At 63.4% G+C, this 57,671-nt stretch carries 45 protein-coding genes and 7 pseudogenes (2 of these 52 only partly in view); 27 read left to right on the forward strand and 25 right to left on the reverse strand.

Annotated features, from left to right (window positions below; genetic code table 11):
- Positions 1-279, forward strand: partial view of a CoA-acylating methylmalonate-semialdehyde dehydrogenase gene (locus tag OMK73_RS30480; RefSeq protein ID WP_324291782.1) — the 3' portion only. It extends 1,239 nt beyond the left edge of the window; 279 of the gene's 1,518 nt are visible here — the last part of the coding sequence; its start codon lies off the left edge, out of view; it ends in the stop codon at positions 277-279.
- 1,150 nt (positions 280-1,429) lie between these two features.
- Positions 1,430-2,824 (forward strand): amino acid permease, encoded by a 1,395-nt coding sequence (locus OMK73_RS30485; protein ID WP_267605304.1) that lies wholly within the window; start codon positions 1,430-1,432, stop codon positions 2,822-2,824.
- Positions 2,825-2,836: 12 nt separating this feature from the next.
- On the opposite strand, the gene OMK73_RS30490 is transcribed toward OMK73_RS30485, so the two are convergent.
- On the reverse strand, positions 2,837-4,243 hold the full coding sequence (locus tag OMK73_RS30490; RefSeq protein WP_267605305.1) for a PLP-dependent aminotransferase family protein: 1,407 nt from the start codon (positions 4,241-4,243) through the stop codon (positions 2,837-2,839).
- Between the two features lie 180 nt (positions 4,244-4,423).
- On the opposite strand from OMK73_RS30490, the gene OMK73_RS30495 reads away from it, so the two are divergent.
- The 4 genes from OMK73_RS30495 (at position 4,424) to OMK73_RS30510 (ending at position 9,890) form a co-directional block, all read left to right on the forward strand.
- On the forward strand, positions 4,424-4,762 hold the full coding sequence (locus tag OMK73_RS30495) for a DUF2917 domain-containing protein (RefSeq protein ID WP_267605307.1): 339 nt from the start codon (positions 4,424-4,426) through the stop codon (positions 4,760-4,762).
- Between the two features lie 394 nt (positions 4,763-5,156).
- Complete coding sequence (gene icmF, locus OMK73_RS30500) at positions 5,157-8,453, forward strand: fused isobutyryl-CoA mutase/GTPase IcmF (protein ID WP_267605308.1); 3,297 nt, start codon at positions 5,157-5,159, stop codon at positions 8,451-8,453.
- Between the two features lie 100 nt (positions 8,454-8,553).
- Positions 8,554-8,988 (forward strand): HIT family protein, encoded by a 435-nt coding sequence (locus OMK73_RS30505; RefSeq protein ID WP_400091486.1) that lies wholly within the window; start codon positions 8,554-8,556, stop codon positions 8,986-8,988.
- Between the two features lie 47 nt (positions 8,989-9,035).
- Positions 9,036-9,890 (forward strand): 3-hydroxybutyryl-CoA dehydrogenase, encoded by an 855-nt coding sequence (locus tag OMK73_RS30510; protein WP_267605310.1) that lies wholly within the window; start codon positions 9,036-9,038, stop codon positions 9,888-9,890.
- Between the two features lie 486 nt (positions 9,891-10,376).
- Here the strand turns inward: OMK73_RS30510 and OMK73_RS30515 are convergent, their stop codons facing one another.
- On the reverse strand, positions 10,377-11,045 hold the full coding sequence (locus OMK73_RS30515) for a Crp/Fnr family transcriptional regulator (protein ID WP_267605311.1): 669 nt from the start codon (positions 11,043-11,045) through the stop codon (positions 10,377-10,379).
- Positions 11,046-11,282: 237 nt separating this feature from the next.
- Here OMK73_RS30515 and OMK73_RS30520 point away from each other — a divergent pair, with 237 nt between their 5' ends.
- From OMK73_RS30520 to OMK73_RS30550, 7 genes are all read left to right on the forward strand, one after another.
- On the forward strand, positions 11,283-13,253 hold the full coding sequence (locus tag OMK73_RS30520; protein WP_267605312.1) for an AMP-dependent synthetase/ligase: 1,971 nt from the start codon (positions 11,283-11,285) through the stop codon (positions 13,251-13,253).
- Between the two features lie 14 nt (positions 13,254-13,267).
- The gene (locus OMK73_RS30525) at positions 13,268-14,173 is read left to right on the forward strand and encodes an ABC transporter ATP-binding protein (protein ID WP_267605313.1); all 906 of its coding nucleotides are present in this window, start codon (positions 13,268-13,270) and stop codon (positions 14,171-14,173) included.
- A gap of 42 nt (positions 14,174-14,215) precedes the next feature.
- Positions 14,216-15,130, forward strand: coding sequence for a branched-chain amino acid ABC transporter permease (locus OMK73_RS30530; RefSeq protein ID WP_006160142.1), 915 nt, complete (start codon positions 14,216-14,218; stop codon positions 15,128-15,130).
- 26 nt (positions 15,131-15,156) lie between these two features.
- Positions 15,157-16,233, forward strand: a complete 1,077-nt coding sequence (locus tag OMK73_RS30535) for a branched-chain amino acid ABC transporter permease (protein ID WP_267605314.1) — start codon at positions 15,157-15,159, stop codon at positions 16,231-16,233.
- A gap of 87 nt (positions 16,234-16,320) precedes the next feature.
- Entirely contained in the window at positions 16,321-17,655 is a 1,335-nt protein-coding gene (locus OMK73_RS30540; RefSeq protein ID WP_267605315.1) for an ABC transporter substrate-binding protein, read from the forward strand.
- Between the two features lie 136 nt (positions 17,656-17,791).
- A complete protein-coding gene (locus OMK73_RS30545; protein ID WP_267605316.1) occupies positions 17,792-18,607 on the forward strand; it encodes an ABC transporter ATP-binding protein in 816 nt (271 codons plus the stop codon).
- Positions 18,608-18,690: 83 nt separating this feature from the next.
- Positions 18,691-19,941: a phenylacetate--CoA ligase family protein gene (locus OMK73_RS30550; protein ID WP_267605317.1), complete on the forward strand. Its 1,251-nt coding sequence runs from the start codon at positions 18,691-18,693 to the stop codon at positions 19,939-19,941.
- A 135-nt stretch (positions 19,942-20,076) separates the two neighbouring features.
- On the opposite strand, the gene OMK73_RS39450 is transcribed toward OMK73_RS30550, so the two are convergent.
- Positions 20,077-20,322: a hypothetical protein gene (locus tag OMK73_RS39450; protein ID WP_420715698.1), complete on the reverse strand. Its 246-nt coding sequence runs from the start codon at positions 20,320-20,322 to the stop codon at positions 20,077-20,079.
- Positions 20,318-21,055: pseudogene (locus tag OMK73_RS30555) on the reverse strand (NAD(P)H-dependent flavin oxidoreductase); the annotation flags it as partial. The gene OMK73_RS39450 and the pseudogene OMK73_RS30555, both read right to left, overlap by 5 nt.
- 284 nt (positions 21,056-21,339) lie before the next feature.
- On the opposite strand from OMK73_RS30555, the gene sigJ reads away from it, so the two are divergent.
- Both sigJ and OMK73_RS30565 read left to right on the forward strand, forming a co-directional pair.
- Entirely contained in the window at positions 21,340-22,227 is an 888-nt protein-coding gene (sigJ, locus tag OMK73_RS30560; protein WP_267605318.1) for an RNA polymerase sigma factor SigJ, read from the forward strand.
- Between the two features lie 130 nt (positions 22,228-22,357).
- Positions 22,358-22,810, forward strand: a complete 453-nt coding sequence (locus OMK73_RS30565; protein WP_267605319.1) for a carboxymuconolactone decarboxylase family protein — start codon at positions 22,358-22,360, stop codon at positions 22,808-22,810.
- Positions 22,811-23,181: 371 nt separating this feature from the next.
- Here OMK73_RS30565 and OMK73_RS30570 read toward each other — a convergent pair.
- The 5 genes and pseudogenes from OMK73_RS30570 to OMK73_RS30590 all read right to left on the reverse strand — a co-directional run bounded on the left by OMK73_RS30570 (position 23,182) and on the right by OMK73_RS30590 (position 27,325).
- Positions 23,182-24,374, reverse strand: a pseudogene (locus tag OMK73_RS30570) (class I SAM-dependent rRNA methyltransferase).
- Positions 24,375-24,671: 297 nt separating this feature from the next.
- The gene (locus OMK73_RS30575; protein WP_183032022.1) at positions 24,672-24,977 is read right to left on the reverse strand and encodes a YbeD family protein; all 306 of its coding nucleotides are present in this window, start codon (positions 24,975-24,977) and stop codon (positions 24,672-24,674) included.
- A 13-nt stretch (positions 24,978-24,990) separates the two neighbouring features.
- Positions 24,991-26,199, reverse strand: a complete 1,209-nt coding sequence (locus tag OMK73_RS30580) for a D-alanyl-D-alanine carboxypeptidase family protein (protein ID WP_267605320.1) — start codon at positions 26,197-26,199, stop codon at positions 24,991-24,993.
- A 69-nt stretch (positions 26,200-26,268) separates the two neighbouring features.
- Positions 26,269-26,913, reverse strand: a complete 645-nt coding sequence (locus tag OMK73_RS30585) for an alpha/beta hydrolase (protein WP_267605321.1) — start codon at positions 26,911-26,913, stop codon at positions 26,269-26,271.
- Between the two features lie 91 nt (positions 26,914-27,004).
- On the reverse strand, positions 27,005-27,325 hold the full coding sequence (locus OMK73_RS30590; RefSeq protein WP_267605322.1) for a (2Fe-2S) ferredoxin domain-containing protein: 321 nt from the start codon (positions 27,323-27,325) through the stop codon (positions 27,005-27,007).
- 410 nt (positions 27,326-27,735) lie between these two features.
- On the opposite strand from OMK73_RS30590, the gene OMK73_RS30595 reads away from it, so the two are divergent.
- The 3 genes and pseudogenes from OMK73_RS30595 to OMK73_RS30605 all read left to right on the forward strand — a co-directional run bounded on the left by OMK73_RS30595 (position 27,736) and on the right by OMK73_RS30605 (position 32,428).
- Positions 27,736-29,037 carry a dicarboxylate/amino acid:cation symporter gene (locus OMK73_RS30595; protein WP_318231632.1) on the forward strand — a complete coding sequence of 434 codons (1,302 nt, stop codon included), beginning with the start codon at positions 27,736-27,738 and terminating at the stop codon, positions 29,035-29,037.
- 82 nt (positions 29,038-29,119) lie between these two features.
- Positions 29,120-31,104, forward strand: a pseudogene (locus tag OMK73_RS30600) (sensor histidine kinase).
- A gap of 8 nt (positions 31,105-31,112) precedes the next feature.
- A pseudogene (locus tag OMK73_RS30605) lies at positions 31,113-32,428 on the forward strand (sigma-54-dependent transcriptional regulator).
- Between the two features lie 698 nt (positions 32,429-33,126).
- Here the strand turns inward: OMK73_RS30605 and OMK73_RS30610 are convergent.
- The 3 genes from OMK73_RS30610 to OMK73_RS30620 form a co-directional block, all read right to left on the reverse strand.
- The gene (locus OMK73_RS30610; protein ID WP_420715682.1) at positions 33,127-35,232 is read right to left on the reverse strand and encodes an ATP-dependent helicase; all 2,106 of its coding nucleotides are present in this window, start codon (positions 35,230-35,232) and stop codon (positions 33,127-33,129) included.
- Between the two features lie 212 nt (positions 35,233-35,444).
- Positions 35,445-35,921 (reverse strand): TlpA disulfide reductase family protein, encoded by a 477-nt coding sequence (locus OMK73_RS30615; RefSeq protein ID WP_267605325.1) that lies wholly within the window; start codon positions 35,919-35,921, stop codon positions 35,445-35,447.
- 191 nt (positions 35,922-36,112) lie between these two features.
- A complete protein-coding gene (locus OMK73_RS30620) occupies positions 36,113-36,616 on the reverse strand; it encodes a thioredoxin (protein ID WP_420715606.1) in 504 nt (167 codons plus the stop codon).
- 102 nt (positions 36,617-36,718) lie between these two features.
- Between OMK73_RS30620 and OMK73_RS30625 the strand changes: the two genes are divergently transcribed.
- On the forward strand, positions 36,719-37,327 hold the full coding sequence (locus tag OMK73_RS30625; protein WP_267605326.1) for a hypothetical protein: 609 nt from the start codon (positions 36,719-36,721) through the stop codon (positions 37,325-37,327).
- Positions 37,328-37,388: 61 nt separating this feature from the next.
- On the forward strand, positions 37,389-38,039 hold the full coding sequence (locus OMK73_RS30630) for a LysE family transporter (RefSeq protein WP_267605327.1): 651 nt from the start codon (positions 37,389-37,391) through the stop codon (positions 38,037-38,039).
- Positions 38,040-38,337: 298 nt separating this feature from the next.
- Here the strand turns inward: OMK73_RS30630 and OMK73_RS30635 are convergent.
- The 3 genes and pseudogenes from OMK73_RS30635 to OMK73_RS39460 all read right to left on the reverse strand — a co-directional run.
- Positions 38,338-38,817, reverse strand: a pseudogene (locus tag OMK73_RS30635) (ATP-binding protein); the annotation flags it as partial.
- 522 nt (positions 38,818-39,339) lie between these two features.
- Positions 39,340-39,582 (reverse strand): helix-turn-helix domain-containing protein, encoded by a 243-nt coding sequence (locus OMK73_RS39455; protein WP_420715684.1) that lies wholly within the window; start codon positions 39,580-39,582, stop codon positions 39,340-39,342.
- 95 nt (positions 39,583-39,677) lie between these two features.
- Positions 39,678-39,905 carry a helix-turn-helix domain-containing protein gene (locus OMK73_RS39460; protein WP_420715607.1) on the reverse strand — a complete coding sequence of 76 codons (228 nt, stop codon included), beginning with the start codon at positions 39,903-39,905 and terminating at the stop codon, positions 39,678-39,680.
- A gap of 241 nt (positions 39,906-40,146) precedes the next feature.
- Here OMK73_RS39460 and OMK73_RS30640 point away from each other — a divergent pair, with 241 nt between their 5' ends.
- The 3 genes from OMK73_RS30640 (at position 40,147) to OMK73_RS30650 (ending at position 42,796) form a co-directional block, all read left to right on the forward strand.
- Entirely contained in the window at positions 40,147-40,530 is a 384-nt protein-coding gene (locus OMK73_RS30640) for a hypothetical protein (protein ID WP_267605328.1), read from the forward strand.
- On the forward strand, positions 40,527-41,024 hold the full coding sequence (locus tag OMK73_RS30645) for an HAD domain-containing protein (RefSeq protein ID WP_267605329.1): 498 nt from the start codon (positions 40,527-40,529) through the stop codon (positions 41,022-41,024). Before OMK73_RS30640 ends, OMK73_RS30645 begins: the two co-directional genes overlap by 4 nt.
- 113 nt (positions 41,025-41,137) lie before the next feature.
- The gene (locus tag OMK73_RS30650) at positions 41,138-42,796 is read left to right on the forward strand and encodes a hypothetical protein (protein ID WP_324291783.1); all 1,659 of its coding nucleotides are present in this window, start codon (positions 41,138-41,140) and stop codon (positions 42,794-42,796) included.
- 614 nt (positions 42,797-43,410) lie between these two features.
- Here the strand turns inward: OMK73_RS30650 and OMK73_RS30655 are convergent.
- Positions 43,411-43,581, reverse strand: a pseudogene (locus OMK73_RS30655) (transposase domain-containing protein); the annotation flags it as partial.
- Between the two features lie 58 nt (positions 43,582-43,639).
- Here OMK73_RS30655 and OMK73_RS30660 point away from each other — a divergent pair.
- Positions 43,640-45,196: an IS3 family transposase gene (locus OMK73_RS30660; protein WP_420715608.1), complete on the forward strand. Its 1,557-nt coding sequence runs from the start codon at positions 43,640-43,642 to the stop codon at positions 45,194-45,196.
- Positions 45,197-45,226: 30 nt separating this feature from the next.
- Here OMK73_RS30660 and tnpC read toward each other — a convergent pair.
- From tnpC to OMK73_RS30705, 9 genes and pseudogenes are all read right to left on the reverse strand, one after another.
- Positions 45,227-46,618 (reverse strand): annotated as a pseudogene (gene tnpC / locus OMK73_RS30665) (IS66 family transposase); the annotation flags it as partial.
- Positions 46,619-46,647: 29 nt separating this feature from the next.
- Positions 46,648-46,995, reverse strand: coding sequence for an IS66 family insertion sequence element accessory protein TnpB (tnpB, locus tag OMK73_RS30670; RefSeq protein WP_267600764.1), 348 nt, complete (start codon positions 46,993-46,995; stop codon positions 46,648-46,650).
- Positions 46,992-47,402 (reverse strand): IS66-like element accessory protein TnpA, encoded by a 411-nt coding sequence (tnpA, locus tag OMK73_RS30675; RefSeq protein WP_267600767.1) that lies wholly within the window; start codon positions 47,400-47,402, stop codon positions 46,992-46,994. The genes tnpB and tnpA overlap by 4 nt, the downstream gene beginning before the upstream one ends.
- A 361-nt stretch (positions 47,403-47,763) precedes the next feature.
- Positions 47,764-47,994, reverse strand: coding sequence for a hypothetical protein (locus OMK73_RS30680; RefSeq protein WP_267605332.1), 231 nt, complete (start codon positions 47,992-47,994; stop codon positions 47,764-47,766).
- Between the two features lie 110 nt (positions 47,995-48,104).
- Positions 48,105-49,526 carry a UvrD-helicase domain-containing protein gene (locus tag OMK73_RS39465; RefSeq protein WP_420715609.1) on the reverse strand — a complete coding sequence of 474 codons (1,422 nt, stop codon included), beginning with the start codon at positions 49,524-49,526 and terminating at the stop codon, positions 48,105-48,107.
- Positions 49,519-51,234 (reverse strand): ATP-dependent nuclease, encoded by a 1,716-nt coding sequence (locus OMK73_RS30690; RefSeq protein WP_267605334.1) that lies wholly within the window; start codon positions 51,232-51,234, stop codon positions 49,519-49,521. Before OMK73_RS30690 ends, OMK73_RS39465 begins: the two co-directional genes overlap by 8 nt.
- Positions 51,235-51,445: 211 nt before the next feature.
- Entirely contained in the window at positions 51,446-52,234 is a 789-nt protein-coding gene (locus OMK73_RS30695) for a hypothetical protein (protein WP_267605335.1), read from the reverse strand.
- Between the two features lie 234 nt (positions 52,235-52,468).
- The gene (locus OMK73_RS30700) at positions 52,469-53,443 is read right to left on the reverse strand and encodes an IS5 family transposase (RefSeq protein ID WP_267601347.1); all 975 of its coding nucleotides are present in this window, start codon (positions 53,441-53,443) and stop codon (positions 52,469-52,471) included.
- A gap of 43 nt (positions 53,444-53,486) precedes the next feature.
- Positions 53,487-53,981 carry a hypothetical protein gene (locus tag OMK73_RS30705; RefSeq protein WP_267605336.1) on the reverse strand — a complete coding sequence of 165 codons (495 nt, stop codon included), beginning with the start codon at positions 53,979-53,981 and terminating at the stop codon, positions 53,487-53,489.
- A gap of 150 nt (positions 53,982-54,131) precedes the next feature.
- Here OMK73_RS30705 and OMK73_RS30710 point away from each other — a divergent pair, with 150 nt between their 5' ends.
- The 3 genes from OMK73_RS30710 to OMK73_RS30720 all read left to right on the forward strand — a co-directional run.
- Positions 54,132-54,530, forward strand: coding sequence for a helix-turn-helix domain-containing protein (locus OMK73_RS30710; RefSeq protein ID WP_267605337.1), 399 nt, complete (start codon positions 54,132-54,134; stop codon positions 54,528-54,530).
- Positions 54,531-55,022: 492 nt separating this feature from the next.
- Entirely contained in the window at positions 55,023-56,261 is a 1,239-nt protein-coding gene (locus tag OMK73_RS30715) for a hypothetical protein (protein ID WP_267605338.1), read from the forward strand.
- Between the two features lie 159 nt (positions 56,262-56,420).
- Positions 56,421-57,671, forward strand: the 5' portion of a protein-coding gene (locus OMK73_RS30720) for an HsdM family class I SAM-dependent methyltransferase (protein ID WP_267605339.1). The gene runs 288 nt beyond the window's last position; only the first 1,251 of its 1,539 coding nucleotides appear in the window; its start codon is at positions 56,421-56,423; its stop codon lies beyond the right edge, outside the window.

Here is a 57,671-nt window from a genome sequence, read left to right on the forward strand (position 1 = left end):
CACGAGTACGGCAACGGCGTGTCCTGCTACACCAGCGACGGCGGCGTGGCACGTGCGTTCTCGCGCCAGATCCAGGTGGGCATGGTGGGTATCAACGTGCCGATCCCGGTGCCGATGGCATGGCACTCGTTCGGCGGGTGGAAGCGCTCGCTGTTTGGTGATCATCATGCTTATGGCGAGGAAGGCATTCGCTTCTACACGCGCTACAAGAGCATCATGCAGCGCTGGCCGGATAGTATTGGCAAGGGCGCGGAATTTACGATGCCGGTGGCTAAGTGATGGATTTGGATGACGGGGGGCGCTGATTGTGTTTGTTTGAGCAGTGATGGCTCTTGGACCCAACAGCCGTACGAAGACATCCCATTGCGGGATTGGTCGCTGTTTATTTCGTCGGCGATGGCTGTTGAACCCAAAAGCCGTACGACATCCCCCTGCGGGGGCTGCCGGTCACTCTTCTTTGCGCGGCAAAGAAGACTAACGAGAAGAAAGCCGCCCTGCCGGGAGCAGAGCAATAAGGCTTTCGAATCTCGATGGTTTCGTCGTACGGCCCAGAGTGCCGGCGGGCTTCTGCCGATACCGGCTTGACCGGCCACGAACCTGCCAGCCTCCGGGATTCACGGTGCGGCCCCCGGTAGCAGACATCACTTGCTGCAAGCCGTCTGTCGCTCGCGCGGCATGGCCGGCCACGAAGTTGCTGGCGCACCGGTTCCGTCGTGGGCGCGGTGGCACCGGGTTGATAAGCCCGAGACCTTGACCACCGCGCCCGCCCCACCACGAAACCATTGACGGGGGATGTGTCGTGGTGCTTCGCACCGGTAACGGCAGATGTGCGAATGGGCACCGCAAACGAGGTCAGGGGCCCCACGACGAAACCCATGGGTCATGCCATTGCGATGCCCTACGAGCCGGCAACAGCAGATGTCAGCAGTACTGTGGCCATACGACGAAACCAGCGCCCCTGGCACCCGCGATGGCTCTGCCCCCGGCAGGGTCGGCTTTCTTCTCGTTAGTCTTCTTTGCCGACGCAAAGAAGAGTGACCGGCAGCCCCGCAGGGGGATGTCGTATGGCTATTGGGTGCAAGAGCCAACGCCAATGAAACAGACAGCGACGCCCCCCGCAGGGGGATGTCGTATGGCCTTTGGGTGCAAGAGCCAACGCCAATGAAACAGACAGCGACGCCCCCGCAGGGGAATGTCGTATCGCTTTTGGGTGCAATACCCAACGCCAATGAAACAGACAACGACGCCCCCCGCAGGGGAATGTCGTACGGCTCTTGGGTGCAAAACGCCAACACCGTTCAAACAATCAGCGACGCCCTTCACCCACCCAAATAAACACCGATCAGCTCAGAAGTGACGAATTCGCCGATCTCCCACGCTAAAATACGCCGCTTTTCAAAGCCGCCCAGCGCGCCAGGAGTACCCGCCGATGAGTCTGTTCCGCACCAAGAACATCGAGGCCATGCTGGCCGCCGCCCGCGACGATGGCCTCAAAAAGGTGCTCGGCCCCGTCGACCTGATCCTGATGGGCATCGGCGCCATCATCGGCACCGGCATCTTCGTGCTGACCGGCACCGGCGCGCTCACCGCCGGCCCGGCGCTGACCTTGTCCTTCGTGATCGCCGCACTGGCCTGCGGGTTTGCCGCGCTCTGCTACGCCGAGTTCGCGTCCGCGATCCCCGTCTCCGGCTCCATCTACACCTACAGCTACGCCACGCTCGGCGAAATCGTGGCCTGGATGATCGGCTGGGACCTGCTGCTTGAATATGGCCTTGCAACCTCGGCCGTATCGGTCGGCTGGTCCGGCTACTTCCAGTCGCTGATGGCGGGCTTCGGCCTGCACCTGCCAGCCATGCTCACCGCCGCGCCCGGCGCGGTGCCGGGCGTGCAGACGCTGTTCAACCTGCCCGCTGCCGTGATCATGTTGCTGATCACCTGGGTCGTGTCGTACGGCGTGCGCGAGTCGGCGCGCCTGAACAACGTGATGGTGGCCATCAAGATCGCGGTGGTGCTGCTCTTTATCGGGGTGGGCGTGTGGCACGTCAAGCCGGCCAACTGGCAGCCGTTCGCGCCGTTCGGGCTGGACGGCATCTTCAATGCCGCGGCGCTGGTGTTCTTCGCCTTTATCGGCTTCGACGCCGTGACCTCGGCCGCCGAGGAAGTGCGCAACCCGCGCCGCGACCTGCCGATCGGCATCATCGGCTCGCTGGCCGTCTGCACCGTGTTGTACGTGACGGTGGCGGCCATCATGACCGGCATCGTGCCCTTTGCCAAGTTCGCGGGCATCGACCATCCGGTGTCGCTGGCGCTGCAATATGCCGGCGAGAACTGGGTGGCCGGCTTCGTCGATCTGGGCGCCATCCTGGGCATGACCACGGTGATCCTGGTAATGACCTTCGGCCAGACCCGCATCATCTTCGCCATGTCGCGCGATGGCCTGCTGCCAGAGCGGCTGTCGAAGGTGCACCCGGTGCATGCCACGCCGTTCTTCGCCACGTGGACCGTGGGCATCGTGTTCGCCTTCATCGCTGCCTTCGTGCCGCTCAATGTGCTGGCGGAGCTGATCAATATCGGCACGCTGTCGGCCTTCACGCTGATCTCGGTGGCGGTGCTGGTGCTGCGCAAGACCCGGCCGGACCTGCCGCGCGCCTTTCGCTGCCCCGGCGTGCCGGTGGTGCCGTTGCTGTCCGTGGGCTTCTGCGTATTCCTGATGGTCCACCTGCAGGCGCTGACGTGGGCTGCCTTCCTGGCCTGGCTGGCAATTGGCCTGGCGATCTACTTCCTCTACGCGCGCCGCAACGCGGTGCTGCACGGCGGCGCCTGACGCCGACGGCAGTCACCGTTCGCGCGCGCCGGCCTCCTGCAGGAAGGCCAGCGCGCGCGGCTCCTCGACATAGGCGGAGTTGACGCGGATCCAGGCCGAGGTCTCGCCGCCCGGCCGGAAGTAGTTGCCTGGCGCCAGCGTCACTCCATGCTGCTCGGCCAGCGTGACCAGCGCGCGCGAATCCTCGATCCCGTGCGTGCGGGCCCACAGGAAATTGCCGCCCGCCGGCTCGCAATACACCTCCCAGCCGGCGTCGCCCAGGCGCCGCACCGCGCTCGCGGTGGCCTGGCGCACGCGCAGGCGCAGCCGCTCCATGTACTTGCGATAGGCGCCGCGCTCCAGCAGCGCCGCCGTCACGGCTTCCGCGAAATGCGAGCCCGCCACGCTGGTCAGCACTTTCACATCCACCAGTTCCTTGATCAGCGCCTTGTCGGCCACCAGGTAGCCGATCCGCAGCGAGGCCGACACCGTCTTGGAAAAGCCGCCGATATAGATCACATGCTCGAGCTGGTCGAGCGTGGCCAGCCGGTCCGTGAAGTTGGTCTGGAAGTCCGAGAAGATATCGTCCTCGACAAAGCGGAAGCCGTGACGGCGCGCCAGCTCCAGCAGGCGGAACGCCACGGGCGGCGACAGGGTCGCGCCGGTGGGGTTCTGCAGCACGCTGTTGGTGAAGAACAGCTTGGGCTTGTGCTCGCGCAGCAGCGCCTCGGCGGCGTCCGGGTCGGGGCCGTTGCGGGTTTGCGGCACGCCCACCAGGCGTACGCCGTGCAAGCGCAGCAGGCCGAAGAGGTTGTAGTAGCCGGGATCCTCCACGAACACCGTATCGCCCGGCTTGAGCAGGCGCCGCACCACCAGGTCCAGCGCCTGGCTGGCGCCCGTGGTGATCAGCACCTGCGGCAGCTCAGCCGCGATGCCGAGCTGGCGCACGCGCGTCAGCACATGCTGGCGCAGCTCCGGGCTGCCCATTGGCGTGGCGTAGTGGATCACGCTGAGGATGTCGTTGCGCGAGACCTGGCGGATCGCCTGGGTCAGCCCTTCGACGTCGCGCCAGGTCTCTGGCACGAAGCCGCCCGCCAGCTTGAGCGTGGCGCTGGGATGGTTGAACTGTTCCAGGATATGGTCGGACAGGTCCTCCGCCAGCCGCGGGTCCGACCAGCCGTTGGCGGCGCGCGCCAGCAGCGGGCTGTCCGCGACGAAGAAGCCCGAGCCGTGGCGGGAATCCAGCAGGCCCTGCGACACCAGCCGGTCATAGGCCTCGATTACCGGGAAACGGCTGATGCCATGCTCCGCCGCGAGCTGGCGGATCGACGGCAGGCGGGCGCCGGGGCGCACCTCGCGCGAGCTGATCCAGGTCTTGACCTCGTTGACGATCTGGTCGGTCAGGGGCACGCCGGTGGCGGGAACGAGAGTCAGTTTCATCGCACAGGTGCAGGCAAAGTGTCAGGAAAAACTACTGAACAGTTCATGTCAAACTGTTCGCAACTGTTCATGGGATTGTAGTTGGCGCTGTGAATAATGGAAGGCATGCGGAGGCGTGCCTGCACTGGCTGGGCCAGTGGGCACGAGAGACATCACCGCAATGCTGACAGGAGTGGCGAAATGCGCGAACTAAGGATCTTCGAACTGGATGAACCCGGCCGGCCGGTGAGCTGGCGCGCCCGCGAAGGGCAGAGCGTGAAGGCGGTCGAGGGTCGCCTGTGGCTGACGGTGGAAGGCCACCTTGCGGATATCTGGCTGCTGCCGGGAGCGGTCTTTGCGCTGCCGGCCGGCGCCAGGGTGTGGCTGTCCGGCGAAAGCGATGGCGCGCGCTTCACGCTCGCCCAGACGCCGGCACCGCTGTCATGGCGCTGGCTGGGTGGGCTGGCGGGTGCGCTGAAGCGCCGCTTCGGCGAGCGCCGTGCCGGCGGTGCCGGCCAGTGCCCGGAACCCGGTCTCTGAGCTGACGCAAGCCGGCCGGCGCGGAGCGTGTCCGCGCTGCCGGCCAGCATCCGGGCGCGCTGGTTTCGCCCCGTGCCCGGCAATCCCGCGCCATCCGTACTGCTGCAAGCGTGGCCAAGTGTCCGGTCTTGCGCGCTCTCGCACGCCGTCTCGCGGCCTTGGTCTTCCTCGACGCCTCAACAAGTCCCTCCACATCGTCCCGCCAACTATGCGAGGATGTTCCCCATGGCTGGCCGCGCCGCCGTGGCTTGATTGCCGTTAACGTAAACGTCATATAATCAAGCTGCTGCGCCAGCGTCAGCCAGACCGCTCGCCTGTTCGATCCGAGCCGCCTCCAGAGCGGCAGCCATGGACGTCATGCGACCAGCCAGAACACCGAACATGGTGGAGACAAATGACCGATCTTTCCGATGTGCAGAAGGGCGCTCAACCCAGCGCTCCCCATCAGGCGCAGGGACCGAAAGGGCCCGTCAACAAGGTGCGCTTCGTCACCGCGGCCTCGCTGTTCGATGGCCATGACGCTTCCATCAACATCATGCGGCGCATCCTGCAGTCCTCTGGCTGCGAGGTGATCCATCTCGGGCATAACCGCTCGGTGGAAGAGGTGGTCAGCGCGGCCTTGCAGGAAGACGTGCAGGGCATTGCCATCTCCAGCTACCAGGGCGGCCACGTCGAGTACTTCAAGTACATGGTCGACCTGCTGCGCCAGCGCGGCGGCGAGCATATCCAGCTCTTCGGCGGCGGCGGCGGCGTGATCGTGCCGGACGAGATCCGCGAGTTGCAGGCCTACGGCGTGGCGCGGATCTTCAGCCCGGAAGACGGCCAGCGCCTGGGCCTGGCGGGCATGATCGCCGACATGGTGCAGCGCTGCGATATCGACCTGGCGCGCTATGCGCCCACCACGCTCGACGCGATGAAAGGCGGCGACCGCCGCGCGCTCGCGCAACTGATCACGGCGCTGGAAAACGGCAAGGCGGCTCCCGCGCTGGCTGACGCACTGCGCGCCGAGGCCGCCAAGATGAAGACGCCCGTGCTCGGCATCACGGGCACCGGCGGCGCGGGCAAGTCCTCGCTGACCGATGAGCTGATCCGCCGCATCCGGCTGGACCAGCGCGATGCGTTGTCCATCGCGGTGATCTCGATCGACCCGTCGCGCCGCAAGTCCGGCGGCGCGCTGCTGGGCGACCGCATCCGCATGAACGCGATCAACCATCCGAACATCTTCATGCGCTCGATGGCCACGCGCGAAGCCGGCTCCGAGATCTCACAGGCGTTGCCCGATGTGCTGGCCGCCTGCAAGGTGGGCGGCTTCGACCTGATCCTGGTGGAGACTTCGGGCATCGGCCAGGGCGATGCCGCCATCGTGCCGCACGTGGATTTGTCGCTCTATGTGATGACGCCCGAGTTCGGCGCCGCCAGCCAGCTCGAGAAAATCGACATGCTGGACTTCGCGGATTTCGTCGCCATCAACAAGTTCGACCGCAAGGGCGCGCAGGACGCCTGGCGCGACGTGGCCAAGCAGGTGCAGCGCAACCGCGAGCAGTGGCACGCCAAGCCCGAGGAGATGCCGGTGTACGGCACCCAGGCCTCGCGCTTCAACGACGACGGCGTGACGATGCTCTACCAGGGCTTGCGCGAGGCCCTTTGCGCGCGCGGCATGCATGCGCCGGCCGGCGTGCTGCCGCAGCTGAACGGGCGCACCTCCACCGGCCAGAACGTGATCGTGCCGCCGGCGCGCAACCGCTACCTGGCCGAGATTGCCGACACGGTACGCACTTATCATCGCCGCGTGGAAACGCAGAGCCGGCTGGCGCGCGAGCGCCAGCAACTGCGCGAGGCTCGGCGCATGCTGCTGGCCGCCTCCGGGCCGGAAGGCGAGGGCGAGGCGCTGCAGACACTCGCCACCGAACGCGACGCCGCGCTGGGCGCGCAGGAGCGCAAGCTGCTGGCGATGTGGCCGGAAATGCGCAAGGCCTACAGCGGCGACGAATACGTGGTGAAGATCCGCGACAAGGAAATTCGCACCACGCTCACCACCACCACCATGTCCGGCACCACGGTGCGCAAGGTGGTGCTGCCGCGCTTCGAGGACGAGGGCGAAGTGCTCAAGTGGCTGATGCGCGAGAACGTGCCAGGCAGCTTCCCCTACACCGCCGGCGTCTTTGCCTTCAAGCGCGAGAATGAAGACCCCACGCGCATGTTCGCCGGAGAGGGCGATGCCTTTCGCACCAATCGCCGCTTCAAGCTGGTCTCCGAAGGCATGGATGCCAAGCGCCTGTCCACCGCCTTCGACTCGGTCACGCTGTACGGCGAGGATCCGCACACGCGCCCGGACATCTACGGCAAGGTCGGCAACTCGGGCGTGTCGATCGCCACGCTGGACGACATGAAGGTGCTGTACGACGGCTTCGACCTCACCAGCCCGTCGACCTCGGTGTCGATGACCATCAACGGGCCCGCGCCCACCATCCTGGCGATGTTCATGAACACCGCCATCGACCAGCAGCTCGACAAGTTCCGCGCCGACAACAACCGCGAGCCCACCGCCGACGAGGAAGCCAAGATCCGCGCGTGGGTGCTGCAGAACGTGCGCGGCACGGTGCAGGCCGACATCCTCAAGGAGGACCAGGGCCAGAACACCTGCATCTTCTCCACCGAGTTCTCGCTCAAGGTGATGGGCGATATCCAGGCGTACTTCGTCCATCACCAGGTGCGCAATTTCTACTCGGTGTCGATCTCCGGTTATCACATCGCGGAGGCCGGAGCCAACCCGATCTCGCAGCTGGCGTTCACCTTGTCCAACGGCTTCACCTATGTGGAGGCGTATCTCGCGCGCGGCATGCATATCGACGACTTCGCGCCCAACCTGTCGTTCTTCTTCTCCAACGGCATGGACCCGGAGTACAGCGTGCTGGGCCGCGTGGCGCGACGCATCTGGGCGGTGACGCTGCGCGACAAATACGGCGCCAACGAGCGCAGCCAGAAGCTCAAGTACCACGTCCAGACTTCCGGCCGCTCGCTGCACGCGCAGGAGATCGACTTCAACGACATCCGCACTACGCTGCAGGCGCTGATCGCCATCTACGACAACTGCAATTCGCTGCACACCAACGCCTACGACGAAGCCATCACCACACCCACCGGCGAATCGGTGCGCCGCGCGCTGGCGATCCAGCTCATCATCAACCGCGAGTGGGGCGTGGCCAAGTGCGAGAACCCCAACCAGGGCAGCTTCCTGATCGACGAGCTGACCGACCTCGTGGAAGAGGCGGTGATGCAGGAGTTCGAGCGCATCGCCGAGCGTGGCGGCGTGCTCGGCGCGATGGAGACGGGCTACCAGCGCGGCAAGATCCAGGAAGAGTCGCTGTACTACGAGCAGCGCAAGCACGATGGCACGCTGCCCATCATCGGTGTCAATACCTTCCGCAATCCCAACGGCGACCCAACGCCGCAATCGCTCGAGCTGGCGCGTTCCAGCGAAGAGGAGAAGCAGGGGCAACTTGCGCGGCTGGCGGATTTCCACGCCCGCCATGCGGACGCCGCGCCGGCCATGCTGCAGCGGCTGCGCCAGGCCGTGATCGACAACGACAATGTGTTCGCGGTGCTGATGGATGCGGTGCGCGTGTGCTCGCTCGGGCAGGTGACGCATGCCCTGTTCGAGGTAGGAGGCCAGTACCGCCGCAATATGTGATCCGTCCGCCAGGGGCTGTCTGGCGCGAAGCCCCTGCGTTAAACTTGATGTTTGCGCCAGCCACCTCCCTTGCTGCCAGCGAAGATCAAGACCAAGACCAATCAGGAGTACCGTGTACGATCCCAACAATATCTTCGCCCGCATCCTGCGTGGCGAATTGCCTTGCAACAAGGTCTATGAAGACGCCGACACCGTCGCCTTCATGGACATCATGCCGCAGTCGGATGGCCACGTCCTGGTCGTGACCAAGGAACCCGCCGTCGAGCTGTTCGACCTGTCCGACGCCGGTGCAGAAGCCGCCATCCGCACCACCAAGCGCGTCGCTAGCGCGGTGCGCGCCGCCTTCTCGCCTGACGGCATCTCGATCGGCCAGTTCAACGGCGCCGCCGCCGGCCAGACCGTGCCGCATGTGCATTTCCATATCGTGCCGCGCTACGCCGAGCGCACCCTGCGCGGCCACGGCACCGACATGCAGGATCCGGAAATCCTCAGCCAGCACGCCGAGCGCATCATCGCCGCGCTGCGCGAAGCCTGATCAACACACCGCACCAGAATCAAGCAACCAGCAACAAGGAAGACAAGATGGGAATCAGGACAGTGGGCATCGTAGGCGCCGGCACCATGGGCAACGGCATCGCGCAAGCGTGCGCCGTGGTGGGCCTGGACGTGGTGATGGTGGACATCAGCGACGCAGCGGTGAACAAGGGCATCGCCACCGTCGGCAGCAGCCTGGATCGCCTGATCAAGAAAGACAAGATCAGCGAAGCCGACAAGCAAGCCGCACTCGCGCGCATCAAGGGCTCCACGTCCTATGACGCGCTCAAGGCCACCGACATCGTGATCGAAGCCGCTACCGAGAACTTCGACCTCAAGGTCAAGATCCTCAAGCAGATCGACAGCATCGTCGGCGACGACGTGATCGTCGCGTCCAACACCTCGTCGATCTCGATCACCAAGCTGGCTGCCGTTACCAGCCGCCCGGGCAACTTCATCGGCATGCACTTCTTCAACCCGGTGCCGATGATGGCCCTGGTGGAACTGATCCGCGGCCTCCAGACCAGCGACACCACGCACGCGCTGGTGGAAGAACTCTCCAAGGCACTCGGCAAGTACCCGATCACCGTAAAGAACAACCCGGGCTTCGTGGTGAACCGGATTCTCTGCCCGATGATCAATGAGGCGTTCTGCGTACTGGGCGAAGGCCTGGCGTCGCCGGAAGAAATCGACGAAGGCATGAAGCTGGGCTGCAACCATCCGATCGGGCCGCTGGCGCTGGCGGACATGATCGGGCTGGACACCATGCTGGCCGTGATGGAAGTGCTGTACACCGAGTTCGCCGACCCTAAGTATCGGCCGGCCATGTTGATGCGCGAGATGGTGGCGGCTGGCTATCTCGGCCGCAAGACCGGGCGTGGCGTGTACGTGTATAGCAAGTAAGCACGGCCCCGAATGGGTGAAGGAGGCTGGCGACGGGTGACCGTTGCTAGCCTTTTTTGTTTTCAGGCGGCAAACGGTGTGGGCGTGTGTAAGATCCTGGTCTCGGCGAACGCCCGCCCTCTCCCCGACCCCTCTCCCACACGTGGGAGAGGGGAGAAAACCAGCGGGAGAGTTGGGACATCGATTCGGTTCGGCCGTGATTTCCGCCAGTCAGGCGGGAATCACCCCAGCGCGATGCGAAGCGAGCCGTCAAGGTGTGCAGAGGCCGTATGGGGCGCCTCGGGATTTCACGAAAAGAGCGGAAAAGAGGGACCCATGTCTGAGTATCGCCTTAAGGCGATGCGAGTTTGGGTCCCGGCCGCTCTTTTCGTCGAATCCCGAGGGGGTGTCGCCTCCCCGAAGGGGAGGTGAAACTGCAGTTGCCTTTGACGTTAAGCAAGTTGCAGTTGAAGCTGATTTTGCAGTTCCAGTCAAAACCCCAAAACCTCACTCCCCATACTGCCTCAACCCCTCCAGATCCAACACCTCAATCACCCCATAATCCACCTTCACCAGCCCCTGCTGCTCCAGCACCTTCAGCGCCTGGTTGGCCCGCTGCCGCGAGATCCCCGCCAGCAGCCCGATCTCCTCCTGCGAAATCTCCAGCGTCTTCCCCAGCCCGGGGTACAGATGCTCATTGAAGAGCGAAGACACGGCGCGCGCCACCCGTGAATCGATATCGAGCAGCCGCTCATACTCAACGGCAGCAATGAACTGCCCCAGCCGCTCATTGAACTGCGTGAGCAAGAACCGGGTAAACGGCAAGCTGGTATCCAGCAACCACTGAAAAGTCTCGCGCGGCAGGAAGGCAATGCGCGAGCGCCGCAGCGCCATCACGTCATACTTGCGGATCTCGGCCTTGAGCACGGCGCCTTCGCCGAACCAGCCCCCCGTAGGCACACCGGTGAATGTGACCGACTTACCGGAAGGCGATACCGTAGTGATCTTGACGATCCCCTCCAGCACCCCCATCCAGTGCTCCGCCATATCGCCTTTATGGCAGACATAGTCGCCCTGGCTATATTCGCGCACGCACATGGCGCGGCGGACAATGTCGCGTTGTTCTTCGCTGAGGTCGGCTGCCCACACGCAGCGGTCGACGAAATCGTTGAGCATGACCTGGAGAACCTTCCCGTAGGGATTAACCCGGAATTGTCATCGGCGTGACAACCGGGGGAAATGGCATGGACTATCTTACGATCACCACGAACCGCGAATGCGCGCCAGGACAGGCGCGGCGGGCTTGTTGCATTGCGGCAGAAACGCCGCCGGGCAAAACAGGCCAAGTATAACCAGCGGCAGCAGGCTTGGCACCGGTGGCGGACCCCGCTTTCGGAGTGACAGGAGACATCCATGCAGGAACCGTCGGCGACGACCTTCCCGCGCTTGTTGCTTGCGCATGCGCAGCAGCGGCCGGAAAGCCCGGCTTACCGTGAGAAGGATCTCGGGATCTGGCAAACCTATAGCTGGGCGCAGACCGCGCAGGAGATGCGCGCGCTGGCGTGCGGCCTGGCTGCGCTGGGCTTTGCCCGCGCAATGAACCTGGCGGTGGTCGGCGACAACCGGCCGCGCCTGTACTGGGCCATGAGCGCGGCGCAGGCGATGGGCGGCGTGCCGGTGCCGCTTTACCAGGACGCGATCGCCGGCGAGATGATCTACGTGCTGAACGACGCCGAGATCGACTTCGCCATCGTGGAGGACCAGGAGCAGGTGGACAAGCTGCTGGAGGTGGAGGAGCAGCTTGCCGCGCAGGGCCGCAAGGTGCGCCACATCATCTATGAAGACCCGCGCGGGCTGCGCGACTACGATCATCCGGCGTTGATGTCTTACCAGCGCCTGCAGGAAATCGGCCGCGAATTCGATCGCGCCAATCCCGGCTACTTCGATGCGGCCGTTGCCGCCGGCGAGCCCGACGACACCGCCATCATCCTCTACACCTCTGGCACCACCGGCAAGCCCAAGGGCGTGTGCCATTCGCACCGCGGCCTGATCGGCGCGGCGCGCAACGGCTGCGCGTTCGATGGCCTCACCGCGAAGGACGATGTGCTGTCCTACCTGCCGATGGCATGGGTGGGCGACAACCTGTTCTCGTACGCGCAGGCCATGGTGGCGGGATTCACCGTGAACTGCCCGGAATCGCGCGAGACGGTCATGACCGACCTGCGCGAGATTGGCCCAACCTACTACTTCGCGCCGCCGCGCATCTATGAAAACCTGCTGACGCAGGTGATGATCCGCATGGAAGACGCGGGCTGGATCAAGCGCAAGCTTTTCCACTGGGCCATGGGCGTGGCGCGCCGCTGCGGCACCGACATTCTCGATGGCAACCCGGTGCCGCTGGCCGACCGGCTGCGCTACGCCGCGGGCGAAGTGCTGATCTTCGGGCCGCTGCGCAATGTGCTGGGCATGAGCCGCATCCGCGTGGGCTACACGGCGGGCGAGGCAATCGGCCCGGACCTGTTCCGCTTCTATCGCTCCATCGGCGTCAACCTCAAGCAGTTCTACGGCCAGACCGAAACCTGCGCCTATGTCTGCCTGCAGCCGGACGGCAAGGTCAAGTTCGATTCGGTCGGGCCCGCCGCGCCGGGCATGGAGATCCGCATTGCCGAGAACGGCGAGGTCCTGGTGCGTGGCGTGGGCTTGCTCAAGGCGTACTACAAGCGCGACGACGCCACCCGCGAGGCGATTAACGACCAAGGCTATTTCATGACCGGCGACGCCGGGGTGATCGATGCCGACGGCCACCTGAAGATCATCGATCGCGCCAAGGATGTGGGCAAGCTGTCCGACGGCGCCATGTTCGCGCCCAAGTACATCGAGAACAAGCTCAAGTTCTTTCCCTATATCAAGGAAGCGGTGGCGTTCGGCACCGGCCGCGACAGCGTCTGCGCGTTCATCAACATCGATTTCGATGCCGTGGGCAACTGGGCCGAGCGGCGCCACCTGGCCTATGCGGGCTACATCGACCCGGCGGCGCAGCCAGAGGTGATCGCCATGATCGGCGAGTGCGTCGAGCAGGTGAATGCGGACCTTGCCACCGATGCCATGCTGGCCGGTTCGCAGGTTTCGCGCTTCCTGATCCTGCACAAGGAACTCGATCCGGACGACGATGAGCTCACTCGCACGCGCAAGGTGCGGCGTGGCTATATCGCCGAGAAATACGCGTCGCTGATCGAGGCACTGTACACAGGCAAGACGGAGCAGTTCATCGAGACGCGCGTGAAGTTCGAGGACGGACGCGAAGGCAGCGTCTCGGCCACGTTGAAGCTGGTCGATGTAAAGCGCTTCGAGCCGGCCACTGCCGGTGCGAAGCGCGCAGCATGAGCAGGGGCGGGAGGATGACGCAAATGGCATGGCAAGGCGTGGAGCGCGGCGGCGATGGCCAGCCGGTGTGGAGCGGTGCGTCCGCGGCGGCAGGGGCAACAGCGCAGGCGCTCGGCGGGGTCCAGGCGGAACATGCGCAGGTGCGCAAGGCCGGGGACGTGATACTCGACCTGCAGAACATCTCGCTGGCTTTCGGCGGCGTGAAGGCGCTGACCGATATCTCCTTCGATGTGCGCGAGCATGAGATCCGCGCCATCATCGGGCCCAACGGCGCGGGCAAGAGCTCGATGCTCAATGTGATCAACGGGGTTTACCACCCGCAGCAGGGCCGCATCGTATTTCGCGGCGAGGAACGGCGCAGGATGCATCCCACCGCCGCGGCGCGCCAGGGCATCGCGCGCACCTTCCAGAACATCGCGTTGTTCAAGGGCATGACTGTGCTCGACAACATCATGACCGGGCGCAACACCAGGTTCCGCAGCGGCCTGCTGGCCAATGCGCTGTGGTGGGGCCCGGCGCGCAACGAGGAAATGCAGCACCGGCGCAAGGTCGAGGAGGTGATCGATTTCCTCGAGATCCAGGCTATCCGCAAGACGCCGGTAGGGCGCCTGCCCTACGGCCTGCAAAAGCGCGTGGAACTGGCGCGCGCGCTGGCGGCCGAGCCCTCGATGCTGCTGCTCGACGAACCGATGGCGGGCATGAACGTGGAAGAGAAGCAGGACATGTGCCGCTTCATCCTGGACGTGAACCACCAGTTCGGCACCACCATCGTGCTGATCGAGCACGACATGGGCGTGGTGATGGATATCTCCGATCGCGTGGTGGTGCTGGACTACGGCAAGAAGATCGGCGATGGCACGCCCGAGGCGGTGAAGGCCAACCCGGACGTGATTCGCGCCTACCTCGGCGCGGGCCATTGATGCCGATGCACACGCAACGCACGGAACGAGACAAGGAAAACCATGACGTTCTTCTTTGAAATCCTGATCGGCGGCTTATTGTCGGGGTTGATGTATTCGCTGGTGGCGCTGGGGTTCGTGCTGATCTACAAGGCATCGGGCGTGTTCAACTTCGCGCAGGGCGCGATGGTGTACTTTGCCGCGCTGGCGGTGGTGGGGCTGATGGACAAGGGCCTGCCGATGTGGGCGGCCGTGATCGGCGCGTTTGGCGTGATGGTGGTGGTGGGCATCAGCACCGAACGCCTGGTGCTGCGCAAGCTGGTCAACCAGCCGCCCATCACGCTGTTCATGGCCACCATCGGGCTGTCGTTTTTCCTCGAAGGGCTGGGGCCGCTGCTGTTCGGCAATGAAGTGCGCCCGATCAACCTCGGCATCGTCGACGAGCCCATTGAAGCCATCCTGACGCGCTTCAATATCGTGGTGTCCAAGTTCGACCTCGCAGCGGCGGGCATCGCCGGCATCCTGGTGGGCACGCTGGCGCTGTTCTTCCAGTACACCAAGGTGGGCCGCGCATTGCGCGCTGTGGCGGACGATCACCAGGCGGCGCTGTCGCTGGGGATTCCTCTGCAGCATATCTGGGCCATCGTGTGGGGCGTGGCGGGCTTTGTCGCGCTGGTGGCGGGCATGCTGTGGGGCTCGCGCAATGGCGTGCAGTTTGCGCTGACACTGACTGCATTGAAGGCGCTGCCGGTGCTGATCCTGGGCGGCTTTACCTCGGTGCCCGGCGCCATCGTCGGCGGGCTGATCATCGGCGCCTCGGAGAAGCTGGCCGAGATCTATATCCCGCCCGTGTTCCAGTCCGCGTTCGGCGGCAACTTCGGTGGCATCGAAGGCTGGTTCCCCTATGTGTTTGCGCTGTTGTTCCTGCTGGTGCGGCCCGAAGGGCTGTTCGGTGAGAAACACATCGATCGTGTCTGACCGGCCCTCGCCACAGGAGAGAAAACATGTTCTACCGTGAATCCGGCCAGTTCAAGACCACCTACGTCGCCGACAGCCAGATCTTCCCCATCCGCCAGGACCGCATCGGCTTTGCGGTGCTGATGGCGGTGGCCTTCGTGGCGATTCCGCTGCTGGGTTCGGAGTACTGGTTCTCGGCCATCCTGATCCCGTTCCTGATCTTCGCGCTGGCCGCGCTCGGGCTCAATATCCTCACGGGCTACGCGGGGCAGCTTTCGCTCGGCACGGCGGCCTTCATGGCGGTGGGCGCTTACGCGGCCTACAACTTCCAGCTGCGCATCGAAGGCCTGCCGGTGCTGCTGACCTTTATCCTCGCCGGCTTGTCGGCGGCGCTGGTGGGCGTGGCGTTCGGCCTGCCGTCGCTGCGCATCAAGGGCTTCTACCTTGCGGTGGCGACGCTGGCCGCGCAGTTCTTCGTGGTGTGGGCGCTGACCAAGTTTCCCTGGTTCTCCAACAACAGCTCATCGGGCGTGATCACCGCGCAGCAGTTGAACCTGTTTGGCATCGCCATCGATACGCCGGTGAAGAAGTACCTCTTCGTACTGATGCTGGTCACGGTGCTGGCCATCGTGGCCAAGAACCTGGTGCGCTCCTCCACCGGGCGCGCCTGGATGTCGGTGCGCGACATGGACGTGGCGGCGGAGGTGATCGGCATTCCGCTGATGCGCACCAAGCTGCTGGCCTTTGCCGTCAGCTCGTTCTACTGCGGCGTGGCGGGCGCGCTCTATGCGTTCTGCTACCTGGGCTCGGTCGAGCCGGACGGCTTCTCGCTCGATCTTTCCTTCCGCGTGCTGTTCATGATCATCATCGGCGGCGTGGGCAGCATCCTCGGCTCGTTCCTGGGCGCGGCCTTCATCCTGCTGCTGCCGATCTTCCTGGACATCGCGCTGCCGCCGCTGGCCGCGCTGCTGCACCTGCCCTTTACCAACGCCGCCGTGTCGCATATCCAGCTGATGGTGTTCGGCGGGCTGATCATCTTCTTCCTGGTGGTGGAGCCGCATGGGCTGGCGCGGCTGTGGCAGATCGCCAAGGAAAAGCTGCGGTTGTGGCCATTCCCCCATTGAATCTCATTGCATCGACGCTTTTTAGGCCGGACCAAGACAAACGGGTATTCCATAACAAACACACCTGCCAAGGTGAAGGAGACTGTCATGACCACCCTGATTCGCAATCTGCAGCGCATTGCCCTGGCGGTGGGCGCGTCGGCCGCGCTGCTGGCGCCGCTGGCGGTGCAGGCGCAAAGCGGCGAGCAGTTCGTCGCGCTGCCTAGCTATCGCGTCGGCCCTTATGGCGCCAACGGACAGTCCTTTTATGGCGGCTTCGTCGACTACCTGAACTACGTCAACATCAAGGAAGGTGGCGTGAACGGCGTCAAGCTGTCGTGGGAAGAGTGCGAGACCGAGTACAACAACGCCAAGGGCGTGGAGTGCTACGAGCGGCTCAAGGGCAAGAGCGCCGCCAGCAAGGGCACCGCGTATCACACCATGTCGACCGGCATCTCCTACGCGCTGGTGGACAAGACCGCGGCCGACAAGGTGCCGCTGGTGATGATGGGCTATGGCCGCACCGATGCGGTAGACGGTTCGGTCTTCCCCTATGCCTTCCCGCTGGTCACCACCTACCAGATGCAGGTCTCGGCCATCGTCAAGTTCCTGGCGGGCAAGAACGGCGGCTCGCTGGTCGGCAAGAAGATCGTCTACCTGTACCACGACTCCGCCTATGGCAAGGAGCCGATCGTGGCGCTGGAAGCCGAAGCCAAGCTCGGCAAGTTCAACCTGGTCGAGATCCCGGTGGCGCATCCCGGCAACGAGCAGGGCGCGCAGTGGCTGAAGATCCGCCAGGAGAATCCTGACTATGTGATCTTCTGGGGCTGGGGCGTGATGAACCAGACCGCGCTCAAGGCCGCGCAAAAGGTGGGCTTCGCGCGCGACAAGATGATCGGCTCGTGGTGGGCAGGTTCGGAAGAAGACACGGTACCCGCCGGCGAGGCCGCCAAGGGCTATATGAGCGCGACATGGAACGTGGCGGGCAAGGGTGTGCCGCTGATCGCCGATATCGACAAGGTGGTCTACGGCGCCGGCAAGGGCAATATGCAGGACCGCAACAAGGTCGGCTCGGTGCTCTACAACCGTGGCGTGTCCGCGGCCGTGGTGACGGTGGAAGCGATCCGCGTGGCGCAGGCCAAGTACGGCAAGGGCAAGGTCATGAGCGGCGAAGACATGCGCTGGGCCTTCGAGAACCTGAACGTGAACAACGCCCGCCTGCAGCAACTCGGCGCCACCGGCCTGCTGCCGGAGATCAAGACCAGCTGCGACAACCATGAAGGCTCGGGCAAGGTGAAGATCCAGCAGTGGGACGGCACCAAGTGGGTCGTGGTGTCGGACTGGATCGAAGGCAACAAGAACCTGATCCATCCGCTGTTCAAGGCGAGTGCCGCGCAGTTCGCGAAAGAGAAGGGCATCACGCCTGTGTGCATGAAGTCTTGATCGGGCGAGAGAGATCAGCAGGCGTTGCAAGATGCTGATTGTTTGCGCCCCTCTCCCGCATGCGGGGGAGGGGAGAAGGATGCGGCGACGCCTCGGGGCGCTCCCGCAGGCTTAGAACCACCAACCGAGCCGCACCATGAGCCTGTTGTCCGTCAACAATATCGAAGTCATCTACGACCACGTCATCCTGGTGCTCAAGGGCGTTTCGCTCGACGTGCCGGAGGGGCGGATCGTGGCGCTGCTGGGCGCCAACGGCGCGGGCAAGACCACCACGCTCAAGGCCATCTCCAACCTGCTGCACGCCGAGCGCGGCGATGTCACCAAGGGCTCGATCGAGTACCGCGGCAACCGGGTCGACCGGCTCACGCCCAATGATTTGGTCAAGCGCGGCGTGATCCAGGTGATGGAGGGGCGGCATTGCTTCGCCCACCTGACGCTGGAGGAGAACCTGCTCACCGGCGCTTATACGCGCGGCTTGTCGCGCAGCGAAACACGCGATGCGCTGGAGCGCATCTACGAATACTTCCCGCGCCTGAAGACGCGCCGCAAGTCGCAGGCGGGCTACACCTCCGGCGGCGAGCAGCAGATGTGCGCGATCGGCCGGGCCATGATGGCCAAGCCCAGCATGATCCTGCTCGATGAGCCATCGATGGGGCTGGCGCCGCAGATCGTGGAAGAGATTTTCGAGATCGTGCGCGACCTGAACCAGCGCGAGAAGGTCAGCTTCCTGCTGGCGGAGCAGAACACCATGGTGGCGCTGCGCTATGCGGACTACGGCTACATCCTGGAGAACGGCCGCGTGGTGATGGATGGCGCGGCCGAGGCGCTGCGCACGAATGAGGATGTGAAGGAGTTCTACCTGGGCGTCGCCGCCAATGATGGAGAGGGCGGTGGGCGAAGCTCTTTCCGCGACGTAAAAAGTTATCGCCGCCGCAAGCGCTGGCTCGCCTGACAGGAGCCCTCGGCTGCACGCGATGCCCCACGCGATGCCTCACGCGTTTCATCACGCGACTTCCCCTACGCGAACTACGCACCATGTCTGAATACTTCGATTCGCTTGAAACGCGCGCTCCGGCCGTCCGCTTGCAGGCTTTGCTGGACGCGTTGTCGCGCCAGGTTGCGCATGCCAAGGCGCATGCGCCTTATTTTGCGGAGGTGCTGCGCGACGTTGACCCGCGCGCGCTGGACTCACGCGCCGCGCTGGCGGCGCTGCCGGTAACGCGCAAGTCCGAGCTGACGGCGCGGCAAAGGACGATGCCGCCGCTGGGCGGGCTGAATGCGACGCCGCCCGGCGGCCTGCGCCATATCTTCCAGTCGCCCGGCCCGATCTTTGAGCCCGACGGGCATGGCGCCGACTGGTGGCGGATCGCGCGCGCGATGTTCGCGGCGGGCTTCCGCTCGGGCGACCTGGTCTACAACACCTTCTCCTATCACTTCACGCCGGCCGGCATGATGATGGAAACCGGCGCCCATCGGCTTGGCTGCTGCGTGTTTCCGGCGGGCGTGGGGCAGACCGAATCGCAGGTGCAGGCAATGGCTAGCCTGCAGCCGGCGGCCTACGCCGGCACGCCATCCTTTCTCAAGCTGCTGCTGGAAAAAGGCGACGAGCTCGGCTCGCCCTGCCGGGGCCTGAGCAAGGCGCTGGTGTCAGGCGAGGCATTGCCGCCTTCGCTGCGCGCCTGGTTCACCGAGCGCGGCATCCGCGTGCAGCAGATGTACGGCAGCGCTGACGTGGGCCTGATCGCCTACGAGACGCAGGGCGGCGATGGCTGGGTGGTGGACGAGAATGTGCTGGTGGAGATCGTCGAGCCGGGCGGCACGCAACCGATGCCTGACGGCGAGACCGGTGAGGTGGTGGTGACGGTGCTGGGCAATGGCGACTATCTGCTGATCCGCTTCGGCACGGGCGACCTGTCGGCGTTCGTTGCCGGTTGCGATCAGCGCGCCAGCCCGTGCGGGCGCACCAACCAGCGGCTCAAGGGCTGGCTGGGACGCGCCGACCAGACCACCAAGGTCAAGGGCATGTTCGTGCATCCCGGGCAGGTGGGCGAGGTGGTGCGGCGCCATCCCGAGGTGCGCGCGGCGCGCCTGGTGGTGACGGGCAGCGTGGGCGCCGACGTGATGACCCTGCACTGCGATGCCACGCGGGACGATGCGGGGCTGGCGCAGGCCATCGGCGAATCGCTGCGCGAGGTGATGCGCCTGCGCGGCGAGGTGCGCTTCGTGGCGGCGGGTTCGCTGCCGCAGGATGGCAAGGTGATCGAGGACGCGCGGCGTTACGACTGAGTGCGATCGCGGCCAGGGGCGGGGCCGCATGGCCGCCGGCGGGCCGCGTCGGCAGCCACAGCAGCCATGCGCTGACGGCCCGCTGCCGGCGGCTGCGGACCGCGCTAGGCGCGGGCGTAGCGGATGGCAACGCGCTCAGACCGCGAGTCCCAGGCGGGCGCGCGCGTCGTTGTACTCGGCCTTCATGCGCGCCACGATTTCGCCCGCGGTGGGGATGTCGTGGATCTGGCCCACGCCCTGGCCGGCGCCCCAGACGTCCTTCCATGCCTTGGCCTTGGAGGCGCCGCTGGAGAAGTCCATCTTGGTCTTGTCGGCCTGCGGCAGGTTGGCGGGATCTAGCCCCGAGGCTTCGATGCTCTCGCGGATGTAGTTGCCGTGCACCCCGGTAGAACAGGTTGGTGTAGATGATGTCGGCCGCGGCGGAGGTGGTGATCGACTGCTTGTAGGACTCGCTGGCATGCGCTTCCTGCGAGGCGATGAAGCGGGTGCCCACGTAGGCGAAGTCCGCGCCCATGGCCTGCGCGGCCAGCACGGATTCGCCGGTGGCGATGGAGCCTGACAGCGCGATCACGCCGTCGAAGATCTTGCGCACTTCGCCCACCAGCGCGAACGGCGACAGCGTGCCGGCATGGCCGCCGGCGCCGGCCGCCACCAGGATCAGGCCATCCACGCCGGCCTCGATCGCCTTCTCGGCGTGGCGGATGCTGATCACATCGTGCAGCACGATGCCGCCATAGCTGTGCACCGCGTCGATCATCTCCTTGGGCGGCGCGCGCAGCGAGGTGATGAAGATGGGTACCTTGTGGTCCACGCAGACCTTGATGTCGTGCTCCAGGCGCACATTGGAGTTGTGCACGATCTGGTTGACCGCGATCGGGCCGACCGGCTTGCCCGGGTTGGCGGCGCGGAAAGCGGCCAGGTTTTCTTCCATCTGCGTGAGCCAGTCGCCCAGCATCTCGGCGGGGCGCGCGTTCAGCGCGGGGAAGGAACCGACGATGCCCGCCTTGCACTGCGCCAGCACCAGCTCGGGGTAGCTGACGATGAACATCGGGGAGGAAATCACGGGCAGCGCCAGGTTTTGCAGGACCTGGGGCAATTGTTTGGCGGCGGGCATGGCGTCTCCTGGACCACGGTTGGGCGCCGGTGGCACCCTGGATATGAACGATCGTTCGATTATAGGGAGTTTCGGCTGGCGGGCGTTAGAAGGGGCTGTCTACCTGGGCTATTGCCGGGGCAACCTGCCGGGGCAACCTGCGGGGACAACCTTTGAGCCCAATCTACGCCGGAACGCGCGCCGGCTGCAAGTAACATGGCGGCATGCACTTCGTCGCCGGCCCTGCCACAAAACGGCCGGCTGCCGCGTCTTGTCTCAACCACCGGACCCTTCCAGCTCCAGTCATGCGTTCCAGCACCTTGCCCGCCGATGCGGATGTCTTCGCCACATTGCGTGCGCGCCTGTTTTCGATCGCCTACCGCATGCTCGGCACCCGGGCGGACGCCGAGGACGTGCTCCAGGATGCCTGGCTGCGCTGGGACCGCGCGGACCACGCCGCGCTGGCGTCGGCCGAGGCCTGGTTGGTGACCGTGGTCACGCGGCTGGCCATCGACCGGCTGCGCGCGGCCAAGACCGAGCGCGAAGCCTACGTGGGGTGGTGGCTGCCCGAGCCGCTGGTGGAACTGGACGAGCGTACGCCGGAGGCCGCGGCCGAGATGGCGAGCGAGCTGTCGGTCGCATTCCTGTGGGTGCTGGAGCGCTTGTCCGCCGACGAGCGCGCGGCCTTCCTGCTGCGGCAGGTGTTCGATCACGACTACGCCGAGATCGCGGCGCTGCTCGGCAAGAGCGAGGCCGCCTGCCGGCAGATGGTGCACCGGGCCTCCGAGCGGGTGCAGCAGGAGCGCCCGCGCTTTGACGTGCCCAAAGACACGCATCGGCGCTTGCTGGAAACCTTCATGCAGGCCGTGCGCAGCGGCGAGATGGACGCTATCAAGGCGGTGCTGGCCGACGACGTGCAGATTATCGGCGATGGCGGCGGCAAGGTGACTTCGTTCGTCAAGGTGGTGCATGGCGCGGACAACATCGCCAGGCTGTACGGCCATTTGGCCCAGCGCTATGGCGACGCGCAGGTTTACCGTCTCGCCTGGATCAACGGCGAGCCGGGATTGCTGCGCTACGTGGGCGGGCAGCTTGAGTCGGCGCAGGCTTTCCTCATCGACGGCGAGCGCATTGCCGCGATCTACTCGGTGCGCAATCCGGACAAGCTGGCGGGCGTTCCTCCACTTTCTTGACGCGCGCTGTCACAAACGCCTGGGCCCCCGCGTCTTGAATGCATGGGGGCCGCAAGGGGCGGCCTTCGCAACGCAAGCGACCTCACGGGATCTCACCAGATTTCACGAGCTCGCACCGAAAGGCCCAGCCATGACCCACACCGTCCGTCTCCCGTACTTCCAGCTTGCCCCCAAGTCCTTCAAGGCATTGCTCGACCTGTCCGCCACCGTCCAGAACGGCTTGCTCGGCAAGCGGCTTGTCGACCTGGTTTTCCTGCGCGTGTCGCAGGTCAACGGCTGCGGCTTCTGCATCGACATGCACTGGCGCGACCTGATCCGGCAGGAGGTGGATCCGCGCCATCTCAACGCCGTCGCCGGCTGGCGCGAAGCGCCGTTCTTCAGCGAGCGCGAGCGCGCCGCATTGCGCTGGGCGGAGATCGTCGCAGCCACGCCGCACAGCGATGCGAGCGACGCGGAGTTTGCCGCTTTGCGCGTGCACTTTTCCGATGAAGAGGTCGCCGAGCTTGGCTTTGCCATTGTCACGATCAACGCGTGGAACCTGCTCAACGTAAGCTTGCGCAACCCGATCCCGGAAAAGGCGTAACCGCCGTCAGGGCAAAAAACCCCGCTACGCCGCGGGGCAACTACCACGAAGACTGATAGGAAGAGGCGGGAGGGCACCTGCCAATGCCGCATCCGCACAGCGGACTATAGGCGGCGTTTATGACGGACTGAAGACGCTCGCGTGAAGACGGGATGACGGCAGCAATCCTGCGATATGGCCGGTTTGCTCCCCACTGGTGAGAGAGGGTCCGGGGGAGAGGGCGGGCGCTCGTTGCGGCGTCGTGCCGGACAACACCACGGGCTTCGCTTCAAGTGGCTCCTAGCTAAGCCACCCCTCTCCCCGGCCCTCTCCCCTGAGGGGAGAGGGAGAAACAGCCGTCGTCATGGCGCGCGGCTTTGGCCCCTTGGTTGTCAGATCTTTTCCAGCAGCAGGCCCTTGAGGTACTCGCCTTCGGGGAAGGCGGCCAGCATCGGGTGATCGGTGCCGGCCGAGAGGCGGCGCAGGATGCGCGCGTCGGCGCGGGCATCGGTCGCCGCGCCCGCCACGATCTTCTGGAACAGCTCCATGCTGATGGCGCCGGAGCACGAGTAGGTGAACAGAAGGCCGCCCGGGCGCAGCAACTGCAGGCCGACCAGGTTGATCTCCTTGTACGCGCGCGCGGCACGGTCGATGTGCTGGGCCGAGGGCGCGAACTTGGGCGGGTCCAGCACGATCAGGTCGAACTGGCGGCCGTCGGCGCGGAACTGGCGCAGCGACTTGAACACATCGGCGTCGAGCCAGGTCGCCCGCTCGGGGTCGAAGCCGTTGAGGGTGACGTTGCCCGCGGCGGTCTTGAGCGCTTCGCCGGAGGAGTCGATCGAGGTCACCGAGGTGGCGCCGCCGCGCAGCGCCGCCAGCGAGAAGCCGCCGGTGTAGCAAAAGCAGTTGAGCACTTCGCGCCCGTTGGCCAGATCGCCCACCAGCTTGCGGTTGTCGCGCTGGTCGACGTAGAAGCCGGTCTTGTGGCCACTCTTCACGTCCACGTAGTAGCGCACGCCGTGCTCGGTCACGTTGAGCTCAGGATCGGGCTCCGCGCCGGCCAGCACGCCGGTCACCAGCGGCAGGCCTTCGCGCTCGCGCACGGCGGCGTCGGAGCGCTCGTACACGTTGGGGCAGCCGGTTTCCTTGACCAGCGCCTGCACCAGCGCATCCTTCCAGGCTTCGACCCCGGCCGCGTTGAACTGGCACACCAGCTGGCCGTCGGCGCCGCTGCCGTAGTAGTCCACGATCAGGCCCGGCAGGCGGTCGGATTCACCGAAGACCAGGCGCACGGCGTCGCTGTCTTTCACCCACTGCTTGCGATGCGCGAGGGCGGCGGACACGCGCCGCTTGAACATGGCGTGATCGACCGGCTCGTTCTCGTCGAAACTCCACACCCGCACGCGAATCTGGGAGGAGGGGCTGTACGCCCCGCGCGCCAGGAAGCGGCCGTCGGCGGCGCGCACGATCACGGTGCTGCCGGACTCGCAGCGGCCTTCGACGGTATCCACGCCGGTGGCGTAGACCCAGGGGTGGCGGCGCAGCAGGGATTTTCCTTGCCGGGCTTGAGGGTGATGGTGTTCATGGGTCTTTATTTCGGACGCCAAACGAAGGCGAGCAGATGCGCCAGTGCCGTTTGAAGTGCCTGATTGTTTTAACTCCCTCTCCCCTCAGGGGGAGAGGGGCGGGGAGAGGGGTGGCTTAGCCAGGAGCTACGGCGAGCGGAGCCAACGGTTTTGTCCAGCACGGCGGCATTGGATGCGCCCGCCCTCTCCCCCAACCCTCTCCCGCCGTGCGGGAGAGGGGAGCCAGGCATGGCAGGGCATGACCGGATGGTGGCAAGCCCGGTGCAATCCTGGCCTGTCACACTGTTTTCTACCGCCTACAGCACCACCTTCACCATCGGGTGCGACGTCAGCGCGCGGTACAGCTCGTCGAGCTGCTCGCGGCTGGTGACCCATACCGTGACGGTCAGGCCGAGGTAGTTGCCCTTGGCTGAAGGACGCATCTCCATCTTGCCGGCGTGGAAGTCGGGGTCGAACCCCTGCACCAGCGTCACGATGGCCTCGGCAAAGCCATCCTGCATGCTGCCCATCACCTTGATGGGGAAATGGCTGGGATACTCGATCAGCGACTCGGCCGGCGGGATGTCGCCCGGCTTGCCCTGGTCGGAATTGTCGGCGCTCATTTCAAGGCCCTCCTTACTTGCGCTTGAACCACAGGCGGATGGTATCCCACAGGCGGCCGAAGAAGCCTGCCTCGGGCACGTCTTGCAGCGCCACCACCGGGAACTCGGCTACCTTGGTGGCGCCGTCCATCAGCTTGACCGTGCCGACCTGCTGGCCGGCGGCGATCGGGGCCAGCAGCAGTTCCTGGCGCTCCAGCACCGGCTTGATGCGCCCGCCCGTGCCCTTGGGCACGGTGATGTAGGTCTCGTCCTTGACGCCGATCTTGACGGTGGATTCCTTGCCCTTGTAGATCTCGGGCGTAGCCAGCACCTGGCCGCGGTCGTACAGGCGCAGCGTGTCGAAGAACTGGAAGCCGTAGTTCAGGATCTTCAGGCTTTCCTGTGTGCGGACCGCTTCGGTGGTGGTGCCGATCACGATCGAGACCAGGCGGCGCGAACCGTTAGGCACATTGGCCAGCGGACGCTTGGCCGACGAGATCAGGCAGTAGCCGGCCGACTTGGTATGGCCGGTCTTGACGCCGTCGACCGTCGGGTCGATGTAGAGCAGGCGGTTGCGGTTGGGCTGGCGGATCTTGTTGTAGGTGAAGTCCTTCTGCGAGTACATGCTGTAGTACTCGGGGAAGTCCTTGATGATCCGCGTGGTCAGCGTGGCCAGGTCCATGGCCGTGGTGTAGTGGTTCGGGTCGGGGATGCCGTCGGTGTTGGTGAAGTGGGTGTTCTTCATCCCCAGTTGCTGCGCCTCGCGATTCATCATCGCCACGAAGCCTTCCTCCGAGCCGCCGACCGCTTCGGCCAGCGCCAGCGCCGCGTCATTGCCCGATTGCACGATCAGGCCCAGCAGCAGGTCGCGCACGCTCACCGGCTTGTTGGCTTCCAGGAACATGCGCGACTCGTCGCTCTTGACCTTGAGGATGACCGTGGTCGGCACCACGGTCTGGTCGATTGTGAGACGCTTTTCCTTGATTGCGGCGAACGCCAGGTACGCGGTCATCAGCTTGGTCAGCGAAGCCGGCTCGATGCGCACATCGGCGTTCTGCGAAGCCAGGGCCTGGCCGCTGGTGACGTCGTACAGCATCCAGGACTTGGCCGCCACCTGCGGCATCGGCACACCCTGGGCGCGCACGGGAGCCGGGGCAAGCACCACGGCGGCGCCGACGATGGCGGCGGTGACCAGGGCGGACGTGTTGGCGGACGCGAAAAGCGGCGTGGCTCTATTCAACATGATTCAGTTTCCGACAAAAAAGGGGCAGGGAGTGCTTCCGGTGACATGGCGGGGCGGCGCGCCGCCCCGTCACTGGTCCCACGCATTGACGACGAGTTGCTTGATCAGGTGCAGCTTGCGATGAAAGAAGTGGTCGGCGCCGGGGATCACGATCACCGGCAGTTCCTGCGGGCGGGCCCAGTCGAACACGCTTGCCAGCGGCACGGTGTCGTCCTGCTCGCCGTGGATGACGATGGTGTCGGCCGGCACGTGGGCGACTTCCCAGCGGCTGGCGGCGGTGCCCACCATGGCCAGGCGCTGCACAGGCGTGCCGGCCTCGGCCAGGCGCCGGGCGACGTGGCTGGCCACGAAGCTGCCAAACGAGAAGCCGGCCAGCGCCAGCGGCAGCGTGGCGGCATCCGGCGACCAAGTGGACTGGGTGCGCATCCAGTCGATGACGGCCAGCAGGTCATCCTGCTCGCCCACGCCGTTGTCATGGCTGCCGGCGCTGCCGCCGACGCCGCGGAAGTTCGGGCGCACGGTGGCGTAGCCAAGCTGCACGAAACTGCGTGCCAGCGTCTGCGCCACCTTGTTGTCCTTGGTGCCACCGAACAGCGGGTGCGGGTGGGCCACCAGCGCGAGGCCGCGCGGGAAGCCGGCCTGGGGCAGGTCGACCGAAACGTCGATGGCGCCGACTGGGCCGGCGACGGTAAGTACCTGGGTATGCGCGTTCATGGAAACAGGAAGCAGGGTGACTGGCTCTGGCGCCGTGGCGCCCGGGTTTCAGTGATTCAGCGTTTCAGCCGAGGCTGGCGGCTGAGGTCAATCAGTGATCGACCATCAGGCGTTCGACCGGCTTGCCGCCCACCAGATGGCTCTCGATGATCTCGTCGATGTCCTGCTCGTCGACGAAGGTGTACCAGACGGCCTCGGGATAGACCACCAGCACCGGGCCGAGTTCACAACGGTTCAGGCAGCCGGCCTTGTTGATGCGCACGCGGCCTTCGCCGCCGGAGATGCCAAGCGCCTTGCAGCGTTTCTTGGCGTATTCCTGCATGGCCTGCGCGTTATGCGCGCCGCAGCAGGCGCCGCCGTCCTCGCGCTGGTTGAGGCAGAAGAAAACGTGGTGCTGGTAATGGCTGCGCATGCGTGATGGGCGTATCGGCGGCGGCAACGCAGGAGGCAAAGAGTGCCCGGGGCGCGCGCCGGCCGCCAGGAATGGGTGGAAGGGCTGAATTATACGGCGTCATGGGGGGCGGTTCGACGCTTTGGCAACGCGCTTCGAAGCCGCGCGTGCTGCGCCGCGGCCGCGGGTGGCGTAGCGCGCACCCACGCCGGCCAGATCGTCCGGATCTCCGGACGGCCGTTTTCCGGGATTCCGGAAAATCGGAGTGAACGGTCGTCCGTTTTGCCAGCTTCCTTTTGAAATCAGTGACTTGGCGGCGCCGGCCGGCCTGGCACGGCGGTTGCGATGCTTAAGGCAGACACGCTCCATTTGCAGGGCGCGCGAACCTGCCGCTGCTGCGGCGGCGGGCACGGTCAAATACCGAGGACGACATCATGAGGAAACCCTTTTACAAGATCCTGTACGTGCAGGTGCTGTTCGCCATCGCGGTGGGCATCGTGCTCGGGCATTTCTGGCCCGCTACGGGCGTAGCCATGAAGCCGCTGGGCGATGGCTTCATCAAACTGATCAAGATGATCATCGGTCCGATCATCTTCTGTACCGTGGTGTCCGGCATCGCCGGCATGCGCGACATGAAGAAGGTGGGCCGGGTCGGCGGCAAGGCGCTGCTGTACTTCGAGGTGATCTCCACCTTCGCGCTGTTGATCGGCCTGCTGTCCGCGCACCTGCTCAAGCCGGGCGTGGGCTTCAACATCGATCCGGCCACGCTCGACACCAAGGCGATCTCGCAATATGTGACGCAGGCGCATGGCCAGAGCACGGTCGAGTTCTTCATGCACATCATCCCGGACACGATGGTCAGCGCGTTCGCCAACGGCGACATCCTGCAGATCCTGCTGATCTCGCTGTTCTTCGGCTCGGCGCTGGCGGCCATGGGTGAGCGCTCGAAGATCGTGTTCGACTTCGTCGAGCAGGTTTCCAAGGTGTTCTTCCACATCGTTCACGTGATCACCCGGGTGGCACCGCTGGGCGCGTTCGGCGCGATGGCCTTTACCATCGGCAAGTACGGCCTGGGCTCGCTGGTGCCGCTGCTCAAGCTGATCGGCACCTTCTACTTCACCGCGATCGTCTTCGTGGTGGTGGTGCTGGGCACGGTAGCGCGCCTGACGGGCTTCAACATCTTCCGCTTCATTTCCTACATCAAGGAAGAGCTGCTGATCGTGCTGGGCACCAGTTCGTCGGAGGCGGCGCTGCCGCACCTGATGGAAAAGCTGGAAAAACTGGGCTGCTCCAAATCGGTGGTGGGGCTGGTGGTGCCCACGGGCTACTCCTTCAACCTCGATGGCACCAACATCTACATGACCATGGCGGTGCTCTTCATCGCCCAGGCCACCGGCATCGAGCTCACGCTGCTGCAGCAGCTCACCGTCCTGGGCGTGGCGATGATCACCTCCAAGGGCGCCAGCGGCGTGACCGGTTCCGGCTTCATCACGCTGGCCGCCACGCTGGCGGTGGTGCCGGACATTCCGGTGGCCGGCATGGTGCTGATCCTCGGCATCGACCGCTTCATGAGCGAGTGCCGTGCGCTGACCAATATCATCGGCAACGGCGTGGCGACGGTGGTGATGTCGGCGTGGGAGCATGAACTCGACCGCGCGCAGCTTGACCGCATGCTGCGCCGTGGCGGCGATGAAACGGCCGAACTTGCCGAAGCCGGCACCGGCGTCCGCTGAGGTCCCGGCCTCCGGAGCGGCGGCGCCAGCCGGCGCCGCCCGCCAGCGGGTATCATCGGCGCGTGTCCCAACGCATGCGCCGATGCCACATTCCGACGATTTCCTCGCCGTGCATGATCCCGCTTCCGCCCGCCTGGTGCACGCGCCAGGCGATGGCGGCGGAACCTGGCGGGGCTTCGCCGCGGCGCTTGCCGTCGGCCTGGTAGTCCTGTGCTCGCTGACCTGGCTGGTTTCGATGCAGCGCGGCATCGATGGGCTGCAGCAAGCCACGGCCACCCGCGCCGATCGCTACGCGGCCACGCTGGAAAGCACGCTCGACCGCTACGAGTTCCTCCCCGCGCTGGTCTCGCTCCATCCCTTTGTCCATGACCTGCTGGCCGCGCCCGGCGATCCCGTGCGCGTGGCGGCGGCCAACCGCTACCTGTCCGAAGTCAATCGCCGCGCGCGCGCTTCGGCCACCTATGTCATTGCCGCCAACGGCCTCGCGCTGGCCGCCAGCAACCATGACGAGCCGGGCAGCTTTGTCGGCACCGACTACCGCTTCCGCCCTTACTTCCAGAGCGCGTCGCGCGGGGAGATCGGGCGCTTCTACGCCATCGGCATCACCAGCGACGAGCCCGGCTACTACATTGCCCAGCCCGTGAAGGTTGGGGGGCGCGTGGTGGGCGTGACCGTGGTCAAGCTCAACCTGGAGTGGTTCCAGCGCGCTGGCGCCGGCGGCGCCGAGCCGGTGATGGTGAGCGACGAGCATGGCGTGATCTTCCTCTCCTCGGTGCCGGCCTGGCAGTACCGCACGTTGCAGCCGCTGCCGAGCGAGCTGCAATCCGAGCTGGACCGCACGCGCCAGTACCATGACCAGGAGGTCAGGCCGCTGCCGCTGGAGGCGCTGCAATCCCCGTTACGCAGTGGCTCGGCCGGACCGTGCTGGGCGAGGGCGCGCGGCTGGTGCGCATCGGCAGCGGCAGCAACGCCGAGCGCTACCTCGAGATCAGCCGCAAGGTGGGGCCGGCCGACTGGACCATGCAGGTGATGGCCGCGCTGGACCCGGTGCTGGCCAGTGCGCGCAATGCCACCGTCGGGGCGGCGCTGGCCTATGCGTGCATGTGCCTGCTGCTGTTCAACTGGCGCCAGCGCCGCCAGCGTGCGCGCGATATCGAATATGGCAGGCGCCTGCTCGAAGCCGCCTACGACGAGCTGGAGCGCCGGGTGGAGGCGCGCACCGCCGACCTGATGGCCATCAACGAGCAGCTGGAAGCCGAGGTGGCGGAGCGCACCCGCGCCGAGAGCGAGCTGCGCGCGGCGCAGGACGAACTGGTGCAGGCCAGCAAGCTGGCGGCGCTGGGCCAGATGGCAGCCGGCATCACGCATGAGCTGAACCAGCCGCTGGCGGCCCTGCGCACGTTCTCCGACAACACGCGCGTGCTGCTGGAGCGCGGGCAGCTCGATGCGGCCACCGGCAACCTCGTTGCCATTGCCGACCTCACCACGCGCATGGGCAAGATCACCGGGCAGCTCAAGCTGTTTGCCGGCAAGGCGCGCCAGCGCCGGCACGCTGTGCATGTGCGCGCCGCGCTGGATCACGTGCTGGCGCTGATGGCCCCACGCCTGGGCCACGTCGCGCTGAAGGTGGATGGCTTGTCCCAGCCGCCCGGGCCGGCGGTGTGGGCGGATGAGCTCAAGCTCGAGCAGGTGCTGCTAAACCTGATCGGCAACGCCCTCGATGCGCTGGCCACGGCCGCGCCGCACGCGCCCTGCGTGGAGGTGGCGGTGAGCGAGCACGGCAACACGGTTAGCATCGCAGTGCGCGACAATGGCACCGGCATCGCCGCCGACGCCTTGCCACGATTGTTCGAACCCTTCTTCACCACCAAGGAGATCGGCCAGGGGCTCGGCCTGGGCCTGGCCATATCGTCGTCCATCGTGCGCGAGTTCGGCGGGCAGCTGAGCGCGGCCGACCGGCCCGGCGGCGGCGCGGAATTCGTGGTGATGCTGCGGCGCGCGCCCGCGCCCGAAGGCGGCGCGCCCCGCGCCGCCGCCACGTCCATCTCTCCCACCCATACTGAGTGAGCATTGCCATGCAAGACGGATTGCGTGTCCTGTTCGTCGAAGACGAACCCCTGGTACGCCAGGCTACCGCGCAGAGCCTGGAGCTGGCTGGCTTCTCCGTGCTGGCGCTGCCCTCTGCCGAAGCCGCCATGCCGCATCTCTCCCCGGAGTTTCCCGGCGTGCTGGTGACGGACGTTCGCCTCACCGGCGCCAGCGGGCTGGACCTGCTGCACCACTGCCGCAACGCGGCGCCGGGCGTGCCGGTGATCCTCGTCACCGGCCACGGCGACATCACCATGGCGGTACAGGCCATGCGCGAAGGCGCCTACGACTTTATCGAGAAGCCCTTGGCGCCGACCGCCTGACCGAGACCGTGCGCCGCGCACTGGAGCGGCGCGCGCTGGAGCTGGAAAACCGCGCGCTGCGGCGCGAACTGGCCGGCCCGGCCGCGGGCACGCGCATCATCGGGCGCTCGCCGGCCATCGAGCAGGTACGCACGCTGGTGGCCAACGTGGCCGCCACCGACGTGCCCGTGATGATCAACGGCGAGACCGGCACCGGCAAGGAACTGGTGGCGCGCAGCCTGCACGCCTTGTCGCCGCGCCACCAGGCGCCCTTTGTGGCGCTGAACTGCGGTGCGGTGCCCGAGGCCATCTTCGAGAGCGAGATGTTCGGCCACGAGGCCGGCGCCTTCACCGGCGCCGGCAAGCGCCGCGTGGGCAAGCTCGAGCACGCCTCGGGCGGCACGCTGTTCCTCGACGAGATCGAGAGCATGCCGCTGGCGCTGCAGGTCAAGCTGCTGCGCGTGCTGCAGGAGGGCACGCTGGAGCGCCTCGGCTCCAATGCCTCCATCGCCATCGATGTGCGCATCGTGGCCGCGGCCAAGGGGGATATGGAGACGCTGGCGGCGCAAGGCACGTTCCGCCAGGATCTCTACTACCGGCTCAATGTGGTCACCATCCCGTTGCCCCTGCTGCGCGAGCGGCGCGAGGACATCGTGCCGCTTTTCGAGCATTTCATGCTGGTGGCGGCGGTGCGCTACCAGCGCCCCGCGCCCATCCTCTCCGAGTTGCAGCGCCAGGCGCTGATGCAGCGCGCCTGGCCCGGCAACGTGCGCGAGCTGCGCAACGCCGCCGACCGCCTGGTGCTGGGCGTGCCCGAGGGCGGCACGCGTGCCGATGCGCTCGACGACTCCACGCCGCTCAAGGAGCGCATGGAGCACTACGAGCGCGCCGTCATCGCCGATACGCTGGCGCGCACCGGCGGCGCGGTCAGCCAGGCGGCGGACCTGCTGCAGGTGGGCAAGGCCACGCTGTACGACAAGATCAAGCGCTACGGGTTGTAGTGGGGTTTGCTTCCTTCTTCCACTTGTGGGGGAGCAATCGTGTCGAGTGGGGGCGGGGGAGAGGGGGTGTTGGATGTGGGGTTGGCTTGTCGGATGCCTGCTTGTTCACCATCCGTGCTGCTTCACTGCAAATTCAACGGCTTAACTTCAAAAGGTCAAAAGCTCAACGGCTTAACGTCAAAGGCAGTTTCACCTCCCCTGCGGGGAGGCGACCTACTTTCTTGTCTCGCCAAGAAAGTAGGCAAAGAAGGCGACCCGGATGGGGCGAAAGACTCCTCGCCGGCAGGCAAAAGAGCGGCCGGGGGCCAAACTCACATCGCCTTAAGGCGATGCTCAAACATGGCCCCCTCTTTTCCGCTCTTTTTGCCTGCCGACGAGGCGCCCCATAACGGGAGATGAAAACCTTGACGGCTCGCTGCGCATCGCGGGCGGGTGATTTCCGCCTGGGGGCGGAAATCACGGCTACACAGAGTGATGCTTTTACTCTACCGCCGGTTGGCTCCCTCTCCCACTTGTGGGAGAGGGGCCGGGGAGAGGGCGGGCGCTGGCTATGCCGCCGTGCGGGACAAGACCGAAGGCTTCAAGTGGCTCCAAGCTAAGCCACCCCTCTCCACCTGGCTCATCCATCGGCTTCATTCAGGGCAGCCAACCAGCGCTTCGATTCCAACGGCAGCCAAACGCCAGGTCAACGGCGCATATCAACGCCACATATCGCGCATACGGCCGGCCAGGTCCAGCTTGGGCAGCGGCGCCTTGGCCGGCGCATCCGCCACCGGCGGGGGCGGGGGCCAGGACCGGCTGTGGAACAGCGGCATCACGCGGTTAGGCAAAAAGCGCGTGCGCGAGGCGTAGACGTGGCGATCGCCGTAGGCGGTCTGCTGGTGCACATAGAAACGCTGCGGCACCACGATGTCGAGGTGGTCGCGGGCGCGGGTCATGGCCACGTACAGCAAGCGGCGCTCTTCCTCGATTTCCTCGGTGGTGCCGGTGGCCAGGTCCGAAGGCATGCAGCCGTCGACCGCATTGAGCACATAGACGGCCTTCCATTCCTGGCCCTTGGCCGAGTGGATGGTGGACAGGATCAGGTAGTCCTCGTCGCGCGGCGGCACGCCGGATTCGTCGCTCGATGCGTCCGGCGGGTCGAGCGTGAGTTCCGTCAGGAAGCGCTCGCGCGAGGCATAGGTGGCGGCGATGCGCTCCAGTTGCTGCAGGTCGGCAGCGCGCGCCGGGGCGTCATCGTGCAGGCGCTCAAGGTGCGGCTGGTACCACGCCACCACTTGCTCAAAGGCGGAGGGCCACGGCGCGGCCGGAGCCATCAGGCTGCGCGCCAGCGCCAGCAGGTCGGGCCAGGCCTCGGCGGCGGCTGGCGGCGCCTCGAAGGATTCCAGGGCGAACAGCGGCTCGGTGGCGATTTCCACTGCGTCGAGCACGCGCGCGGCAGTCTTGGGCCCCACGCCCGGCAATAGCTGCAGGCTGCGGAAACCCGCCATGCGGTCGCGCGGATTTTCCAGCCAGCGCACTACCGCCAGCACATCCTTCACGTGCGTGGATTCCAGGAACTTCAGGCCGCCGAACTTCACGAACGGGATGTTGCGCCGGACCAGCTCGATCTCCAGCTGCGCGCTGTGGTCGGCGGCGCGGAACAGCACCGCCTGCGAGAGCAGCGCCAGCCCGGCTTCGCGCCGCGCCAGGATCTGCTCGACCACATAGCGGGCCTGGTCCGCCTCGTCGTTGACCACCACGATCTCCGGCTTCTCGGCCGAGCCGCGCTCCGACCACAGGTCCTTGGTATAGCGCTCGGCCGCCAGCCCGATCACCGCATTGGCGGCGGCCAGGATGGGCTGGGTGGAGCGGTAGTTCTGCGACAGCGTGACCATGTCCGCGGCCGGCGCGAACCGCGCGGGGAAATCGAGGATATTGCGCACCGTGGCGCCACGGAAGGCGTAGATCGACTGGGCGTCGTCGCCCACCACTGTCAGGCCGCGTCCGTCGGGCTTGAGCGCGAGCAGGATGGCGGCCTGCAGCGCATTGGTGTCCTGGTATTCGTCCACCAGCACGTGGTCGAAGCGCGCGCCCATGTCTTGCGCCAGCACGGGCTCGGCCAGTGCCTGCGCCCAGTAGAGCAGCAGGTCGTCGTAGTCGAGCACTTGCTGCTTCTGCTTGGCTTGCACGTAGCCGGCAAACAATCCGCGCAGCGCGTCCGTCCACATGGCGTAGCGCGGAAACCATTGCTTGAGCACGTCTTCGAGCGGGGCCTGCGTGTTGACCACGCGCGAGTAGATCGACAGGCAGGTTTCCTTGCGCGGAAATCGCGAAGCCTGGGCCGACAGGCCCAGGTCGTGGCGCACCACGTTCATCAGGTCGGCGGCGTCGCCGCGGTCGCAGATGGTGAAGCTGGGCGACAGGCCGAGCGTTTCCGCGTACTCGCGCAGCAGGCGTGCGCCGATGGCGTGGAAGGTGCCGGACCACGTAAGCGCCGCGCGCCCCGCCCCGGAGGCTTGCATGCCCAGCGCCTGGTCGACGATACGCTCGACCCGCCGCCCCATCTCCGACGCCGCACGGCGCGAGAACGTCAGCAACAGGATGCGGCGCGGGTCCGCGCCGCCCAGCACCAGGTGGGCAACGCGGTGCGCCAGCGTGTTGGTCTTGCCCGAGCCGGCGCCGGCGATGATGAGCAGCGGCGCCGCGGGCTCGTGCGTCACGGCCGCGCACTGTTCCGGGTTCAGGGTGGACAGGTAGGCCGGCGTGGCGGGGGCGGCATCCACGGCATCGGGCTGCTTGACGGCGGGTGCGTCGCAAAGCACGGCGCTGGGATCGGGATCGAGTAACACGGGGCGGGGGCCTTAGGGGATGCCGGGCGCAAGTGCGCTGGCCGGCATGGGCGGGGAAAGCTGCCGGTAACTGTATATCCATACAGCCGGGATGCGCAAGCCGGGCATTGCCCGACGGCCCCTGGCAATAAAAAGGTGCCATGGAAGGCACCTTTTCAGCCGGAGGAGGTGGGCCGGGCAGCGGCTCAGGCCGCCTTGGCGAGCGCGCCGTCGAGCAGCTTGTGCAGCGCGTCCCACTCGGGCTCGCCTACATAGCGCTTGAGGATGCGGCCGTCCTTGTCGATCACGAAGGTGGTCGGGGTCAGCTGCACCTCGCCGAAGGCCTTGGCCGCCGCGCCGTCGGAATCCATCGCCACCTTGAACGGCAGCTTGCGCGTTTGCGCATAGTTCATCACGTACATGGGCGGGTCATAGCTCATGGCCACGGCCACGAATTCCAGGCCCTTGCCCTTGAACTTGTCATAGGTGCGGACCATGTCCGGCATTTCCTTGACGCAAGTGACGCAGCTGGTGGCCCAGAAGTTGACCAGGTAGACCTTGCCCTTGAGATCCGCGGTGCTGACCTTTTCGCCCGACAGCAGGGTGAACGTGGCGGGCGGCGCCGCATTGGCGGGGGCGATGGCGCGGTATCCGAACCAGCCCAGCACGGCGACCAGCAGCACGGCGGCAATGACAGGCCAGAGCTTGCGCGTGGCGGGAGGGGCTGCGGTGGGGGAAGGGAGGTCGTCATGATGCTCGCCGACAGGTCAGACAAGCCACTATTCTACTGCCGCTGCCGAGGCGCTGCCGGATGCATTCACCGAGCCGCTGCGGATGCGACGATTGGCCGCAGCCGGGTGCGCCGTCGCCAGCCTCAATGCGACCTGGCTGCCAGTGCCGAGCGGGCCTGGTCCAGCGCCTGCTCCAGGTAGGCGCCGTAGAAATCGGGCTGCATGCCGCGCAGTGGCGTGGCCAGCGAACGGCCGCGCGCGTCGAGGAAGAGCACCGTGGGCGCTACCGCCACATTGCGGCTGCGCGCCCATTCCCGCGCGGTGGTCATGCTGCCATCGGCGTTGCGCAGCGGCGTGTCGGCGGTCATGTCGAGCTCGCGCGCCTCGATTTCGCCCGCCGCGGCCTGCGGGCCGAGATAGTTGCGGCGCACCGTTTCGCAGTACACGCAGCCGGGCAGCGTTACCAGCACCACCAGGGGCTCGCCCCGGCTGCCCGCGGCGGCGGCCTGGGTGGCCAGATCGTTGGCCGGGGGCAGGTGGGCCGTGGCGGCCAGGGCGCCGGTACTCGCTGCTACCAGGATGGCCCCCAGCATCGCCACGCCGGCATGGCATGCGGTGCGAAAGACACCCCAACGGGATGGCTGCATGGACCGGATCGATGGCTGGGTTTGCATTGGCGGGCAATGTGGATGAGCGCTGGCACGCGGGTTCCACGATAATAGCGGCTTATTTCCGCATTCGCCGCCCTGATGCCCCACGCCTGTTTCCCACGGTATTTCCGCTTGTCGCAGTCCTCGCTTGCCAAAGCCATCGTCCTGGGCGCGCTCGGCGCCGGGCTGATCGCGTGTTCGCCCCACTATGACTGGCGCACCATCCAGTCCAATGAAGGTGCGTACGCGGCGCTCTATCCCGGCAAGCCGTCCGGCGCCGCGCGCGAGGTTTCCATCGCCGGGCGCAAGCTGCCCATGACGATGGACGCGGCCCGGGTCGACGAGACCTTGTTCGCCGTGGGTGTCGTGACCTTGCCAGCCGACGATGCCGAGTTGCGGCAGGCGGCGCTGGATGCCATGCAGAAGGGCTTGCTCGGCAACCTCGGGCCGCACCCCGCCGATGCCGTCAAGACCCGCAAGGTGACGGTGATGTCGGCCGCATCGCCGGCCGTGGCGCTAGACGGCGTGGAGGTGCAGGTGGCCGCGGTATCGCCACAGGACCAGTCGCCACGCAGGCTGACAGCGCGGTTGGTGGCGTCGGGCGTGCATGTCTACCAGGCGGTCGTGCTGGAGGCGGGAGACGCCGCGCGCGACCAGCGCCAGGCGGAACAGATCGACCAGTTCCTGACGGGTTTCCATCCGTTTTGAGCCGAGCGCGCCGAGATTCAAGACAGATTTCAAGACAGTTTTATTTCCAGGGAGTAACGCAATGCGTTGGGATGTTTGGCTGGCCTATTTCGCGGCCTGTTGGGTGATTGCCGTGTCGCCGGGATCTGGCGCGGTGCTGTCGATGAGCCATGGCCTGTCCTACGGCCTGCGCAAGACCACCACCACGATCTTTGGCTTGCAGACCGGGCTGGTCATCATCCTTCTGGTGGCCGGCGGCGGCCTGGGCGCACTGCTGGTGGCCTCCGAGCACGCCTTCGCCGTGGTCAAGACGATCGGCGCGCTCTACCTGATCTACATCGGCGTGCAGCAATGGCGCGCGCGGGTGGACGGCGGCCAGGACGATGCCGCGCAGGGCACGCAAGCGCCTCGCGTGGCCGCGCTGAGCCCGCGCCGGCGTTTTGCCACGGGCTTGCTGACCAACGTGACCAACCCCAAGGGCATCATCTTCATGGTGGCGGTGTTGCCGCAGTTCATCGATCCCGCCCATGCGCTCGGGCCCCAGCTTGCCATCCTGGCCGCGACCATGTGCGGCGTGGACCTGGTGGTGATGCACGGCTACGCGCTGCTGGCCTCGCGCATGCGCGGCCTGTTGCGCAATGCGCGCGCGGTGCGCTGGCAGAACCGGATCTTCGGCAGCGTGCTGGTGGCCGTTGGCGCGGCGCTGTTCTTCGTCAGGCGCCATCCGGCGTGAGATGCGAGGGCCGGCATCCACGCCGGCCCGGTCCAGCTATAAAACGGTTTGCCCATCTATCGCTGGCTTCCCGCGGGTGCGTTTGCTTCAATGAGTAAGACGAGGGCAACCCAAGCGGAGGCAAGCAATGCGAAGCTCTTCCCCACAGCAGGCTCCATTGCATGCGCTGCCGGCCCACACCGTGCCGCCGCCCGAGGATCCGTTGCCCCCGGGCGTGCCGCCTGACCTCCCGCCGATCGAAGAACCCCCGCCCCCATCGGAACCCCCGGTGGCCGTGCCGCCGCCCCGGGCTTGATGGCTAGGGTGTGCGCAACGCGCGCCGGTACTGGATAGCTTCGGCTACATGGCTGGGCTGCAACAGCTCGGTCCCCTCCAGATCGGCAATCGTGCGGGCGATCTTCAGCGCCCGGAAATACGCGCGTGCCGACCACGCCAGTTTGGTCATGGCGCCGCGCAGCAGCAGCTGTGCCTCTGGCGTGAGCGGGCAGTGCTCGTCGATTTCGCGCCCGGCGAGGGCCGCGTTGGGCTTGCCCTGGCGCGCCTGCTGCAGGGCGCGGGCGGCCAGCACGCGCTGGCGCACCTCGGCGCTGGACTCACCGGGCGGGCCGTCGAGCATTTCCTGCTGGTCTTGCGCCGGCACCTCCACTTGCAGGTCGATGCGGTCGAGCAGGGGCCCGGACAGCCTGGACTGGTAGCGCAGCACCTGGTCCGGCGTGCACCGGCACGGGCGCGACGGGTGTCCCAGGTAGCCGCACGGACAGGGATTCATGGCGGCGACTTCCCCACACTACGCAAAGTACATTTAGCTGGAGGTGTTTGGGTGCTTCTTTATTCACTTGTGAGTGGCTGAGCGAGCTTTTTAGGGTTTATTTCATGTTGAGGCAAGCCGCCGCAGGCGGCGCGTCAGCATCGAGTGTGTGCAACTGGGGAACCGCCCAAGGGGCGGCTGTCCACACCTTTATGGTGTGGGCAGCCCAGTTGTGCACACGGGGAGGACCGCAGCGTTTAAACAACGTGCGGCTAAAAAAGCACGCAGGATAAAACTCTTGGCTACAGGGCAAATGCTTTCAATCAATCTGCCCTCAATTGACCACTACCTCGATGCGTACGAACTCGCCGAGCTTCTCGGCATAACCCCGGCCGCAGTCGTACTGCGAGCAAGCCAGCGTCCCTGGTTGCTACCACCCCGCGCCCATCTGGCGGACCCTAAATTGCTTCGTTGGCGCGAACACGAAGTTGCATACTGGCGTTATGAGTGCAGCACCTAGAAGTGCTTCATGGATTGTGTCGGTGACCGACTTTAGGCGGATGACTCGCCAGCTGCGGGTTGTGCTCCCTCTTCCGACTCGACCAAATCTTCGGCAGTAACGCCAAGAGCGTTTGCCATTTTCTCTAGAGTGTCTAGGGCGATATTTGTTGTGCCAACTTCAATTCTGGAGACATGGTTGCGGTCTAGGCCAACCCTATCGCCTAGTTCTCGCTGGGAGAGCCCTTGTGTCTCGCGATGTCGCCTGACAGCCTTCCCTACAACAACGGGTGTCAGGGGGGATACCTCGAGTTAAATGCGCTGTGTCAGCAATGCCCGCCTTCGCCAGCGGTAGTTGGGCGTCGACCCCAGTAACGAGGGGGAAACGGCGGCTACTCGTCAGCCAGATTCTCAGCCCCTTGTATCAGGAGAGAGGCCTTCATACCCAAGGCGTCGCACAGGACGAATAGGGTGGAGATGGAGATGCTCCGCTTAGCTTGCTCCAACAGTGACAGATAGTTGTCCGTGAGAGCCGCCCTCTCCGCAAGAACGCGTTGAGTGAGCCCGCGAGAAACCCGTGCTTCTCGTAGAACTCTGGCAAAAGCCTCATCACGCGTCATCCCCTGTTGCCCAGTCTGAATCCTAAAGTGTGGATTTTGTAAGCAACGTTGCGCGTCTAATCAAACTATAGTTAGAATGGCTAAAATTCTTTTCGTGACACCTTCCCCTGGGAGGCGGTTTAAGAGGAGGCCGCCTTGCCGCGTGGCAGGTCCGTCGACCGGGGGACGGCTTGCTTAACTTCATCAGTCTTTCCACATGGGCTCATCCTTGCTTCGGTACGTCCCGTCCACTCTTCGGCTAGTGCTTGACAAATTCAGCATCAAGGCGCTTTGCCATTTCGGGGACTATGCTCATCCAATACCACCAGCGGAGTTGCCTGGCGAGGTTGACTGGCGAGCAGATTTCTTGCGCTGGCATATCTCAGATATCGCGAGCCGAGCGCTTCTGCTGCCTCCGTTCATGCGCGCGGACTTCTTCGAAGAGGAGGACGAACGACTAGGTGAAGCAGATTCGTTTGCGCCGGTGGAAGTGACCTTTGTTATTGACTTTGCGCGTAGGACCGTGGGTAGTTTTGATGGCGAGGTGTCCAGGGACGTGTGGGCAGTAATTCAAGGTGACCTGCGGAGGGCGAAGAGCGATTTGGCGCGTCGCCACCGAATAATATTTGGCGCATCTCCAGAATGACGCATCGCCCCAAATTTCTCTTTCTGGATTTCGACGGAGTTCTGCACCCCGTGTCGGCCCTTGACGGCTTTGCTATGCGCATGGCGCAAGATGCGGCAATCAGCTACGGTCGCCTTTTCAGATGGACGTGGGTGCTCGAAGAAAGCCTCGAGGGGGCGGATGTAAACATCGTAGTGCATAGCTCATGGAGACGCTTTCTTGGTACCGCTCAGTTGCTTCAGTATCTTGGTCCCTTGGCGAATCGGTATTGCGGCATAGCGAATCTCGAAATGTCACGTTGGCAAGGGATAAGGCACGCCGCATCTCAGCTTGAGTTGGCTGACGACGAATGGGTTGTGCTAGATGACCACGCAAGTCAATTCCCCGACCCACCGCCACGACAGCTTGTACTCTGCAATCCGGAGAGCGGCATTTGGGAGCCGCGTGTGCGTGAGCGTGTACGCGCTTGGGCAGTTGGCAAGCAACCAGAACTTGAGTGCAAAGATGATGAGTGACAAGCTGCCGACAAGTGATGCAAGTCCGGATGCTTGCGAAGGGAGCAACGGAGGAGAGCCATGGGCTCTAATCTGGGGCGAGCGGAGGCCCCCGCATCCATGTGCTTTCGGACGTGCACCTCGACACGGGGCCCTACGAAATCCCAACGGCACTTGAGTTCGATATCTTGGTCGCCGCAGGCGATATCGGACCTGTCGAGTTGGCTGTCCCATGGCTCGCTGGAATAGGAAGGCCTGTCGTCTACGTCTTGGGCAATCACGAGGCGTGGGACCGGGAAATCGGCGCGGTAGTGGAGGCGGCGCGCGACCTGGCGCGCGGAACAAAAGTGCATGTGCTCGAGCAAGAAGGGGTCGTGATTTACGGGGTGCGATTCTTGGGCGCAACCTTGTGGACAAACTTTGGCGAGTGGAATCCTGCATTAGTGCAGTCAGCGGCAATGCATATGCAAGACTATCGATACATACGCGCGACTGCTTGGTATCAGGATGGGTCGAATGCGAACGATGCTCGAGGGCTGCTCACCTCAGCCGACTTGCCCGGCCTTGAGCCCAAGCCAAGCGCTAGCGGAGACATATCGTTCTCTCCTGCGATTGCTTACTGCATCCATAGGGACACAGTTTCCTGGCTCGCTGCTGAACTATCGAAGCCGTTCGCCGGACCGACAATTGTCGTGACGCACCACGCGCCAAGCTTACGGTGCTTAGCTAGCTTCGGAGTTGATGACATCTTACTAAATCCGAGCAACCGGTCCGATATGCGGCGTCATCCGGACTTCGTTCGAGTGGGTGCATACGCAAGCGCTCTCGAGCCCTTACTCGCGAAGCATCGGACGAAGATTGCGGCATGGGTACACGGTCATCTTCACATGCATGCCGACCTTCTTGTGGAGGGCGTGCGCGTGACATCGAACGCCCGTGGTTACGCCATCGGCGTAATCACCGAAAAGGACATTGCTGAGGCTAGCTGGCTGGGTCTTCGGCTGACGCATAGGGACGTCGAACAGAGCGAGATACGGCACAGAAACAACCCCTTTGCCGGCGATGGAAAAGGTTTTGACCGCAGGTTTGTGCTCGACCTGTCAACAGGTTTTCAAGCCCCACTTACGTCTGCGCTAAAGGACGTCGTCGCTGAAGTGGAAGCGATTATCTCTGACTGCAAGTGGCTGCTTCCCTACGTCAACACGGAGATGGACGTGCCCCGTTACGCAGTCCGCCGTGCTTTTGCGGACAATATTTATCGCGCTGAAATCGCTATCGAGACAGTGACAGCCGGGCCGGCCAAGGCAGTTGATAAATATGCTGGAAGCACCCTAAGCAGTCATGGGGCGCCCGCGCACTTGCCGGCGCTCGCTTCCTACAACAACACGGCTGCCGAACCAGCGATAGAGCGTATCTACGAATCGACGCTGGTAAAGCTCAATGCTTGGCATGCATGGCTTGTAGCGCTTCCAACCGCAGTTCTGGTCGCGCAGAGACGGTGGTGTCAAGTCGCGTTGCTGGCGCTGAACTGGTGTCATGGCCGCGGCCTGGCAGCTGACGTGCTGCGTCCGACATGGAGAGGCGCTTTTGAGCTTGCTGAGTGCCAATACATAACGCTAGTGTTGGATGAGCCGGACGAGGCTGACGAGTACATTACGCTGGACTCGTACTTGGTGGACGCTGGCTACAGGGGCTTTATTCCTACAATTGAAGCTAGGAATGAACTCGGCGCCGCGGAGAGAGGTCGTCTCCTCACCGCTGCCGAGTTGACGGCAGTCTGTGGCGAAAGATAAAGACTAACCAATGTGGATTCGCTTGGCACCGGTAGTGACCGATTTGTCTCGAGCGGGCCGCAATTTAACGACTAGTCGGTCTTCGGCTCGACGCTGCGAGGATTAGCGCTTTACGCATCCAGCCGTCGATATGAGATGACTGAGGACGGGCTTTTTGCGAGGAACCCGTGCAAGCATTGGATGGAAATCGTGCCTATTCGGCTGTCAATAGATGTCCCCGCACAGCCGAAGGTGTGGCTAACGTATTGGCGCGTCTTGGAGATGGACCGCGGAACCCGCCATTTCATCGGGCGGAGCGTGGAGCACAATATCGCTCGCGTCAGCTCGCCCATTTGCAGTTTCGACTTGGTGACGCGTACAGGTAAGACATCCAGTGGACGTGAGTACAAATTGCTGGGACCACCTGGCCTTGATGAAAAAGCTGTCTACGTCTGGGAACACTACACTTGGTGATTTGCCTCGGCAAAGGATGTCAGTGAGGAGTATTTTCTGCCCGCGGCACCTTGGTAATAAAGACCTTGGTGAGAGTCTTTAACAAAGATATCGACCTTTACTTTCGAGGTAAGCGAGTCGGCAGGGCCGTGGTGACTGCGCGCTAGGAATAGCGTATGAGGTCAGGCGGCGTATTGGAGTTGGTCAGCGACCTTCCAGGGCATGAGTTCGTCGATCCGATTGACCGGATGGTCGGCAATGTGGGTCAGGACGTGACGCAGATAGGCTTCGGGATCGATGCCGTTGAGTTTGCAAGACCCGATGAGCGAGTACATGGCAGCGGCACGCTCCCCCGTGCCAATATGACGTGCGTCACCTATCCCTGATAGATTAGTGAGCAACGAGGTAGGTATGACCGTCAACAACTCATCCAAGGCAACGATGGCCGCCGTCAAGAATGTGTCCGATCCAGGCGCAACGCAAGGAGCCCGTAGGGCGACTGAAGAGGCGCCCGGATCGGCGACGCTGGCGTCAGCGTCCGGCACCGATTCAGAGGTCGTTGCTCGCGCTCGGCGCAGGCAATTTTCCAACGCCGACAAGCGCCGCATACTGGAGGCGGCTGACCGCTGCACCAAGCCCGGAGAGATCGGCGCGCTGATGCGCCATGAAGGCGTGTACTCGTCATCCTTGAGCACGTGGCGGCGCCAGCGCGAGGCTGCCGAACTGGCTGCCCTTGCCCCACAAAAGCGCGGACCCAAATTCGACGAGACTCGGGCCGAGGCGCGGCACATCGCGCAGCTCACGCGCGAGCGCGATAATCTCAGGAGGCGACTCGACAAGGCGCTGCTGGTGATCGACGTCCAAAAAACTTGCAGCCTTGCTGGGCAATCCGATCGACGACGACACCGACAAGCCGTAATGGCGGCTGTGCAAGAGCTCACTCCGGCCCTGGGCGCGAGCGCGGCCTGCCATGCCCTGGGCGTGCCGCGCGGCACGCCTGCCCGGCAGCGGGCCCACCTGCGTCGCATGGCCTTCATCGGTCCACTGCCACGGTCCACGGCCCGGCCCCGGCCACCGTTGGCTCTGGATGCCCTGGAAAACCAGGTGCTGCTGGACACCCTTAACAGCGAGCGCTTCGCCGACACCGCGCCGGCGGCGCTACACGCCACGTTGCTCGACGAGGGCCGCTACCTGGGCTCGGTGCGCACCATGTACCGGTTGCTCGCGGCCAATGGCGGCTCGCGCGAGCGACGCAACCAGCTTGTCCATCCGGCCTACGTCAGGCCTGAGTTGCTGGCGCGCGCGCCTAACCAGGTGTGGTCGTGGGACATCACCAAACTCAAAGGGCCAGCCAGGTGGACGTGCTTCCACCTCTACGTCATCCTGGACATCTTCAGCCGCCATGTCGTGGGCTGGTTGATCGCCGGGCGCGAGAGCGCGGAGCTCGCTGAACAGCTCATCGCTGACAGCGTGGCACGCCACGATATCGCCCCCGGCGTGCTCACGCTTCATGCCGATCGCGGTGCCAGCATGCGCTCTAAACCGGTGGCCGCGTTGCTGGTCGACCTGGACATCACCAAAAGCCACAGCCGGCCTCACGTATCTGACGATAATCCCTTCTCGGAGTCGCAGTTCAAGACGATGAAGTACCGTCCGGACTTCCCCGCGCGCTTCGGCTGCATTGAGGATGCGCGCGCCCACTGTCAGACGTTCTTCGCCTGGTACAACACCGTGCATCGGCACTCGGGCATCGGATTCATGACGCCGCACAGCGTTCATTATGGGCTCGCCCAGGAGTTGCACCTCACCCGTCAGGCAGCACTCGACACAGCATTCCGGGCGTCCCCAAACAGATTTAAAGGGCGTCGCCCTGAACCACCGCGGCTGCCCACAGCAGTCTGGATCAACCCGCCGCCATCGGAGGCCATTACCCCAAACACACCACAGCCCGGCACAGTAAATTCATGAAGCCAGGTGACGCAAAGTCATTGACACGTTCCGCTCACCGCCACTGTCGGCACCGGCGAATAAAAAATTCTTCCGGCCTAACGCGACACCGCGCAGCGCATTCTCGGCGATGTTGTTGTCAATTTCTGCCAGGCCATCATCACAGTAGTAGACCAAGGCCTGCCACTGGTTGAGCATGTAGTTGATGGCTTTGGTGGTTTCTGATTGGGTCGAGAGTGTCAACAACCGCTCTCGTAACCACACCTCGAGGCCGTCCAGCAGGGGGCGAGATCTTTGCTGCCGCACCTGTTGGCGCACTTCGGGTAGCTTGCCCCGGATTTCTGCTTCGATGGCATAGAGTTCGCCGATTCGTCGCAACGCCTCCGTGGTGGTCGGCGTCGCCTTGCGAGCATGCAAGTCGTGTATTTTTCGTCGCGCATGAGCCATGCAAGCGGCTTCGCGTACGCTGCCATCCGTAAAGATGGCGTTGAAGCCCGCATACGCGTCGGCCTGCAGGATGCCGCGGAAGCTAGCCAGATGAGCTTGGGGGTGCAGGCCCTGGCGATTTGGCGTGTAGGCGAACCAGACCGCAGGCGCAGCGTCCGATCCCGACGCGCGATCGTCTCGTACGTAGGCCCATAGCCGTCCCGTCTTGGTCTGGCCTTTACCTGGCGCGAGCACCGGCAGCGGTGTGTCGTCCGCGTGCACCTTGCCGGGCATCATCACGTATCGGCGCAAGGCCTCCACCAGCGGCCGCACCAGAGCACCGCAAGCCCCAACCCCACGGGCCATCGTCGTGCGGTCCAGCTCCACTCCCTGCCGGGCGTAAATCGCGGCTTGGCGGTACAGCGGTTGGTGATCAGCATATTTGCTGACCAGAATGTGGGCGAGTAGCCCCGCCGTGGCGATACCACGCTCGATCGGCCGACTCGGCGACGCGGCCTGGACGATGCAATCGCAACAGGCGCAGGCCTGCTTGCGTCGGACCTGCCGGATCACCCGGAACGCGCTGTTGATGATGTCGAGCTGCTCCGAGATGTCCTCGCCCAGCGGCTTAAGCTCGCCGCCACACTCCGGGCAGGCCCTATCCTCGGGTTCGAGAATGCGAACTTCGCGCTCCAGATGCTCCGGAAACGGCTTGCGTACCGCTTTCTTCCGGGTGGGAGGGGTTGCATCCGGGGCGGCTTCGGTTTCGGGCGCACCTTCTTCTGCCAGCAGATCTTCCAGTCGGGTCTCGAGCTGTTCGATCTGTCGGTCCAGCTTCTCGGACTTCTGGCCGAACTGCATCCGCCTTAGCTTGGAGAGCTGCAGATTGAGCTGCTCGATCTCCATGGAGCGGACCGCCAAGGCCCGTTCCATGAGTGCGATCGATTCCCGCTGTGCCAACACCAAGGCCTTCAGGGCCTCAATGTCGTCGGGGAGATCGCTGGGGTCGATTGGCATGCGCGCAGTTTACGCACATGCCGCAAGGTTTACAACACCGACAGTGGAGGCCAGGTGCGTTCGGGCTGCTTCCAGTTAATCCCCTCCAGTAGCATCGACAACTGCGCTTGCGTCAGGTGGATCTTGCCGCTGTCGGCCTGTGGCCAGACGAAGCGTCCGCGCTCCAGGCGCTTCGAGAGCAAGCACAGCCCATCGCCCGTCGACCACAGGACTTTGATGACATTGCCTCGCCTGCCGCGGAAGACGAAGACATGGCCGGAGAATGGGCTCTCCTGCAGAGTCGCCTCAACCTTCGCGGCCAGCCCATTGAATCCGGAGCGCATATCGGTCACGCCTGCAGCGATCCAGATGCGTGTTCCCGCCGGCAACCCGATCATGGCGTCAACCGATCCAGTACGGTGCGCAACGTGGTCGCGTCGACCGCGCCTTCGATGCGAATCACCGCCCGGCCCAAACGGATCTCGATGGCGCCGTTCGGCGTCGCCGGCTCGCAAGCCGCTGCCGCCGAACTCACTGGCCTCGGAGCCGGGCGCGGGTCTGGTTGTTCAACGGTCACCGGCAACAACACCGCAGCTTCCTGCCGCTGTTGCGCTCGATAGCTTCGGCGCCACGTGAACAGCATGTTCGCGTTGATACCGTGCTCGCGCGCCAACTTCGATACCGAGATGCCCGGCTCACATGCAGCGGCTGCCAACCGCCGCTTGAATTCCTCGCTATGATTCGGCCGGCCTTTGCGACTGCCAGCGACTGGCACTTCCTGTGACTGTGACAAAGTAGTTCCCATCAAATAGTAATGGGAACTACTTTGGAGCCACTCTACTTTGCAGTACAGACGGTGCAGGCGACTCGCTTACCTTTCGAGAACGAAATGCCTATTTCCTGAGCCATCCAAAGCCTGCCGGGAATCGAATCTGGGGCTGCGAGCGCACGCCAAGCACATTCTCCGTAGGCAACAATTGTAAGGACCCCGCGTACCGGTGATGGGGCTGGCTACCCGAGTCGGCTGGTGTGATTGTACGACTCAGTTTCGTCCTGGACGCAGTCGAGCAGTTCTGATTTACCGGCACTACCCCGCCAGCGGAATGCGTCCTGAAGAACCACATTCCCACTCCGGCCGTTATCCAGATTCCCCATGGCACGAACGCCTACTCACCTGGCTTTGTCCCAGCGAGCGTACTGAAGGTCGGTCGCTTCTCCCGTCTCGCACGGCATTTTTCGAGCTCTCGCGACAGTGCGTCGATTTCCGACTGCATGCCGGCCGCCCGCCGGAGCAGCTGACCAACTCGGTGCCAATACTCGTAACCCAAGTCGCCATCTGCTAACGCGAGCTCGTGGAACTTGCGAAGTGCAATGTCCAGGTCGATTTGATTCTCCATCATGGTGCTCCTTTCGTCGGTGTGGCAGGCTCATTCCCTGTGATGAACGTGAGTGACGGCGCTCACTCTTAGTTTAGTGTTGATGCCTGCCTCTAGGGGACGCGATGACGTCAATTCGACATGTCAAAGGACTGATGAGGTGACAGGACGCGAATTGAACGCGTCGCTCGTGTTAGGGCCACGTACCAATCAAATTTCGTCTTACACGCTTCCGGCGTGATGACAACATGGTCAAATTCGAGTCCTTTGACAAGCAGTGTGCTACCCACGGACCTGTTGCGAACGACCCTGCCGCGTTCGCGTCTCGAGTTTGCGACCTGCCACGTTGCGTCTTCAAGTGCAAGAGCGGGACTATCTGCGCAGAGCCGAAGAGTAGCCTTCACTGCGTACAGTAACTCGGGACGTGTAGCGGTGACACCGGTCTCGTTCTCAATGCACTGTAACGCATCAAGTACAGATGCGAGCGCTGGACCACGTCCCACACCACACAGAGCCATCTCTGCGGGTGTGGGAGGGTTCATCTGCCTCCCGGGGTTGGAGATTAGGCTCTCCACACGCTTCCGCTTGGCGGCGGCGTCAGCGCCGACGAACACCGTGCTAGCCAAGTTCAGAACAGCGGCTACACGGTCCAAACCGGAAAGAATTGACAATGAGGCATAGAAGTCACGCTCGCACCGGCCAGAGACTGGCTCAACGGTAGTTCCACCAATGGCCTTTGCCAGATTCGAACGCCGAACCGCATCAACGCTCGAGTCCAGCACTGCAGTCGTGTGTCCGGCAGGGTACCCTGATACGGTACAGAGGCGGCCTAGCTCATTGACTGGCAATCTCCGCTCACACTTAGTCCACTGCAAGCCAGCGGGAGCGCCCGACAAATCGATATGGCCCGCTTCTATTTGACGACGGAAGTCCAGCAGCCAGGCGCCAAGCACTCCGCTCCCTACTGCGTTCCATCGATGGGGTATTGCAAGTTGGCCTGCCAGCGGGAACACAGAAAGCGTCTGACTGTGCCAATCAACAATAAGGTCCACTTTACTAAAGCCGAATATTGCCTGCAGCGGGTCGCCAAAGACGTAACAGCGAAGGAACTTACTGAGGGCTTCAACCAGACGATGCTGCGAGCCGGAGCAGTCTTGGTACTCGTCAACAAGTACTCCGTCGTAGGAGGCCTTCAACACGCTAGCGACGGCGCCGGATTCCACAAGCTGGGCGCCAGCATGGTGAGCGATTGACCAATTGCTACCCTTGATGGACCAGTTTGCCGGCAATCCAGCAGAGGAAGGAAAGGCGCGCGCCCATCTATGTGCCCATGCCGAGATTGTTTCAACATGCGCCTTTGTGTCGGGGACGGAGTACTTCTTAAGCCTTCTTCGTATGGCTTCCACGCCGGCTACCGTGTGGGTAAGTATGAGCCAGCGACCCGGAGTCTTGGCAGCAGTAACTACTATCTGTTCCGTCTTGCCTGTGCCGGCGGGGGCTTCAATTGCCCCTTTAGGGCCCGCAAGCATTCGGAGTACTTGGGGCTCAAGCATTGCTGGCCATCCAACCCTTGAGAGCCTCAAGGTGTCTGACCAGACTGCTATCTCCAAGGAGCGGAGCAATCCCGAGAATTGCAGAGCCAATCTGGAAGCAGAGGTCGAAGTTGTTCTTAATCCATTTTGCACTGTTCGCCACGGCACCCATCTTCATTAGCGCTGTTGCGTCTGTAAGATAGGGTGTGACCTCCGCCAAGCTGTTGAACCGTACTTTCAAATGGCTTGATAGTTCGCCAAGCACTTGCGGATGGCCAACGTTGTTAGCAATGGTTGTCAGCAATTCTGACGCCAGCCCGTCAGGAAGACCGCAGAAGAGTTCCTGTTCCGTGCACCGTGGGATGTCCCATGCGAAATGCGCAACCCTATTTACGCTTAGTTCCATTGATGTCTTGGGGTCGGTTGGCCTGTCGCTATCAGCCAGCACCGCGGTTCGGTAGCCCATTCGTGCAAAATGCAGGGCTACTGCAAACAGGTTGGGGTGTCCACCTCCGTCGACCAGAGCTACTCCGTCTGCTTGGAAATTGAATTGTGTGGATTCGGCGAATCCCTTGAGTAGAGCGACTTCTGTTTGTCCCTCACAAACCAGGACGGTTCTACCCAGTAGAGCTTCCCCCTTATCCCGAACGTATCGCCTCGCGTCCAGCGTCGCTGTGCTCGTGCTCCCTGCCGTCACAACACCGACTCTGCCGGTCTTTGCATCGCGTCGGCAGACGTGCACCTCATCGAAACGTACTTCCCGGAGGACAGTTGGGGAGTGAGTTGTAATGAACGCCTGTCCACTAGTTACTACCCGCTGGCGTAAATGACTGACGAGTAGTGAAATGCGATGTGGCTCCAGCCCGTACTCAAGCTCGTCGACCAGCAGAAAGTTCCTCGAAGCGCTTTCTGTGCTCTGGAGCGCGGCGACAGCGAGACGGGACGAACCAGTTCCCATACAACGTAACGGAATGTTGCCGTCATGTAGGGATACGCCGCTCGCATTCATCGAGAAACTGGTGTGGTCGAGATTGGCTGACAGAGTGCCTTGGACCTGAACGCCGAGCTTAGCAATGTCCGGACTGATAGCGTCAACGATTTCTGAGAAGGCGCTAGCGCTCTGTGCAGCGAAACTATCGCGCGCTGAGCGGAGCAAACCATTCAGTGTCGCCGGAAGTTGTTCTGGATGTGAACCGATTCGTTGCAGCGATGACCCCCGGGCCCAAGACAGGTGTTTGTCGGCGTAGACACCTAACCTTGCCGGAGATATCAGCTTTCGGTCAACAAAAGCGAGGCGCTTAGTCTTGTCGACCTCTTTGTTCCGCTGTACCCAGATGTACCAAGCGGGCTCGAGGGTGCAGTCGACTTCGAGAGCCAGGAAGATTGCGGGTACAACCCCAGCCTGCTCGGCTGGTTCTTCATGCCATTCTCCCGTCACTGTGTTCCAGCCGGACAAGGCGTGGCCATAACGGTCGTCGCGCAGAAGGTCATTGCGAAGGCCGCTGACAATCGCCCCTATGAAGATGTTCTGCGACGTATCGCCATTGTAGAAGTCCAGGTCGTCGAAAGCTATCGTATGCCGTTCAGCAAGTAAGCAATCGATGGCGTCCAGGATAGTCGTCTTGGCTCCGTCACCTGGGCCGATAATGCAGTTGAGTCCCGGTGACGGTCTCCAGTCGAGCGCGGAAATGCCTCGGAACCGCTGAATCCATAGACGTTCTATACGCACTGTTCACCTCGGCTCATTCACCATACATAGGATTCGTATTTCGCCGAGCACCTAGCCGGACTCAGCCTAAGAAAGAAGCCCGTGGGGTGCTCCGATAAAAGATGCTCGCCGATACTGTCACAATTATGCAGCATCCCTTACGTCAAGGCAGGAGGCTAGTAAAGTGTCGCACCGACTAACGATGCGCTGTCGTTACGGACGGCCAGAGCGGCTACTTGCCAAATTTGACCGGGCACTGTGCAGCAAGCGTCTTCACGTCGTCCTTACTCAGTAACGTCGGATTGGGCAGCAGGCGAATTTGCCGGAAGATGTCACCAGAGTCATAGGAAGTCTCAGCCACGAACGCCAAGAAGTGGATGCGTTGCTGTATATACGGTGCGGCTCTGCCGGTGCACTCCGGTTCGAACAGTCCGTGAATCGGCTGCCACTGTCCCTTGTGAAGCCAGCAGTGAACTAACTCTTGCGGCATCCCACGAGGTCCGTATGCGATTTGCGTGTAGTCCCAATGGTCGCCGCCGTCCAGAAACGCCCGCATGTCGACAACGATGACCTGAATGGGGCCACCCGGCACAGGAAATTTGACTACTTGCTTCCCATCGAAGACTTTCTCGCCGATTTTCTGCTGGACGAGCAACATCTCGCCTTCTTCGCTCTCTTCATTTTCTTTCGCGTTGTTTGCCATACTTGGCGACTGGAGCAGCCGAGATATAAACGGGCCGTCCTCGACTGTAGCTCGCCGTAGTGCCTCGCTAGGCCTGATACTTGTAAGCTCGAAAAGCCAGTCAACGTTGCCCGGCACTCGAAAATCGATGACAGTATCACCGACCCCAGCACGATATTCGTATTCGGGCGTCAATCCTTGCGAATGAAGAGCATGCGCAAATCTCGCTTCGAACAGCAACGGCATGTTCTCGTTCGTGAGCCCACCGTCACGCTCAATACGTTCAGCAAGAGGTCGGGACCATGGAACAGCGAGCAGCTCCGGCAAGACCCGCTGCATCGCCTTTCCCTCACGTTCGCTTAATGTCTCCCCCCACATCGAAGCCTCCCACGAAACGGATTTGACTGTAGGAGCGAAGCCAACCTAAGGCTACGCTGAACAAGCTGGGCAAATTGAGTTACGCAGGTTGATCAGGAGCCCGTTCGGCCGGAAAAATAGCTGTGGCGACGAGAATTTGCCCTCGCGCGCCCCAATTGGGGTGTGTTGGCGGGGCGCCCGCCCCGCATTCGCCCTTTACGGGCGGACTGCTCCCATCAGATGCCCTCGACTCAAATAGAGATTGGCCAGCGCCAGCGCCGTGAAGGCTCGGCCGGCATTCTTCTTCAGGCCGCGGTAGCGGACTTTCGTGAAGCCCCACAGGCGCTTAACCACGGCGAAGACATGCTCAACCCGGGCCCGGATCTTCGATTTGTTACGGTTCTTCCCGCGTTGCACTTCGTCAATCTCCCCGTTTCTGCGGGTCCGCTGATTGGTGAAGTCCTTGGCGTGCGGCGCCTTCGATGCGATCAGCTCCTGCTGACTGGCGTATGCGCTGTCACCGTACACACGCCGCTCCTCCCCATGCAGAAGCTGGGGCAGCGCATGCTTGTCGTGAACGTTGGCCGGCGTCACCACCGCGGAATGGGCCAACCCGCTCTGACTATCCACGCCAATGTGCAACTTCATGCCAAAGTACCACTGCTGGCCTTTGCGGGTCTGATGCATCTCGGGGTCGCGCGACTTCTCTTCATTTTTCGTCGAGCTGGGCGCACCAATAATTGTGGCATCGACAATTGTGCCGGTCTTCAGCTTCACGCCATTGGCTTGCAGGAGTCGGCCAACCTCCGCGAACAGCCGTTCGGCAAGCTGATGTTTCTCCAGCAGCCGCCGAAACTTCAATACCGTGGTGGCGTCCGGCACCGGCTCACGACCCAGGTCAATTCCTACGAAGCGGCGCAGGCTGGCGCTGTCATATAGCGCTTCCTCGCAAGCCAGATCTGCCAGGTTGAACCAGTGCTGCAGAAAGTGGATGCGCAGCATCCGCTCCAGACCAATGGGCCGCCGGCCATTGCCTGCCTTCGGATAGTAGGGCTCAATCACGGCGCACAATGCCGCCCACGGCACGATCTGATCCATCGTCGCCAGAAACTCTTCACGTCGCGTTGGCTTGCGGTGTTGCTCGAAACCTGCACATTGATCTGCACCCGCTGCCAACGTCATCTGCTTCATGTTCATCTCTTTGCGCTCGTGATTCTTCAAATAACGCGCCTTCTCACGAATCGGAGGACTTGATCAGCATTGCCCTAAGACTTCGCGACGGTGTTGGGAGCGTTGAGCGCGTGTCCTCACGACCGACAAACCAAAAGTCGGTGCTACCACGCGCATCGCTCACCGCAGAGTCGAACGCCCGCTCCAGCAGGCGTTCGACTAGCAACGCTACGCGACAGTCGCCACCGGCAGTACAGCGATGACCAATCGCGGCCCATCGACTTGCTGCGAGATTCTCTGCCGCCTCGTTGACTATATCGCGGTCTTCCCACGAAAGCTTGGGAGATAGCGCAAACCGTACATCGTCCGTCGCGTCTAGCAGTCCCTGGAGAACATCAGCCGATTGTGCATCGACCAGGCGTTCCGAGGAATCCTGCCGACCAGTTCGGCAAGCCCATTCATACAGTCGCGTATCCAGCTTTTCGACACTCGCCGCAGCATGGATGCGCGATAACAGCGCCTCATCCGCCGCCTGCATGTGACGTTCTGCGCTGACCACAGTCCTTCCTGCAGGGCGCCGCCCTCGGTGAAGCTGCTGCCCCCAACCATTAATACGATGCAAGAAGCACTTATGATGAGAGAGAAATCTTGTTGAAAGGTTTCAGAAACGTTGCTATGCTAAATGCTACACATCCTCCGGGGAGCGAACATGGCACGTCCAAGCATTAGCGAAATTGGTCCCAACCTTGCAAGACTGCGGGATTCAGCAGGCCTGAAGCAGGCAGAACTTGCGGCGCGACTTACCATGAGTGCGCCATCGCTATCGCGGGTTGAGAGCGGAGAGCGCCCTCTCGCTCCTGACGAACTTCAATCCCTGCTTGCTTCCATCGGGACAGAAGACGCATTGCGGTTCTCCGAGTATCTGGGTCGAGATTGGCAAGAACTGCCCGTTCCCCTCTCAATCACCCAGAACAGGACCTGCTTTGGGAAGCCGACCAGGCAAGCGTCGCTTTGCGACGCCTGCTCGACAGTGACATCAAAGCCTCCTTCCAGAAGCGTATCGAGGAGTATTTGGGCCAGATTCAATCAGCTTCGAGCCTCCTTTTGAAGCGGGACCATACAGTTGCCCTGATTGGCAGCATCGGGGTTGGCAAGAGCACAGCCATTTGTCGCGCCCTGGGCTTAGAAGTAAGTTCGGATGAAGGATTACCTCAGACAGTACTCGAAGTAGGCGCTGGGGGCATTACCATCTGTGAAGTACACATTTATTCTGGACCAGGTTACGGTCTAATAGTTGAGCCCTGCTTGGAAGATGAAGTGCGTGCTCACGTCATGGATTTCGCCGAGTACATGTGGCGGTCAGCGAAGGGTAGCCCCGCAGTTACGGACGAAGAGGGGAAACGCAAGGCGTATCCAAGGAGATTGAACGTGCGATTCGCAATCTCTCCGGATTGCGAGTAAGAAAAACCAAAACCCCCGACGGGAAGACCAAGCGCACAGACGACGCTAAGATTCTCGCATTGACTTACGATACACCACGCGATTTTGCCGTCGAGGTGCTCGCACGCATGTCTTTGCATAAGCGTGATGCGCGGAATGTGTGGCACGAGCCGTTGAATGGCAAAGCCCCCTGACATGGCTTCGAGAGACCTTCCTCGAGATTAACAACGGCCGGCATCCCGACTTTAGCTTGCCGCGACGCATTGAGTTAGTAGTTCCGATGCCGTTGGTGCCGAATACCGACCTTAACGTCCGCTTTATTGACACCAAAGGGATTGACCGCACTGCAGGGCGTCCCGATTTAGAGGTACACCTGCAAGACCCACATTCGCTGGCGTTGCTCTGCTCCAAATTCAACAACGCCCCGGGAACAGAAGCACGACTACTTCTGACGCGAGCCAAAGAAGCTGGTCAGCGTGACCTGGAACGGAACGCTGCCCTCTTAGTATTGCCGCACCCGGGCGAAGCGATGAAGATGAAGGATGACGCTACGTCAGAGTACGTCGAATCTGCCGAAGAGGGCTGCGAACTGAAGGGGGAGCAAGTAGAAACCGCATTGGAATCAACAGGCATTCACAACATGCCGATTTGCTTCTTCAATGCTATGGAGGACTCGAGGGATACCCTCGTTCGCTTCGTCATGGACCGCTTGACCGAGGCTCGTAAGGCGTTCAGCACCGAACTCGAAGGGCTGGTGGCAAGCGTGCGAGAGGTAATTGAAAACCAGGCCAAGGAGCAGGCTCAAGCCGTTTTGCGAGAGGCTGCGTCCCAGCTTAAGCATTGGGTTAGCCAGAACAAGGCATCCCCCAGGCCCACCCGCCAGATTCAGGGAAGCCTTATCAAGGAGTTGCAGGCAGCGCATCCGAGCACCGTCCATGCTGCTGTACGGCGTGAAGGAGACTGGCCCAACCTTAGCTATGGGTATCAGCTTGGCCACGGGGCGCGAACGCTCGCTACTGCCACCCTTGGAAAGAAAGTTGGCGACTTCACGGCTATCGCTGAGAACCTTCGTACAAATCCAGAATTCTCAGAGGCAGAGACTCTCATATCGCAATGTGAACAGGTGCTTCAAGTTGCTTTTGACCAGCTCCTCCGGAAGATGCAATTGTCAGGGGAGTCTCTCTTTGGGGAGGAGATGAAGAGAGATAAGGACTTTTGGCTGGGCTGTGAGCGGGAGTGGGGCCAAGGGTCAGGATACCGTGACCGTGTGACTACTAGAAGCGTCGGGTGGTTTGATGATGACTCTCACCAGGCAGTGGGGATGGGGATTCAGCACCTTCTGGAGCAAGAATGGAAGGAGGCGTTAAGTCGTGTCGAGGCCATGCTGCAGGATATTTGACGGAGCCTACACCCGGCGTAGCTCACCAACTTAATTGACGGGTATGGGAAACGGGGGCGCCCCCCGACCCTTTGTCAATCCCGTGATGTTAGCATCTTACGGTTTGCTCTCGGGCACCGTACGCGGACAGGTCCGCTACAAGAATCAGGAAATATTTGCATGCTTACCGGCGAACTCCGTAGCCAAATTGACGCCATTTGGAATTCCTTCTGGTCTGGCGGCATCTCCAACCCACTGGAGGTGATGGAACAATTCACGTACCTGCTGTTCCTACGACGCCTCGACGACCTGCACAGCCTTGAAGAGAACAAGGCAAACCGCCTCGGCAAGCCGCTCGACCGCTGCATCTTCCCGCCGGGCAAGGATGGCAAGGGCCGCGACTACAATGACCTGCGCTGGTCGCGCTTCAAGCATTTCGCTCCTGCCGAGATGTTTACCGTTGTAGGCGAGCACGTATTCCCCTTCCTGCGCACGATGGGAGGCGATGACTCGACCTACGCCCACCACATGAGGGACGCCCGCTTCACCATCCCGAAGCCCGCCCTGTTGGCCAAGGTGGTCGACATGCTCGACCATGTGCCCATGGAAGACCGGGACACCAAGGGCGACCTCTACGAATACATGTTGGGCAAGATTGCCAGCGCTGGTCAGAATGGTCAGTTCCGCACGCCGCGTCACATCATCAAGCTGATGGTTGAGTTGACCGCGCCCTCGCCCAGCGACATCATTTGTGACCCGGCCAGCGGCACCTGTGGCTTTCTGGTGGCGGCCGGCGAGTACCTGCGCGAGCGGCACCCATGGATATTCCGGGACGCCGCTGCTCGGGAACACTTTCACCACGGCATGTTCCACGGTTACGATTTCGACAACACGATGCTCCGAATCGGCAGCATGAACATGGCGCTGCACGGTGTCGACAACCCGGACATCCGCTATAAGGATTCCTTGGCCCAGGACCACGCCGGTGACGAGGAAAAATACTCGCTCATCCTCGCCAATCCGCCGTTCGCCGGCACCTTGGACTATGAGAACACCGCCAAGGACCTGCTAGCCATCGTCAAGACGAAGAAGACCGAACTGCTCTTCCTAGCGCTCTTCCTGAGGCTGCTAAAGCCCGGCGGCCGGGCAGCGGTCATTGTGCCGGACGGGGTGCTGTTCGGTTCCACCAAGGCGCACAAGGAACTGCGCCGTATGCTGGTCGAGGAACAGAAGCTGGACGCGGTCATTTCCCTGCCGTCCGGTGCCTTCAAACCATACGCCGGGGTGTCGACAGCGATTCTGGTTTTCACTAAGACAAACTCCGGTGGGACCGACCATGTCTGGTTCTACGATATGCAGGCTGACGGCTGGAGCCTGGACGACAAGCGCCAGCCGCTGCTGGGCGACGAAAAATTGGGCGTCCGCCCAGCG

The organism is Cupriavidus sp. D39, assembly GCF_026627925.1.
Lineage (GTDB): Bacteria > Pseudomonadota > Gammaproteobacteria > Burkholderiales > Burkholderiaceae > Cupriavidus > Cupriavidus ulmosensis.

Excerpts from the sequence above, each read along its gene's own strand:
- OMK73_RS30485 (WP_267605304.1), top strand. The coding sequence starts at position 1,430 with ATGAGTCTGTTCCGCACCAAGAACATCGAGGCCATGCTGGCCGCCGCC.
- OMK73_RS30490 (WP_267605305.1), bottom strand. The coding sequence starts at position 4,243 with ATGAAACTGACTCTCGTTCCCGCCACCGGCGTGCCCCTGACCGACCAG.
- OMK73_RS30495 (WP_267605307.1), top strand. The coding sequence starts at position 4,424 with ATGCGCGAACTAAGGATCTTCGAACTGGATGAACCCGGCCGGCCGGTG.
- icmF (WP_267605308.1), top strand. The coding sequence starts at position 5,157 with ATGACCGATCTTTCCGATGTGCAGAAGGGCGCTCAACCCAGCGCTCCC.
- OMK73_RS30510 (WP_267605310.1), top strand. The coding sequence starts at position 9,036 with ATGGGAATCAGGACAGTGGGCATCGTAGGCGCCGGCACCATGGGCAAC.
- OMK73_RS30515 (WP_267605311.1), bottom strand. The coding sequence starts at position 11,045 with ATGCTCAACGATTTCGTCGACCGCTGCGTGTGGGCAGCCGACCTCAGC.
- OMK73_RS30520 (WP_267605312.1), top strand. The coding sequence starts at position 11,283 with ATGCAGGAACCGTCGGCGACGACCTTCCCGCGCTTGTTGCTTGCGCAT.
- OMK73_RS30525 (WP_267605313.1), top strand. The coding sequence starts at position 13,268 with ATGACGCAAATGGCATGGCAAGGCGTGGAGCGCGGCGGCGATGGCCAG.
- OMK73_RS30530 (WP_006160142.1), top strand. The coding sequence starts at position 14,216 with ATGACGTTCTTCTTTGAAATCCTGATCGGCGGCTTATTGTCGGGGTTG.
- OMK73_RS30535 (WP_267605314.1), top strand. The coding sequence starts at position 15,157 with ATGTTCTACCGTGAATCCGGCCAGTTCAAGACCACCTACGTCGCCGAC.
- OMK73_RS30540 (WP_267605315.1), top strand. The coding sequence starts at position 16,321 with ATGACCACCCTGATTCGCAATCTGCAGCGCATTGCCCTGGCGGTGGGC.
- OMK73_RS30545 (WP_267605316.1), top strand. The coding sequence starts at position 17,792 with ATGAGCCTGTTGTCCGTCAACAATATCGAAGTCATCTACGACCACGTC.
- OMK73_RS30550 (WP_267605317.1), top strand. The coding sequence starts at position 18,691 with ATGTCTGAATACTTCGATTCGCTTGAAACGCGCGCTCCGGCCGTCCGC.
- sigJ (WP_267605318.1), top strand. The coding sequence starts at position 21,340 with ATGCGTTCCAGCACCTTGCCCGCCGATGCGGATGTCTTCGCCACATTG.
- OMK73_RS30565 (WP_267605319.1), top strand. The coding sequence starts at position 22,358 with ATGACCCACACCGTCCGTCTCCCGTACTTCCAGCTTGCCCCCAAGTCC.
- OMK73_RS30575 (WP_183032022.1), bottom strand. The coding sequence starts at position 24,977 with ATGAGCGCCGACAATTCCGACCAGGGCAAGCCGGGCGACATCCCGCCG.
- OMK73_RS30580 (WP_267605320.1), bottom strand. The coding sequence starts at position 26,199 with ATGTTGAATAGAGCCACGCCGCTTTTCGCGTCCGCCAACACGTCCGCC.
- OMK73_RS30585 (WP_267605321.1), bottom strand. The coding sequence starts at position 26,913 with ATGAACGCGCATACCCAGGTACTTACCGTCGCCGGCCCAGTCGGCGCC.
- OMK73_RS30590 (WP_267605322.1), bottom strand. The coding sequence starts at position 27,325 with ATGCGCAGCCATTACCAGCACCACGTTTTCTTCTGCCTCAACCAGCGC.
- OMK73_RS30620 (WP_420715606.1), bottom strand. The coding sequence starts at position 36,616 with ATGCAGCCATCCCGTTGGGGTGTCTTTCGCACCGCATGCCATGCCGGC.
- OMK73_RS30625 (WP_267605326.1), top strand. The coding sequence starts at position 36,719 with ATGCCCCACGCCTGTTTCCCACGGTATTTCCGCTTGTCGCAGTCCTCG.
- OMK73_RS30630 (WP_267605327.1), top strand. The coding sequence starts at position 37,389 with ATGCGTTGGGATGTTTGGCTGGCCTATTTCGCGGCCTGTTGGGTGATT.
- OMK73_RS39460 (WP_420715607.1), bottom strand. The coding sequence starts at position 39,905 with ATGACGCGTGATGAGGCTTTTGCCAGAGTTCTACGAGAAGCACGGGTT.
- OMK73_RS30645 (WP_267605329.1), top strand. The coding sequence starts at position 40,527 with ATGACGCATCGCCCCAAATTTCTCTTTCTGGATTTCGACGGAGTTCTG.
- OMK73_RS30660 (WP_420715608.1), top strand. The coding sequence starts at position 43,640 with ATGACCGTCAACAACTCATCCAAGGCAACGATGGCCGCCGTCAAGAAT.
- tnpB (WP_267600764.1), bottom strand. The coding sequence starts at position 46,995 with ATGATCGGGTTGCCGGCGGGAACACGCATCTGGATCGCTGCAGGCGTG.
- tnpA (WP_267600767.1), bottom strand. The coding sequence starts at position 47,402 with ATGGGAACTACTTTGTCACAGTCACAGGAAGTGCCAGTCGCTGGCAGT.
- OMK73_RS30680 (WP_267605332.1), bottom strand. The coding sequence starts at position 47,994 with ATGGAGAATCAAATCGACCTGGACATTGCACTTCGCAAGTTCCACGAG.
- OMK73_RS39465 (WP_420715609.1), bottom strand. The coding sequence starts at position 49,526 with ATGCTTGAGCCCCAAGTACTCCGAATGCTTGCGGGCCCTAAAGGGGCA.
- OMK73_RS30695 (WP_267605335.1), bottom strand. The coding sequence starts at position 52,234 with ATGCAGCGGGTCTTGCCGGAGCTGCTCGCTGTTCCATGGTCCCGACCT.
- OMK73_RS30700 (WP_267601347.1), bottom strand. The coding sequence starts at position 53,443 with ATGAAGCAGATGACGTTGGCAGCGGGTGCAGATCAATGTGCAGGTTTC.
- OMK73_RS30710 (WP_267605337.1), top strand. The coding sequence starts at position 54,132 with ATGGCACGTCCAAGCATTAGCGAAATTGGTCCCAACCTTGCAAGACTG.